Source organism: Klebsiella sp. NPDC088457, from assembly GCF_044900465.1.
Classification (GTDB): Bacteria; Pseudomonadota; Gammaproteobacteria; order Enterobacterales; family Enterobacteriaceae; genus Klebsiella.
Genome location: NZ_JBJDNH010000003.1, coordinates 53,577 through 109,525, shown reverse-complemented (window position 1 = coordinate 109,525; position 55,949 = coordinate 53,577). Strand labels below are relative to the sequence as shown.

Genomic DNA, 55,949 nt, shown 5'->3' with positions numbered 1-55,949 from the left:
GGGTTTTTATTAATTTATTGTTTATTATATAAAATATTTTTATTACTTAGCGTGGAGTATGGCGTAGTGCCAGCTCTTGCACTTCGCTAAAACAGAGTATTGACTACTACATTCATCCGCCGCATGATCAAAAGAGAATGAGATTTATTTTTGTTTGAGTGCAGAGCGCGCGGGCCAACCGCCACGCCGCTGCGGTGCAGGAGCGAGTTATGCCACAGCGGGTGAGACCTGCGGAGCAGGGGATTGTACTGGATGCCCTGTCGGCCGGATATGGCCAGACCCTTATCGTCAATGATATCCATCTGACGATCCCTCACGGTAAAATGACGGTGCTGGCCGGGGCCAACGGTTCCGGTAAATCCACGCTGCTGTCGACCATTGCGCGCATGCTTAAGCCGGCAGGCGGCAGCGTGCGTCTCGATGGTCAGACGATTCACGAGATGCCCACCCGGGCGGTTTCACGCCAGCTGGGCATCCTGCCGCAATCTCCTCTGACTCCGGAAGGGCTGACGGTGTTTGAGCTGGTCTCCCGCGGGCGCTACCCCTGGCAAGGGCTGATGCGCCAGTGGTCCGCCGCCGACGAACGGGCGGTAGAAGAGGCGCTGGCGTTAACCGGCACCGCTGAATTCGCCCATCTGCCGGTGGACAGCCTCTCCGGCGGCCAGCGGCAGCGCTGCTGGATTGCGATGGCGCTGGCCCAGCAGACGGCGACCATCCTGCTGGACGAACCCACCACCTGGCTCGATTTACGCTACCAGGTCGATATCCTCGAACTCCTGCAAACGCTGACCCGCGAACACGGGCGCACGGTGGTGACCGTGCTGCACGACCTTAACTTTGCGGTGAACTATGCCGATATGCTGGTATTCCTCAAACAAGGGCGCATTGCCGGGGTGATTGGCGAGCAGGAATCCTGTACGCCGGAGCTGATCAAAAGCGTGTTTGACGTCGAGGTACAGATGTCGCTCAATCCGCACACCGGGAAACCCTTCTTTATGCCTTTTCGTTCGCGGCAGGAGGTCACGCCATGAGCGCCCGGGCGCTGGCGCTGCACCGCCGCCGGTCACGACCCAAACTGGCGCTGGTGCTGCTGACGCTGCTTTTGCTTGCCGGCTCGGTGGTGCACCTGGGGCTGGGGGCGCGCTGGGTGGCTCCGCAGACGGTACTGCAGGCGCTGCTGGATTATGATCCGCGTAATTTCGAACACCGGATTGTGGTCGACCTCCGGCTGGTGCGTCTGGCGGCGGCGCTGCTGACCGGGGCGGCGCTGGGCGTCGCCGGGCTGCTGTTGCAAACGGTGATTCGTAACCCGCTGGGCGAGCCGCATATCCTCGGGCTGAACGCCGGGGCGTCGCTGGCGGTGGTGGCGACTTCAGCGCTGGGCCTGAGCGGGATCGTCGCCGCCCGCCCGCTGATTGCCGCCTGCGGCGCGGGGCTGCTGTTTGGCGGCGTGATGCTGCTCTCCTCTGCCGGGCGCGGCGGCACGACGCCGCTGCGCATCACCCTGTGCGGCGTCGCGCTCTCTGCCTTTGCCTCGGCGGTGACCGCCGCGATCCTGATTCTGGATGAACAAACGCTGCTGGCGATGCGGACCTGGCTGGCGGGCGATCTGGCCGGGCAGAACTGGCAGACCTTGCGCTCGGCGGCGGCGGCGGCGCTGGCCGGAGGGCTCACGGCGCTGCTGATTGCTCCGCGTCTTAACGTCCTGGCGCTGGGCGACAAGGTGGCGATGGGGCTGGGCGTAAAGATTGCGCAGACCCGGCTGCTGGGGCTGGCCGCGATTGCGCTGCTGTGCGGTTCGGCGGTGGCGGTGGCCGGGCCGATTGGCTTTGTTGGCCTCGTGGTGCCGCACGTCGTGCGGCGCCTGGTGAGCGAAGATATTCGTCTGGCGCTGCCGCTGGCGGCGCCGGTTGGGGCGCTGGTACTGGTGCTGGCGGATATCGCCGCCCGTACCCTGGTTGCCCCGCAGGAGCTGGCGACCGGAGCAATGACCGCCCTGGTCGGCGCGCCGCTCTTTATCTTTATCGCGGCGAGGTTCTTTAAATGAAAAGCGCGGCCTGTCGTGCCGGATTCCGGCCGCTGATTCGCGGGTCTTATCAGCTGTTATTGCGCCCGGCGGCGCTGAAGAGCGCCGCGCTGCTGGTGGTCATTATTCTGCTGCTGGCGGGCTTCGGCCTGACGCGCGGCAGCTTCCCGCTGCCCTCCGGCACCCTCGCACGCGCGTTGTTCGTCCCGGAAAGCGTCGGCGAGCAGCAGCGCTTTATTCTGTTTGATATCCGCCTTCCCCGGCTGTTTATGGCGCTACTGTGCGGTGCGATGCTCGGTCTGGCCGGCGCGGCGATGCAGAGCATCACTCGTAACGGACTGGCGGATCCGGGCCTGATTGGCGTCAAAGAGGGGGCCAGCGTGGTGGTCCTGGCGCTGATCCTGTTTTTCCCGACGCTGGGGTTAGTCTGGCGGCCGCTGGCGGGGATGCTGGGTGGGGTGCTGGTGGCGCTGCTGGTGCTGGCGCTGGCCCGCGATTGCTCCCGCCCGCGCTTTATTCTGATTGGTATCGGCGTCTCCTGGACCCTGGCGGCAGCGGTCGGTATTTTTATGACCACCGCCGATGTGCGCGACGTCCAGACGGCGATGATCTGGCTGGCCGGGAGCCTGCATGCGGCAACCTGGCCGCTGCTGGCGGTGGCGCTGTGCTGGGCGCTGCCCGGTAGCGTGATACTGTTTTTGACCGCCCGCGCGGCGGATGTGGCGCTGCTTGGCGACCGCACCGCGGTAGGACTTGGCGTGCGCCTGCAGCAGCTGACCCTGCTGCGCTTTTTCGCACCGGTGCTGCTGACTTCTGCCAGCGTCTCCTGCGTCGGCAGCCTGGGGTTTGTCGGCCTGATGGCGCCGCATATGGCGCGCTTTCTGCTGCGCGGCGGCCAGGTCGCGCTGCTCAGCGGAAGCGCCTTAATTGGCGCGCTGCTGGTGCTGGTCACCGATACCATCGGGCGTCTGGCCTTTGCGCCGTTACAAATCCCGGCCGGGATCGTCATTGCGCTGGTGGGGTGTCCATTTTTTATTGTGCTGCTGTGGCGTCGTCGTGACGTCCTGTAAATGTTAAGGGTGGCTATGCGTTGGTTCGTTTCTCTCCTGTTATGCGTGGCGGCGACCGCCGGTGCCGCCGGTGGCACCGCCGTGAGTCAGACGCAGACTTTTACCGATGATTTAGGTCGGGTGGTGCAGGTGCCGCTGCACCCGCAGCGCATCGTGTCGATGCACGACCTCGACATCACGATTCCCCTGATTGAACTCGGCGTGCCGCCGGTAGCCAGCCACGGACGCACCCGTCCGGACGGGAGCCACTATCTGCGCTCCAGCGCCCAGCTGACCGGCATCGATTTTGATAACAGCGCCATCCAGTTTATCGGCACCGCCGACATCGATCTGGAGGCGGTGGCGGCGGCGAAACCGGATCTGATCATCACCGAACCGAGTCGCCATGTTTCCGTGGAACAACTGGAGAAGATTGCTCCGACGGTCAGCATCGATCATTTACAGGGCAGCGCGCCGCGTATTTACCGCAAGCTGGCGCAGCTCACCGGCAGCGAAGCGCGGCTGGCGATTCTTGAACGGCGCTATCAGGAGCAGATTAAGCAGCTGAAAGCGATGGTGGATACCGCGAATATCACCGTGTCGGTCATTCAGGCCAACAACGGCAAGGTCACCGTTCACCACTCCTACCATGCGCTGGGCCGGGTGTTGCGCGACGCCGGATTCCGCTTCCCACCGCTGATTGACAAGATCCCCGATGGCCAGCGCATTGACGTCAGCGGCGAGCAACTCCCGGAGCTGGACGCCGATTTCGTCTTCGCCACCTGGCGCTCGGATACCGGCGGCAAGCCGCAGGAGGAGCTGCAGGCGATGGAAGGGGTGATGCCTGGCTGGTGTGACTTTATGCGCGCCTGTCGCACCGGGCGCTATATTCTGCTGCCGCGCGAAGAAGCGATCTCGAATTCCTTCGCCGCGCTGAGCCTGATGGTGGCGCAGGTGCAGTCTCATATTGCCGGGCGTCCGCTGCCGGCGGGGCTGCAATGAAGACGGCGGTGAAAAAAGAGCGCGGGCGGGTCGATCTGTTCGGCGAGCGCTTTCGCGCCCGTGCGCACCAGCTTTCGCCGCGCCTGCTGGCGGTGGTCAGCTATATCAACGACAACCGCGAGGTGGTGCTGGAGCGGACGGCGATGGAGATCGCCGCCGCCACCCAGACCTCGGACGCCACGGTAGTGCGGGCGATTCAGGCGCTGGGGTTCGCCGGGCTGCGCGAGCTGAAGCAGACCATGGAGCGCTGGTTTGGCCCCTCGATTACCTCATCGGAAAAAATGCTCTCGACGGTCAATGCGCTCTCCTGCGATGTCAATTCGAGCATTGATTTTGTGCTGGAGGGCCATCAGCGCGCCTGCGAGGTGCTGTCGCGCCCGGCTAACCGCGCCGCCGTCTCCCAGGCGGTGGCGCTGCTCAGCGAGGCGCGCCAGGTGGCGATTTTCGGCATCGGCGCGTCGGGCATTCTCGCGGAATACACCGCCAGACTGTTCAGCCGTATCGGTTTACCTTCCTACGTGATGAACCGCACCGGCTTCAGCCTGGCCGAACAGCTGATCGCCCTGCAGCGCGGCGATGTGCTGATTATGATGGGGCAAAAATCGCCGCATCGCGAGGGGATGACCGCCCTGCGCGAAGCCCGCCGGCTGGGGATCCCGACGATTTTACTCACCCAGGCGGTGGATTCGCGTTTTAGCCAGGAGGCGCAGGTGGTGATCGACGTACCGCGCGGCGGCGATAATGGCCGGGTGCCGCTACACGGCACGGTGCTGGTGTGTCTCGAAATGCTGGTGCTTTCGGTGGCTACCACCACCCCGCAAAGAACCATGAAATCGATGAAACGCATCAACGAGCTGCATAAAGCTATCGGTAAATCCGGCGGCAAGCGCGGCTAATAATACGATAATTCACTACCGCGAAGGTTTCCGGTTGCATGCACTGCTGATGATGTGTATTTTTATGCAAAATATATGCATAAAAAGAGGTTGTCATGGTTAAGAACTGGATCAAAGCGTGTTGCCTGATGGCGGCACTGGTGGGGAGCGCCCAGGCGGCGCAGGAAACCTACGTTGTCGGCGCGGGGGGCACCTATCGCCCGTTCGAGTATGAAAACAACCAGAAGCAGCTGGAAGGCTTTGATATCGACATCATCAAAGCGATCGCGAAAGCGGAAAACTTTAATATCAAGCTGGTGAATACCCCGTGGGAGGGGATCTTCGCCACCCTCGGTACTGGCGATCGCGACATCATCATCTCCGGGATCACCATTACCGATAAGCGTAAGCAGATGGTGGATTTCTCCGCGCCTTATTTCCCGGCCGAGCAGTCTATCGTCGTACCGGCCGACTCACAGGTCACCTCGCTGGCGGCGCTGAAAAACGAGAAAGTCGGCGTGGTTAACTCCAGCACCGGCGATATCGTGGTCTCGGAAGAGCTGGGTAAAAACAGCACCGCGATTAAGCGTTTTGACAATACGCCGCTGATGCTGCAGGAGCTGTTTGAAGACGGCGTCAGCGCGGCGGTGGGCGATGTCGGGGTGGTGAAGTACTACATCAAGCAGCATCCGGAAAAGCAGTTCAAGCTGGTGCCGGACGCCAGGTTTGAACGCCAGTATTTCGGCATCGCGGTAGCGAAAGGCAACGACGCGCTGCGGGCGAAGATCGACGCCGGCCTGCAGAAGATCGTCGCTGACGGCACCTACGCCAGCATCTACAAAACCTGGTTTGACGAGAACGTGCCGACGCTGCCTGCACAATAATGTATCTTTTGGTTTTCACTACGGCTATCGACGAGTGCGATAGCCGTATTTTTTAGGGAAGGGTTATGACGGGATTCCGTTGGGAGATCATCGAGGAGTACGGCCCGCTGTTTATGGACGGCGCCTTGATGACCATTAAATGTACCATTATCTGCGTGATCCTCGGCACCCTGTGGGGCCTGACTCTCGGGCTTGGGCGGATGGCGAAAGCTGAACACGGGCCGTGGAAATTTGTCCTGCGCTACCTGGTGCAGTTTCCGGTTCGCGTATACGTCAGCGCCTTTCGCGGTACGCCGCTGTTCGTGCAGATCATGGTGGTGCACTTCGCGCTGGTGCCGCTGTTTATCAACCCGCGCGATGGTCTGCTGGTCACCGGCGGGCTGATGAGCGCCGATTTTGCCCGTGAGCTGCGTTCGAACTACGGGGCGTTTCTCTCCTGTATCGTGGCGATTACCCTCAATGCCGGGGCCTACGTGTCGGAAATTTTCCGCGCCGGGATCCAGTCTATCGATAAAGGGCAGATGGAAGCGTCGCGCGCGCTGGGGATGCCGTGGTGGAAAACCATGCGCCAGGTGATTCTGCCGCAGGCTTTTCGCCGTATTCTGCCGCCGTTGGGCAATAACGCCATCGCCATCGTGAAGGACTCCTCGCTGGCCTCGGCGATTGGTCTCGCCGACCTGGCCTATGCCGCGCGTACCGTTTCCGGCGCCTACGCCACCTACTGGGAACCCTACCTGACTATCTCGCTGGTCTACTGGGTGATTACGTTCCTGCTGGCGCAGCTGGTTAACCGTCTGGAAAAGAGGTTTGGCAAAAGTGATTCACATTAATAATCTGCACAAACGCTTCGGCGATAGCCACGTCCTGCGCGGCATCAGCTGTGATATTAAACCGCAGGAAGTGGTGTGCATTATCGGGCCATCCGGTTCCGGGAAAAGCACCTTCCTGCGCTGTATGAACGCCCTCGAAACCGTTAGTGAAGGCATCGTGGAGGTTAACGGTTTTGCCGCCCACGATCGCGGCACCGATCTGAATAAGCTGCGGGAAAGCGTGGGGATGGTCTTCCAGCGCTTTAACCTGTTCCCGCACATGACGGTGCTGGAAAACCTGATCATGGCGCCGATGAACCTGCTTGGCATGAACCGTCAGCAGGCGGTGCCGCTGGCGGAGGCGCTGCTGGCGAAAGTCGGGCTCAGCGATAAGCGTGACGCCTGGCCCTCGAGCCTGTCCGGCGGCCAGCAGCAGCGGGTGGCGATAGCCCGCGCCCTGGCGATGAAACCGTCCATTATGCTGTTTGATGAGCCAACCTCCGCGCTGGATCCCGAGCTGGTGGGCGATGTGCTGGCGGTGATGAAAAATCTCGCCAGCGAAGGGATGACGATGGTGATCGTGACCCATGAAATGGGCTTTGCCCGTGAAGTCGCCGATCGGGTTATCTTCATCGACCAGGGCGTCATTCAGGAAGAGGGGAAACCAGAGCAGATCTTTACCGCCCCGAGCAACCCTCGTACGGCGGCATTTCTTAGTAAAGTCTTATAACGACGCCACGCGCCATCAGGGGGGCAACCCCTGATGGCGCTATTATTCCGTTACACCGTTTCCGCTTGCGCATTCTCGCCATCGCTGTCCTGCCGGGCGTTCGCCAGCAGGGCCTTTTCCGTCTTCCCCAGCCACTGAATCAGCAGGAACACCGCGCCGCAGGCTAACAGCGCGATCAGCAATCCATCATAGCCCGATACGCTAATCAGCAGGCTGCTGACGACCGGCCCGGCAACGCTGCCCGCCGACCAGAAAAAACCGAGCAGCGCATTAATCATAATCAGCTTCTGCCCGTTGAAGGTTTTCCCGGCGCGCACCAGCGAGAGTGTATACAGCGCCCCCGCCGCCGCTCCGAGGATAAGGCAACCGACAATCAGCTGGAGGTGCGATCCCAGCAGGAAAGGCAGGGCCAGCAGGGCGAGGCAGAAAACGATCGCGCAACCGAGATGCACCCGGCGGATGCCGAACGTGTCGGCAACCCAGCCCAGCGGCGCCTGGAACAGGGCGTCGCCGGTCAATACGAGAGTGACCAGCAGCACCGCCATCGCTTCGTTCAGCCCTTTATCCATACCGTACAGCGGCAGCAGCGCCAGAATGCTGGCGTCAAAGAAGGCAAAGCAGAATACCCCGGAGGCCAGCACCGGTAAAAAGGCGCCGAGGCTACGCCAGCTGGCGCGTTCGGCCAGATGCTCGCGGCTGCCGGTCGGCAGATGGCGCAGCATCAGCAGACACAGCGCGGTCAGGCCAGCGACGGCCAGCAGTACCCAGGGCTGATATTCCGCGCCGGCAGAAATCAATAGCGGCCCGGCCAGCTGGCAGCCGGTAAAGGCCGAAGCATAAATCCCGGTCAGGGTGGCGCGGTTTTTCCCCGCCGCGCCGCCGGTTATCCAGCTCTCGCCGAGGACGATGATCACCCCTGAGGCGATCCCGGTCAAAAAACGCGGCAGCAACAGCTGCAGCAGATCGACCGTCAGGCATGAGGCGATAGTGGCGAGCGCCAGCAGGAGCAGGTTGAAAATCAGCAGGGCGCCCATTTCAAAACGCCGACACAGGGCAGGGGAAAGGAATGACGAGAGCATCATTCCGGCCGGCGGCAGGGCGGCCAGCAGGCCGACGTAGACGGTGTCTATCTGCTGCTGCGCCAGCTCAAGGCTGATTAACGGCACCGTATAACCGGTGATAAAGCCCACCAGCGACGCGGCCATGATCATCGCCAGGGTGGGGGCCAGGCGATTGTGGTCTGGGTTAAACATTTTATTCCCGATAACGGAAGTCAACAGGTGGATAATCCGGCAGATTGCCGATAGCCCTGCATATTAATTAATCGTATGCCGTCTGTCACCGCTGAAATGACTACTAATATTGATATTCGTGCGCGGGCCGGCGGCGAAACGCTGCGCTCAGGCGTTGGGCGAGTGTTGTCAGCGCGCTGGCGAAAGGATATAACCAATAGGGCATTCCGCCGTCGGCGGGGGAGGCCTGTATAAACGGTATCCCAATCCAATACTCATTCAGCGTTGATGCTGTGCAGGAAAGGAGTAAGACATGGCAGTATCGCCTTCATCGATCGCCGAGGCCATCCGCTGGCGACGTGATTTTCACGCCTCCCCGGAGCTGGGCTATCAGGAACAGGAAACCTCGCGGCGCGTCGCTGAATTACTGACATCATTTGGTCTGCAGGTACATACCGGCCTCGCGGGGACCGGCGTGGTCGCCACGCTGGAGAACGGCCCGGGACCGGTTATCGGCCTGCGGGCCGATATGGATGCGCTGCCGATTACCGAACTGGGCGACGTCAGCTATAAATCACGAAACCCGGGCGTGATGCACGCCTGTGGGCACGACGGTCATACCGCGATGCTGCTGGCGACGGCCGCGCATCTGGCGCAGAGCCGCCGTTTTCGCGGTACGGTGCATTTTGTTTTCCAGCCGGCGGAAGAGAATCTCGGCGGCGCGCGCAAAATGGTGGAAGAGGGCCTGTTCGATCTGTTCCCGATGGACGCCATCTACGCGTTGCATAACTGGCCCGGGCTGCCGCTGGGGCACGTGGCGATCAACGACGGGGCGATGATGGCCTCCCTTGACGCCTTTGAGATAACCCTGACCGGCAAGAGCTGTCACGCGGCGATGCCGGAAAGCGGCGCCGATCCGATTGTCGCCGCCGCGCAGCTGATTATGGCGCTGCAGACCATCCCCTCGCGTCGTCTCTCGCCGCAGGAATCGGCGGTGGTCAGCATTACCCAGATTGCCGGCGGCGAAGCGATTAACGTCCTGCCGGACAAGGTGGTGCTGCGCGGGACCTTCCGTTGCCTGAGCAACCGGGTTCGCGAACGGGTGAAAGGGCTGATTGAGCGCTATGTCAGCACGCAGCCGCAGGTCTCTGATGTGCAGGGGGAGATTTTCTGGTATCCCGGCTATCCGGTGACGAAAAACCATGCGTCGGAGGCGATAAAAGTGCGCGAGGTCGCGATCGCCGCGCTGGGCGAGTCGGCGGTGAGCGGGCAGATCAACCCCTCGATGGCGTCGGAAGATTTTGCCTGCATGCTGGAGGTCTGTCCGGGAGCCTATTTCTGGATTGGCACCGACGGCGAAATCCCGTCAAAACCGCTGCATAACGCCGGATACGATTTTAACGATGACCTGATCGAACATGGCGTGGCCCTGTGGAGCGAGCTGGTGGAAAAGCTGCTGCCGGTTCGTTGAACAGCGGCGCTGCGTGGCAAACGCCGTCGGCAGCGTATCCATGCGGGGGAGAGGCCAACGCCTCTCCCTTGTGGCTTTGTTCAGGCGTTGGCCGCCGCTTTCAGCCGCGCCTTCATATCGCTGTAGGCACGCCAGGCGAACTGTTCGCTCCAGCGCTGATCGGCGATTGGCTCAATCTTCACCGGGCAATATTTGGTTTCCGGCGTTTTTGAGATCGGGTCGAGGTTGTCCTGGGTTAATTCTTTGCAGGCCCCGACCCACCATTGGTAGGTCATATAGACGGCGCCTTGATTGATGCGGTCGCTGATGTCGGCGCGGGTCATCACTTTCCCGCGCCGCGAGCTGACCCACACCAGCAGCCGATCCGCGATCCCCAACCGTGCGGCATCGGCACTGTTAATCTGCACGCGACCGGTTTCAACCCGTCGCGGGTCGCAGACGATGATTTTCGCGCCGTTTTCGCGCGCTTTATCACCCGCCGGACGACGATAGGGGGGAATCTGCGCAGTTGTAGCCAAAGACCAGCAGGCATTTTGAGTGTTGCAGAAGTTATGCCAATAGTTAATTTATTGATAAATAACGATATTGTTTTGGTGGTGACCGTCGGTCGTCGTGATGTCGTCACTAATGACGATGATGCCAGGGAACGCCCGGGAAGGGCGTTCGTGCGGGGCTTAGCGCGCGGTATGCTGGAACTGCGTCAGGACTTCTGGCGTTAATCCGGCCGCCAGCGCCGCTTCGCAGATCGCCTGCCAGCTGCCGGCATCCAGCGGGATACCCTGCGCCAGGCGTGCCTGGCGATTGGCCTCTTCCCACTCTCCAGGCACCAGAATCGGCGCATCTGCATCGTGAGGCGACTGCTTACACCAGTCTATAAAGGCCTCGGTCTGGCCCTGCATGTCCGGGGCGTCGAAGGTTTCCGGGTCGAGAATAAGGGTGGTCATACAGTTGAAAATGGCATCGACGCAGGTTTGCAGGCTCTGCTGATGCGTGGTTTTACCGCCGGAGACGGCGCCGCCGAGGATTTCGCACAGCGTCGCCAGGGCGTAGCCTTTATGCTGGGCGAAGGTGAGCAGGGCGCCTAACGGCGAGGTCTGCATTACCGCCGGATCGGTGGTCGGCTCGCCCTGCGCATCAATCAGCGAACCGGCCGGAACGGCTTCCCCTTTGTGCCAGGCGACGCGCGTTTTACCAAAGGCGATGGCGCTGGTGGCGTAGTCAAGTAGCAGCGGCGGCTGGCCGCGACGCGGGAAAATCACGCACAGCGGGTTGGTGCCGAAGCGGCTGTCTTTGCCGCGAAAGGGAGCGACCATCGGATCGCCGACGACGCTGACGAAGTGGATGGAAATGAATCCCGCCGCCGCGCACTGTTCGGCCCAGTAGCCAATGCGCCCGATATGGTGCGCGTTGCGTAGCGCAACGGCCGCCATACCGTGCTGCCTGGCTTTTTCGATGCCGATCTGCATCGCTTCGTGGGCGACCACCTGACCAAAACCGCCGTTGCCGTCGAGGGTCACGACCGCCCCTGCGTCTTTCATGATGCTGGCATGGCGGTTAAGCTGCAGGTGCCCCTGCGCCTGGGAACGGACGTAGGAGGGGATCATCCCCACGCCGTGCGAGTCGTGGCCAGCCAGATTGGCGGCGACCAGGTGATCGGCGACGAGGGAGGCTTCGGTGGGCGAACTACCCAGATGGCAGAACAGCGTTTCGACGAACTGATGCAGATCCGCGGCGGGAAAACGATATCCGGTAGGCACTGATACACTCCTGTTGTTCTCTGATTGTGTTGTTGTTTTGTTAAGTTTGCGCTTCCATGCTGCTCTCCCTGGCGAAGAAGATCAACCTGTTGCCGACCGGAAAGCGCAGCAGAGAAATGAGGGACAGGAAACAGGCTTGAGGCCCGGCGTGCTGTTCGTGGCACTGATAATCATTATGATAAAAACCAGCTAATAAATGATAAAGAGAAGACCAAAATGAACATCAGTGCTCTGTTTTTAATTATTGTCGCGATTTCGCTGCTGGGATTATCGATCTATTGCTTATTGAGTTATATAAAAGAACGCAAAGCGATGCGCTTTAAATCTTTCCGTCATCGCTAATACCCGGCGATGGCCCGGGCATTCATTTTATTTGTAATGGTTGTCGCGCCAGGCTTTCGGCGTGGAGTGGTATTTTTCACGAAAACTCTTGCTGAATAACGGGTGGCTGACAAAACCGCAGCGCCAGGATACCTGCTCAACCCGCAGCCGGGGATCGGTTTCCAGCAGCTGCCGGGCCGCCTCCAGGCGTATCTCTTTAATCTCCGCCATCACCGAGCTCCCCTGCTGCTGAAAAGCCCGGTCGAGGCTGGATCTTGAGCAGCGCAGCATCCGGCAAAGCAGGTCAGGAGAGAGGTTATGTTGATGATAATTAAGCGCAATAAACGATTTTGCGCTGTTCACAAGATGCGCGAGTTTTCCTGACGAGCGCAGTCCTTTCTCCTGCGCCACATCGGCCAGCACCTGCAGCGCGATATGATGTAAACCATCGACGATCGCCGCGGTTTCCTGTACGGATAAACTTGCCGAATGGGCGTCCAGCAGCAACATATGCGATTTTAAAAATAGCGCTAAAGGGTGATTATCCAGGGAGATGATTGGGCTGGTCAATTGCCCGCTAAATAGCGTTTGGATTTTCGCAGTATGCGGAATGATATACAGCTGTTTGACATCATCACATTGATAATTGTAATAATCATTGCGCTGATGAACGATGAGCTGTCCCGGATTAACCTGGGCGACGGCTGATTTTTTTCTACCGCCGATCAGCTGATGCCCCTGTACCAGCAGAGAAATATAGGTTGAAGACTCAGCCACCTGATGCGGGTCGAAGATTGTCTCGTTTTTAGAACCCATTGCACTACAATAATCGCCGGAAATAGCAGATATGGTTTTATGGTGGGCAATAATCTCTGCCGGACGGCGATTATTTACGACCTCAATGCCATAGCAGCTGAGGTTCTGCGCTATTCGCTGATAGCGCTCTTCCGGCGCAATATCCGCCGCGCTTAACACATGGGGAACGTACAGCGTCGTAGGTCTGGACATGTTTGTCGCTTATCCCGGGGTGACGTTGACAGGCTGGCTCTATTTTATCCGCTCATTATAAGATTAATCTTAAAAAACACCAGCGTCAGGCATAATGCTGGTCACTTAAGGTGGCCAGCCTCGGTTTATGATTTATCGTGGGCTTGCGTAGGTAGGTAACCGCTGGTTTAGGCGAAAGGGCTTCTGGCGCGGGTTCAGGGGAATGTTCCGTTTACCATCGGTTTCGCACACTTTTGTTTGCCGCCAGGCAGGTGAACGGCCCAGGGCCGGTTTCGCCCGGCCCCATGATCCCCCGCATCCGCTGATGTTGCGCCGGTCGCGACTGTGACGAACGGTTTTCGCTACCTATATCGGCTTATTTTTCGCTCCGCTAAATATAAAATATCCTCATAATAACGGGAATGTTCTTAGCAACCCTGCGGCTGTTATTTTAAAAAAGGGTTATGTATTTTTTATCTCAGCGACGCGTGGGCTCTCTGCATCAACGGAAATATTATGCAAAACGCAGTGGACAGCCGGATAAAAACGATTGCAAGCTATAGCGCAGGCATTCAACGCGCGACGGGAATAACAGCATATGCGTAAGAGTAAAATTATTTTTTTATCTTTGATGGTTATTTGTGTTTTATGTTTTGCAATTGTTGCTGCTTATTTTTTGCTGCTCAAAGATAATTTTGCTGAACCGGTAAACGAAGAAACCGAAGCCGCGGTTCTCAAGGTCGCCGGGCTGGTGAAAAATGGGCCAGCCGATGCGCAAACCGTGAGAACGCTATATCAGACGCGAATCGCCACTCGCCGGCTGAATCTGGATAGCGGCCAGCTGTTACCGGCCGGAGCATCGGAGGGAGAGCAGAAACGCTGCGTCGATCTCTCCCCGGCCCACGACCCGGCCCAGATCCGGCAGCGCTGTTCGCCGGTCGATATCTACCTGGTTCGTGATAAAAACAATCATATTCAGCAGGTTATTTTACCGGTATACGGTAAAGGCGCTAAATCGATGATGTACGCGCTGGTGGCTCTCGACATCGATGGCCGCACGGTGAACGATTTACTCTATTACCGGCAAAATGAAACGCCGCTGCTGGGCGCCAGAGTGGAGGACCCGCAGTGGCGCAGCCAGTGGGCAGGCAAAAAAATACGCGATCGGCAAGGAAATCCTGCCCTGAAAGTCGTTCAGGATAATCCCGGCCAGCACGATGTGTATACCGTGGATGGCATCAGCGGGGCGACCTTAACCTCAACCGGCGTCGGGAAGAGCATTAATTTCTGGATGGGAGAGCAGGGGTACGGCAATTTCCTGCGCCAGCTGCAGGACAATCCGGCGATATTAACGCAGTAGTCGGCGCTTTATTTTTCTCGCCTCACGACGCCCGCCCGGCGTCGTATTTTTATCGTCTCAACAGGCGACCGAAGGCACAATTTAATCGCCAATAGCGGAGGTAATCGAACAGGCTGCTCTTTGCAGCAGTTTACATAAATTGTCACTGTTTGACATTCTCATGATCTGCATCATGTCGCTGCGAGCAAAAATGACAATGATAACTATTATCATTAATCATAATGGGATGGATCATGCCCGGGGCTCGTCATTTTTTGCTGTTAACGCTGTTTAGCCTGCTGTTTAACGCGTGCGCAATGGCGCAAACCCACTATGCACCCTATATCGAGGATATCGAGCAGCGGCTGGATAACACGTCGCAGCTGTACCAGCAGCAAAAAAACAACGAGGCGCGCCGGGAGGTGCAGGCCGCCTACTTTGAAGTATTTGAGAACCTCGAAGGGCCGATTCGCATCAATTTCTCGGCGCGCAAAAGTTACGAGATGGAAAGCACCTTCGGCGATATCCGGAGGATGATCGCCGACGGCAAACCGCTGGCGGAGGTCCAGGCGCGGATCGACGGGCTCAAAAAAGCGCTGCGTGAAGTTGAACCGGTTCTCGATGGCGGCCATCGGCTGGTGGCGGAAGAGCAGCATACCGCCTTAACCCGCGACGATATCGCCCTGCACTGGCAGAACAGCTTCCGCACCATCGACGATCTGCTGGCGCAGGCGGTGAGCGCCTATCAGGCGGGGGATTTTAGCCACGCCAGCCAGCAGGTACAGCAGGCGCACTATCAGGGGTTTAAAAACTCTGAAATGGAAATGTCGGTACGGCAAAACCGTTCGGCGAAAACGGCGGCGGCGATTAACCAGCAGTTTACCGCCTTGATTGCCCTGACGGCCCAGCCGGATCGGCTGAACGACGTCGCCTACCAGGTCACCGCGCTGCTTCAGGATCTGGAAGATATTTTGCCTGGCCTGCCGACCACCCGCGACGATCAGCCGGTTAGCGCCCCGGCGGCGGAAGGCGCCGCGCCGGTTGCCGATACCGCGCCGCGTGCCGATTGGGCCAGCGTGGCGACCGGCATTAACCACAGCGTCGATGCCGCGCTGGCGCGTTACCAGCGCGGGGAAGCCGGGGATGCGATTCTGGATATTCAGGATACCTACTTCGACCGCTTCGAAGCCACCGGCATGGAGAACAAAATAGGCTCCCGCGATGCCACCTTCAAAACCCGCCTTGAGGCCCACTTCACCCGCATGGTCAGTCTGATGAAAGCCGGCCAGCCGCAGGAAGCGCTGGCGACCGAAGCGGCGGCACTGCGCGCGGATCTGCAGCAGGCGGTGACGATGCTGGGTGAGGGGGAGGAGACGCAGTGGAGCCTGCTGCTCTACAGCCTGCTGATCATCGTCCGCGAAGGGCTGGAAGCGCTGCTGATTGTGGCGGCCATCGTGGCGTACCTGGTGAAAAATGACCATCACGACAAACTGCCGTTGATTCGCCAGTCGGTCATCGTGGCGCTGATTGCCAGCGTGGCGACGGCGGTTATCTTCCAGCTGCTGTTTACCAACTCCGGCGCCAGCCGGGAGCTGCTGGAAGGGATCACCATGCTGATCGCCGTGGTGATGCTGTTCTTTATGAGCTACTGGCTGCTGTCGAAAGTCGAGGCCCGCCACTGGAAGGCCTGGCTGGAGGGCAAGCTCAGTCATTCGCTTTCCCGCGGCTCGCTGGTCGGACTGTGGCTGACCAGCTTCCTTGCCGTCTATCGCGAGGGGGCCGAAACGGTGCTGTTTTACTACGCCCTGATCGGCGATGCGCAGGGGCTGCCCGGTCATCTGGCCATTGGCGCCGGGTTCGCCATTGGCTGCGTGGTGTTATTGGTCGCCTGGCTGATCATGCGCTACTCGGTGGTCCGTCTGCCGCTTAAACCGTTCTTCATGTTCACTGGCGGCTTCATGTACCTGATGGCATTCGTTTTTGCCGGTAAAGGCGTGCTGGAGCTGGTGGAGGGCAAGCTGTTCCAGCCGACATTGATCGGCGGGGTCCCGGAAATCAGCTGGCTGGGAATTTACCCCTATCTGGAAACCCTGGCGCCGCAGGTGATGTTACTGATTGCGGCGCTGGTCGCGCTGTGGGTCATGCGACGCCGCAGTCTGCTATCCGGCGAGAGTATAAAAAATAATGACTAACCATTTAAGACGAGAGGATTTGTCAGATGACCATTAAGAAGACCTTGATTATCAGTGCCACGGTGGCCGGAATTTTTGCCGCTCCTGCGGCGCTGGCGTTTAAAGAGTATCCGGCCGGCGAGCCGGTCACCATGAATGAAATGGAGCTCGCCGCCGTCTATCTCCAGCCGATCGATATGGAGCCGCGCGGGATGGGGCTGCCGGCAGCGAAATCGGATATCCATCTGGAAGCCGATATTCATGCGGTGGAAGGGGGCAAAAATGGCTTTGGTGCGGGCGAATGGATCCCCTACCTGACCATCTCCTACACCCTGGTCAATAGCGACACCGGCGAAAAACAGGAAGGGACCTTTATGCCGATGGTCGCCAGCGACGGCCCGCACTATGGCGCCAATATCAAAATGATGGGGGTCGGCAACTATAAAGTGACCTACCACATTGAACCGCCGTCAAAAGCCGGGATGCACCGTCATACCGATAGCGAAACCGGCGTCGGCCGCTGGTGGAAACCGTTTGATGTCAGCTATGAGTTCAAGTACGTCGGCCTGAACTAAGCGTCCGTCACGCAGGAGGGGCACGGACTCTCCTGCGCTGTATTGCTGTCTGCGGATTGAAGTCATCCGCCGTACCGGGTCGAAGTCATGAGTTATTTTTTCGTCACCACGCTACAGGTCTTTTTCTGCATCGCGCTGCTCTCGTCGGCGCTTTGGGGGCGCGGTGCGCCTCCGGCGGTGCGCCCCCTGGTCTGGACGCTGCTCGCGGCGCTGGCCGCCGGGCTGCTGGCCGGACTGTTTATTCGCGGCAGCCAGACGCTACAGCTGCTGCTGGTCGGCGGAGAAATTCTGCTTTCGCTGCTGTTTATTCTCAGCTTCTGGTGGGCCGGGCCACGCCTGCGCTACCTCTGGCAGGGGATCCTCGTGTTTGGCGCCGCACGCCACTGGGCGCTGGATCCCAATCTCGGGGGCCTGACCTCCACCCACGTGCTGAATACCGATCTGCTGTTGAATCTGACCGCGATGGTGCTGGCCTTTGCGTTCCTGTGCCTTGCCGCGGCGCTCTGCGCCATGCTGCTGCGTCGGATGCGCTGGTTGTACTGGCCGCTGACGATATTGCTGGCGATCCTGCTGTGGCTACCGCTGTCCGGCACGCTACTGCTGCTGCTGATGAAGCTGCAGATCGTCCCGCTGCTGAAGCCGCTGCTCAGTTTTGTCGCCAAAGTGACCAACAACGCGGCGCTGTATAACTGGCTGGCCGTCGCGGTGCTCCTGCTGCTGAGTCTGTGCTGGCTCCCGGCGATCCGCCGTTATAGCCTGGCGGTGAAGGGGGCTGACCAACCGATTGCCCGCCGGCTTGCGCGGGCCGAACGCCGTGGCGCCGTGCGCCTCGGGTTAACCACCGCCTGCTGCGCGCTGGCGATCCTCGGCGGTCAGCTGTGGTGGGATCTGGTGGCCTCGCAGCCGCCGAGGCTGTCGCAAGCGCAGCCGGTGACCCAGGCCGCCGATGGCCGGGTGCACATTCCCGTCGCCCAGATTCGCGATGGCAAGCTGCATCGTTTTGTCTGGGTGGCGGATGATGGTAAAGCGGTACGCTTTTTTGTCATTAACCGCTACCCCGACAAATTACGCTTCGGCGTGGTGTTCGACGCCTGCCTGCTGTGCGGCGATCAGGGCTATGTCATGGAGGGAAACCAGGTGATCTGCGTTGCCTGCGGAGTGCATATTTTTATCCCCTCCATTGGCAAAGCCGGCGGCTGTAATCCGGTGCCGATTGATGGCTGGCGCAACGATGAAACCGAGCTGACGATACCCGCTGCGGCGCTTGCCGTGGGAGCCAACTATTTCTCTACCGTATTGACCATCAAGGTCACCGACCCGGTGGATGGTTCGACCCTGACCAACACCGCGGCGGAGTATAAATACAGCTACGGCGGCAAAACCTGGTTCTTCGCCTCCGAAGCGAACTATGACCGTTTCCGTAGTACCCCCGCCGCGTTTGCCCCCGGCGCCGTGGAGGAGGAGTAGCGATGCTGTGGCGAATGATCTACCAGTCGTGGGGACGTAATCTGCGCCGCAAATCGCTGGCGGTGTTAACCGTGTTTCTGGCCACCAGTCTGATCTCGGCGCTGCTGGCGGTGTCTATCGACATCGGCGACAAAATGTCCCGCGAGCTGAAATCCTACGGCGCCAATATCCTGATTGAGCCGGCGGGGCAGGCCGCGCTTCCCGCTTTATTCAGCGAGCAGAGCAACCCTCTGGCCAGCGACGACTTCCTCGATGAGGGCGAACTGCCCAACATCAAAGATATCTTCTGGCGCAACAATATTGTCGGTTTTGCCCCGATGCTTAGCGGAGAAGTGAAGGTGGATGGGCATGATATTCGGGTGCTGGGCACCTTCTTTGAGCAGCCGGTCACGATACCTGATGAGGAGGGCTATGCGACCGGGCAGCGCACGGTCAGCCCGTTCTGGCAGGTCACCGGCCGCTGGCCGCAGGAGCCGCCGGGGGCAGAGGCGCAGACGCTCGTCGGACATGCCCTGGCGCGTCATTACGGCTGGCAGCCCGGCGATCGCCTCCGCTTACAGGTGGGCGACACGGCGGTGAACGTCACGGTCAGCGGCATTTTATCCAGCGGCGGCGATGAGGATACCCAGCTGGTGATGCCGCTTGGCGTGGTGCAGCAACTGCTGGGTTTAGCGGGAAAAATTCAGGCGATTCGCGTGTCGGCGTTGACCGTCCCGGAAAACGAGCTGTCGCGGCGAGCGCGCGAAAACCTCGAGGCGCTGAATGCTGAAGAGTATGACCTGTGGTACTGCACGGCGTATGTGTCATCCATTGCCCACCAGCTGGAGGAGGCGATCTCCGGCGCCGAGGTGCGCCCGGTCTGGCAGGTTGCGGCATCGGAAGGGGTGGTGATCGATAAAATCCAGCTGCTGATGGCGGTGGTCACCCTCGCCGCGCTGGCCGCGGCGGCAATGGGCATCGCCTCGTTGATGACCAGCACCATTATGGAACGCGCCCGGGAGATCGGCCTGATGAAGGCGCTGGGCGCGCGGCAGTGGCAAATTCTGCTGCTGTTTTATCTGGAGGCGGCGTTGGGCGGCCTGCTCGGCGGGGCGTTGGGCTGCGTTGCCGGCTGGGGGCTGGCGAAGATCATCGGTCTGATGCTGTTTGCCACGCCGCTTAATTTTGCCTGGATCGTGGTGCCCTGCGTACTGGTAATTGCGGTGCTGATTGCGCTTGTGGGCACCTGGTTCCCGGCGCGACGCATTGCCCGGCTTTACCCTGTGGAGGTGCTGTATGGCCGCTAAGCGCGACATGCTGTGGTTACTGGTCTGGCGGGCGCTGCGCCTGCGCTTACAGCGGGTCAGCGTGGTCTTTGCCGCGCTGGCGGTCGGCGCCACCATCGTGACCGCGCTCTCCGCGGTGTGGTTCGACATCAACAGCAAAATGAGCGAGGAGCTGCGGACCTTCGGCGCCAATTTTTATATCGGGCCGGCCCACGGCACCCGGATGCCGCAGCCGGAGCTGCAGACCATTCTCGACGCCGCGCCGCAGGGGCTGATTCATGGCGCCAGCCCCTGGCTGTACGGCACGGCGCGCACCGAACTGGAAAAAGTGGTGATGGTCGGCGTGTGGTTTGAGTCGTTGCAAAAGCTGGTGCCGTACTGGCAGGTCAGCGGCGACTGGATCGGCGTCAGCTTTGACGATCGCAACGCCATGATCGGCGTGAAGCTGGCCCAGCGGCTGGCGCTGAAGGTCGGCGATAGCGTAACCCTGGTCGATCATCAACGGCGTAAAAAGCTGCTGGTGAAGGGGATCGTCGAGGCCGGCGACGCCACCGATAATATGCTGATTGTCAGCCTTGATGTCGCACAGGATTGGCTGCAAAAGCCTGGCATCATCAGCCACGGCCTGCTGAGCGTCAGCAACGATCTCGGCCAGGTGGAGCGCTATGCCGGCCAGCTGCAGCAGCGCTATCCCGACCTCGAGATCCGTCCGGTGCGTAAGGTCTCGGCAACCGAAGGCCAGGTGCTGGAGAAAATCAAAGGGCTGATGGGGCTGGTATCGCTGGTGATCCTCGCCCTGTCGTCGCTGTGCGTGAACACCACCCTGATGGCGATTGTCGGCGAACGCGCCCGCGAATTTGCCTTGCAAAAAGCGCTGGGCGCCGGCAACGGCGACATTATCCGCCAGATGCTGCTGGAAACCAGCATCATCACCCTGGCGGCGGTGGTCTGCGGCTGGATCCTCGGCTATCTGCTGGCCCAGCTTCTCGGCCTGACCGTCTTCAACGCCACCATTGCGCTGCGCCTGCCGGTGCTGCCGATTACCCTGGCGCTGTCTTTACTGGTCGCCCTGCTGGCGGCCATTGTTCCGGTGCGCCGCGCGGTCAGCGTCGAACCGGCGAAAGTGTTGAAAGGAGAATAACGCCATGACCGTCACGCCTTTGCGTCAGATGGCGATTGAAACCCGTCATTTATATAAACGATTCGGCGAGGTGACCGCGCTGGAGGACATCAATCTGCGCATTGCCCGCGGGGAGTTTGTCGCCATTATGGGGGCCTCCGGCTCCGGGAAAACGACGCTGATGAATATCCTGACCTGTCTGGATACCGTCAGCGAAGGGCAGGTTATCCTCGACGGGACCGACGCCGCGGCGCTGGATGAGGAAGGGCGCCGCCGTTTCCGGGCGCAGAAGATTGGCCTGGTCTTTCAGCAGTTCCACCTGATCCCCTTTCTGACGGCGCTGGAAAATATCATGCTGGCGCAGCACTACCACAGCGTGGTTGATGAAGCCGCCGCCAAAGCGGTTCTGGCGCAGGTGGGGCTTGAGCATCGCATGACCCATCTCCCCAGCCAGCTATCCGGCGGGGAGCAGCAGCGGGTCTGCATTGCCCGGGCGCTGGTCAATGAGCCGCCGGTTATTTTTGCCGATGAACCCACCGGCAACCTGGATGAAGAGAACGAGCAGCGGGTGCTGGATCTGCTTACCGACTTACATCGCCAGGGGCGCACCATTGTGATGGTGACCCACAACCCGGCGCTGGGGAAATTCGCCGATCGGATCGTGCGCCTCCAGCATGGCAAATACCTTGGCGAGGAGCTGAACACCCATGCGCATGCCTGACGTTATGATGCTATTGCTGCTGGTACTGCTCCTGCCCGGCGGTTGTAAAGAAGAGAAGCTGGCGCGCGGGGAAACGGCGCCCGCGCTGGCGGCCTTCGATTTGCAGGGCCAACCTGCCGGTCTTGAACGCTGGCAGGGGAAGGCGATCTATCTGAATTTCTGGTCCGCAGGCTGCGGCGGCTGTCTGGCGGAGATGGACACCCTGCAGGCGTTAAGCCAGCGCTGGCCGGATAAACTGGTGGTGGTCGGCGTCAATACCGATCCGGAACAGGTGGATATCGCGCCGCTGCTGGCCAAACACGGCATCAGCTATCCGGTCCTGCGCGATCAGCTTAACATGACCCAGGAGCGTTATCAGGTGATTGGCACGCCGACCTCGGTACTGATCGATGCGCGTGGACGGGTGCTGGATCTGCATCAGGGATGGCGAAAACCCGCGGAGCTGCAGGCGGTATTCACCCGGCTGGCGCAGCAATGAGCGGCTCTCCCGGAGGTGGGCCCGGGAGTCGCCGCCGTCAGTTTCAGTCCAGTACCGAACGGTCGGCATCGACGATCAGCTGCTTCATTTCGGCAAAATGCTGGCGGGAAAAGTCGGCGATTTTCTCCCAGTCCTGAGCGGTTTTTTCCGCTACCTCATCTGACAATATCTGCAAAGGCTGGCCGGTTGACCACGCGGTCACCAGGATTTGGCAGGCCCGTTCGAGGGTCCAGATATCGTCAAACGCCTCGCCGATGGAGGCCCCCGTCACCAGCACGCCGTGGTTGCCCATCAGCAGACGACGTTTATCGGCCAGCAGCCCGGCCAACCGCGCCCCTTCGGCGGTGGTATCCGCCATGCCGCCATACAGCGTATCCACGGCGACGCGGTTGAAATAGCGCGCGGTATTCTGGTCGACGGGCAGGATCTGCGGGTTCTCCAGACAGGCGACGCTGGTGGTATAAACCGGGTGCAGATGCAGCACCGCGCGCGCCTCCGGCAGCCGCTGGTGAATCTGTCCATGAATCGCCCATGCCGTGGCGTCCACATCTTCGCGCTGCGCGGTCGTTTCATCATCGGCATCCAGCAGCAGCAGGTCGCTGGCGCGGATCCGCGAAAAGTGTTTCCACTTCGGGTTCAGGAGAAACTTTTTGCCGTCCGTCGACAGGGCGGCGCTGAAGTGGTTCGCCACCGCCTCATGCATGCCGAGATGCGCAATGATGCGAAACGTCGCCGCGAGATCGATCCGCGTCTGTTCTTCATAAGAGTAGGCCATCGCGTTAGTCCACTTTCGGCATCAGGGTGTGAAGGTCTTCTTCCGTCGGCGGCTGGAAGTGATATTTTTTCAGCAGCGCGGCATACTCCGGCGTGGCGCTGAATTTCTTCAGGCCCTCCTCCAGCGCGCTCTTCACTTCGCTGTTGCCCTTTTTGACGCCAAAGCCGTTGAGGACCGGGTAGATCAAGGTATCAGACGAGATAACCACCCGGTCGCCCAGTTTCTCAATCACCCCGCGCGCCACCGCGGCATCGGTGATCTGCGCCTCCACCGCCCGCGACAGCAGCGCCTGGGTGGTTTGCGGGTCGGTGCTGTATTCGCTTAGCGCAATCGGCGGCAGACCTTTTTTCACGCAGTATTCCGCGGAAAGCTTTTGCAACTGCGCCAGCCAGGAGGTGGCGCCCATTGAGCCGATTTTGTGCCCGCAAAACTCTTCCGGGGTCTTCGGCTGATAGCTCGCGCCTTTGAGCGCCAGAATCGACTCGCCGCTCTTCAGGTACGGCACCATATCGATCACCTTCAGGCGCTCGGCGGTGATGTACATCGAAGAATTGGTGATATCAAACCGGCCGCCCTGCAGGCCGGGGATCAGGTTGGGAAACCGGGTATCGATATTGACCGACTCGCGGCCGAGGGTTTTGGCCAGCCCGGCGAGAAACTCAACGTCAAACCCGGCCGGTTTATTGTTCTCCATATATTCATACGGATAAAAGGTCATATCCGAGCCGGCGGTGATTTTCCCCGGCTGCTGGAACGCGAGGGCGCTGAATGAGGTCAGTGCGCCAGCGGCGCACAGAAGCAGAGCATTAAATCGTGTCATAAAAACCTCCAAAGGGTGCAATTACATGCTGGCTGGATCGCGGCCGGCCTGTTGAACGAAGAATGAGGCACCGCGCGGTTTCTGCGGCAAACGTAACTGATGAGCGGCGCTGCGGACCAGGCCGCTCTCGACGCCGGCGACAAGCTGCCCGGCGTGGACGCTGGGCAACGGGTTTTCGCCGAACGGCAGGGCGTCTTCCGCGGCATAGACGCTGATAAATAAGGTACGCGGCAGGTCGGTTTCATTCGGGCTGGAGGCGTGGAGCAGGCGGGTATGCATAAAGCACACCGAGCCTGAGGGGCCAAAGCAGGCGGTGGGCTGCTGACAGTGCGTTGCGACCACCTCATCGGCGACCGACCCGCTAAAGCGCTCCTCCTGCCAGTGGGACCACAGCGGCCCTTTATGACTTCCCGGCACCACGTTGAGCGGGCCGTTTTCCGGCGTGACCTCGCTGACCATCAGCAGGGCGGTGATGATGTCGTCATTGCTGTGCGGCGTGAACAGAAAGTCCTGATGCCATTTAACCTGGGTGGCCGTGTGCGGCAGCTTGGAGTTGATTTTACTGTGATGAAAACGGGTCCCGCTGCCGCCGATAAGCTGGGCGGCAATCGTCGCCATGCGCGATGTCAGCGCGGCATGGTGGTAGGCGGCGGAGATCTCCGTCGGCGAACTTACCCGGCGCAGAGAAGGATGGTCGGCGCGGTGGTCGCCTTCGAGGTCAAAGCGCGGACGGCCGTCCAGGGTCTCGCCCCAGACCTCGGTATGGCGGCGACTCTCCTCTACCCAGGCATCAAAATCCTGCTGCAGGGCGTTCACCTCTGCAGAGGTAAGTACCTCCTCGACCACCAGAAAACCTTGTTGCTGAAACTGTTCGATTTGCCACGGCGCGATCATAATTTTTCCTTTCACAAATAGAAGGTTAAGCCAGGGAGACATCTTTCAGGAACGCGTCCACACGCGGATGGTTACCGTCACGCATCGCCTGGGGCGTGTCGTCGCAGACCACGCGCCCTTTTTCCATAAAGACAATCCGGTCAGAAACTTTGAAGGCAAAATTCATTTCGTGGGTCACGATGACCATCGTGATGCCTTCATGGGCCAGCGATTCGATCACCTGGAGCACTTCGTTGACCTTTTCCGGGTCAAGCGCCGAGGTGGGTTCATCGAACAGCATGATCTGCGGGCGCATCATCAGGGCGCGGGCAATCGCCACGCGCTGCTGCTGGCCGCCGGAGAGCTGGTGCGGATATTTCCACGCGTGTTCCAGCATGCCGACCTTATGCAGCAGTTCGCAGGCGTGTTGTTTCAGCTCCGCTTCCGCCGCCAGACGGTGATAGCGCGGGGCCAGCAGCAGGTTGCCGAGTACCGTCAGATGCGGGAACAGGTTAAAACTCTGGAACACCATGCCGATGTTGAGGCGGTACTGCGCGTTTTCCATAAAGCGCGGTTTCTGTACCCCCTGGCGGTCAAGATGAATAAACGGCTGGCCGTTGATGCGAATTTCGCCATTGTCGATCTGCTCCAGCCCGTTAAGCAGGCGGATCAGCGTGGTTTTTCCAGAACCGGAAGGGCCGATCACGGACACCACTTCCCCGGGCTGGATTTGCAGACTGACGGCGCCGAGCACTTCAACGTTGTTATAGGCTTTATGCAGCTTTGAGGCCTGCAGCGCCGGCTGGGCGTTATCAGGCGCGCTGTGGACCACGAGCGGACGTTTTTCCGTTGCCAGCCGCTGCATCTCGCTATCGACCTGGCGGGTGACTTTGCGCCGGGTGACGTCGAGATAGCTTTCCAAACGTTTGAGCAGGAAGTCGAAGACGGTGACGATCAGCACGTAGTAGAAGGCGACGGCGGCCATGGTCTCCATTACCAGGAAGTTCTGCGAGTAAAGGCGCTGACCGACCATCAAAATCTCGGTCAGGGAGATAACCGACACCAGCGAGCTGAGCTTGACGACGGCAATATATTCGTTGGCGAGGGCCGGCAGGGCGACGCGCAGGGCCTGGGGGATGATCACTCGCCATTGCGTGCCGGCATAGCGCAGCCCCAGCGCTCTGGCGGCTTCGCCTTGCCCTTTAGGGATTGAGAGCAGCCCGCCGCGGTGGATTTCGGCCACGTAGGCGGCTTCGCTCAGTACCATCGCCAGCAGGCCGGCCCAGAACGGGTCGTTAAGGACCGCTGCGAAAGAGGGCACCGCCTGGGGCAGGTTATAGACGAAAATCAGCAGTACCAGCAGCGGCAGGCTGCGGAACAGCCAGATATAGAGCCGCGCCGGCACATTAAACAGTTTGCGCGGCGACTGCTTAGCCAGGGCGAGAACAAATCCCAGCACAATACTGCAACCCCAGGTCAGCAAACTTAATTTAATGACGGTCCAGGTGGCCTGCCAAAAATCTGCATCGCTGAGCAGACTTAACATGTAGTTCCAGTTAAACGTCATGGGCTATTTCACTCGCCATAATTAACGGAAATGAACGCGATACCGATGATCAAAAATGGGGCATCGCCAGGGTTTATCTTGCAATAACACTATGCTGGCAGTTTTCGTCGCGAGGCAATTAGTAAATTTTTGGTCTTTAAGTCTAAAAAAACTATATAGGTAGATTAATTTCAATAAATTTAAAGCAATGAGCGCGAAACAAGAACGAAACATTAAAAAAACAATTGCTGCAGCTGGTCAACGTAATGCGCGCGGAAATAGCGCTTTGTGCAATATTGGGGCGAGCGGGTGATTAATATGGTGCAATCTGATTCAGATTGGTGCAATTAACCTCGGGAAGGGCGCAGGCAATTATTTTCAGCCGCCAGCAAAGACAAATAAAACATTCGCTCAGCAACGGAATAACGTGCCGAAGCTGGAATGGCATGATGCTTGCAGCTGCATATCAGAAAACTAAGCCGTTTGCATTGCGGACAATATTTCATAAAGGGTGAGGCTATGACGCGATTCACGCTCAAACAACTGAAATACTTCGTTACCGTTGTAGAGACCGAAAGCATCGCCGAAGCGTCCCGGCAGTTGCATATTGCCCAGCCGTCGATCTCGATTGCGATCAAAAATCTGGAGAGTACCTTCGAGCAGCAGCTGTTTATTCGCCATCATGCCCAGGGGGTGTCGCTGACCTCCTGCGGACGGCGCTTTTATGAAAAGGCGAAAGAGCTGCTGCGCCTCTCTTATGAGTTCGAGCAGAATTCCCGCGCCGATAAAGAGCTGGTTTCCGGAACGATTTCCGTAGGCTGCTTTGAATCCGTCGCGCCGCTATATATGCCGAAACTGGTGGCGGGATTTAAAAAGATGTATCCCGACATCACGCTGCAACTGTACGATGGCGAACAGCATGAACTGATGCACGGACTGCATCGCGGACGCTTTGATCTGGCCCTGGTGTACGATCTCGAATTAGGCCATTCGGTCAATAAAGAGACGCTCAATGCCCCGCATAAGCCCTATGCTTTACTGCCGGCGAGCCACCCGTTAGCCCGGAAAAATAGCGTCACCTTACAGGAATTAAGCCATGAGCCGATGATTTTGCTTGATGCGGTGCCCAGCAAGAATTACTTCATCACCATATTTAAAGAAAAGGGCTATCACCCGGAAGTAGCGTACAGCTCCCCGTCGATAGAAATGGTGCGCTGCATGGTTGGGCAGGGGCTGGGGTTCTCGGTATTAGTGACCCGACCGCTCTGCGATATGACCTATGACGGAGAAAGGCTGGTGCAGCTGGATATTGAAGATGAGATGCCGGCGTCGACGTTAATTATGGCGCACCTCGCCAATAATGAACCCACCCGGCCAACTCAGCTGTTTATGGATTATTGTCGCAGCATTGAATTAACGCCGGCGCATCTTTAAATAAACAGGCTGTCGGTACGGCAGACTATTTATTTGGTCACGTCATTAAGGCTCATAAATTTCTATTCAGCGACTCGTTTTATAATAATTTACCGTTGTGCGGAGATTAAATAACCTGAGGACTGTCCATTGCGGTGACGACGCGCCTGGCGAGCCCGGCGAAACCATCAGCCGCATCATTGATCAATACAGGATGGTCAGCTATGCAAAATCAGCGTTATTCGCACAGAGATCAGCAGACGATCGACAGCTATCAGACGGACGGCGTGGTGCTGCTGAAAGGGGTCTTCACGCCGTGGATTGAGAGTCTCGCCAGCGGCGTCGCGGAACTGATGGCCAACCCCAGCGAGTACGGCCACGCCCGAACGGTGGTGCCGAAAGACGGCTCCGCGCCGTTTTTCCAGGATTACTGTAACTGGTCGCGGATCGCTGATTTTGAGCGCTTTGTCCGCCAGTCGCCGGCAGCAGAAATTGCCGCGGCGTTGATGCAGTCAAAGACGGCGAAATTTTTCCACGAACATACGCTGGTGAAGCAGCCAGGCGGCAGCACGGTGACGCCCTGGCATCACGACCAGCCCTATTATTGTGTCGAAGGGCAGCAGAACGTCAGCTTCTGGATCCCACTGGACCCGGTGGCGGAAGAGATTTCATTACGTTGTATTCGCGGTTCCCATCGCTGGGGGGAAGAGTACAGCCCCACCCGTTTTAACGGTTCAAAGCTATATACCCACAGTCGTTTCAAAGAGCTGCCGGATATCGACGCCCATCAGGATGAGTACGATATCGTCAGCTGGGCGCTGGAACCGGGAGATGCGGTGGCCTTCCATTACCGGACGCTGCACGGCGCGAGGGGGAATGCAACCCAGCGCGCGCGGCGGGTCTTCTCCGCCCGCTGGGTCGGCGATGATGCCACCTTTGTCGATCGGGGGGGCGTTACCTCGCCGCCGTTCCCGGAACTGACACTGAAGGATGGCGAACCGCTGGTTTCCCCGCTGTTTCCGCAGGTGTGGCCGCGGGAATAGGCGCACGAACATTCGCGGGTCTGAATCGGGTTCAGGCCCTAATCGATATCCACAAGGCGCTATTTTCCCTCCCTGCGGAACCCTCCGGGCGCAAATTATTTCCCGCAACCCCATGACCACCGCTAATTATCGATAGCGATTCTGGCCGGTGACCATTCATCATCGTGCAATCTATCGTTTCATTGACGGCGAAAATGCCCGCTTAAGGTGGGTTTAATATTTGACGCCGGCTGCTTGCTACGATTATTCCTCACCGCATTCGTCGATCGTTGGCGCATTGTCAGAGATTATTTATTTAAATTACGCCAGCGTCACAAAAGCCGGAAAAAAATACCCTCCGTCGTTGCAACGCCCTGACGTCCCGCTATATGTTAAATTTGTGTTTAATAAATGATAATTAAAGGTTGGTTTATGTCCAGGAAAATTGCTGTTTTAGTGGTTTCGCTGACGACCGTCTTCTCCTGTTCCGCGCTGGCGGAACTTCCGCCGGGTTACCCGGCAGATTATCAAAAAGTGGTGGATGGCGGGGTGAAAGAGGGCAAAGTCGTCATCTATTCGACGACGGATACCAAAGCGGCAGGTCCGTTAATTAAAGGGTTTGAGGCGCAGTATCCCGGCATTAAAGTTGAATATAACGATATGAACAGTACCGAACTGTATAACCGCTATATCAGCGAACAGGCCGCAGGCGGCGGCAGCGGCGATGTGGTCTGGAGTTCCTCGATGGATACGGCGTTAAAACTGGCGACCGATTATGCCGAAGACTACGCTTCCCCCGAGCTGAGTAAACTGCCGAAATGGGCGGTCTGGCAGCAAAAAGCCTACGGTACGACCTATGAGCCGGTGGTGTTTATCTATAACAAGCGCCTGATTCCGCAAGGCGACGTCCCGGATTCGCACACCGCGCTGGCGAAACTGGTCGCCGCCCAGACGGACAAATTTAAAGGCAAGGTCACCACCTACGACATCGAAAAGTCCGGGCTGGGCTTTATGCTGGCGGTGCAGGACAGCAAAGCCGACGCCAACTATTTTACCGATCTGGCCGGGATGGCGAAAGGCGGCCTGACCGTACAATCGTCCACCGGGACGATGATGGAAAGGGTCTCCTCGGGTGAAAACCTGGTGGGCTATAACATCCTCGGCTCCTATGCGGAAGCGCGGGCGAAAACCGACCCGTCGTTAGGCATTTCCTATCCAAAAGATTATGTTCTGGTGCTTTCGCGCGTTGCGTTTATTACCCAGGAATCCGCACATCCGAATGCGGCGAAGCTGTGGTTCGATTATGTCCTGTCGGAAAAAGGACAAAGCATTCTCGCCTCTCAGGCCGATATCCCGTCTATTCGTAACGATATTGAAGGGCAAAACGATATCGACGGGATGACCAAAATGTTGGGTAACGCGTTGAAGCCGATTCCGGTCGATGAAACGCTGCTGGAATATCTGGAACCGAAAAAACGTCTGGAATTTATCAAACAATGGCGCACGGCGGCGGCCAAATAATCCCTTTCAGGTGGCGCATCGCCGGATGCGCCACCCTTTTTGCGCCTGGTGAGCCAGGTTTTCAACACCCGTCTGGTTTGTTCAAAGCACCTGACCAAAGGGATGGCCTATGAATGTATTACGCAGAAAATGGCAGGGGCTACCGCGCGGCATCGTGGTATTGATAACGGCCCTGGTCATTTATGTCCCGTTATTATTTATCGTGGTGCAGAGCTTTCTTTCGGCACCTTTTTTTGCCCGCTCCAAAGAGTTAAGCCTGGGCGCCTTCGCGTTTATTTTCACCGACCCCGATTTTTATCTCGCGCTGAAGTCCGGTTTTATTCTCGCATTTGGGCTGGTGGCGATCGCCATACCGCTCGGCGGGATCCTCGCCTTCTTGATGGTGCGCACTGATTTACCCGGCCGACGCCTGATTGAACCGCTGATCCTGGTGCCGATTTTTGTTTCGCCGATGGTCCTGGCCTTTGGCTATGTGGTGGCGGCAGGGCCGGTCGGCTTCTTCTCGCAATGGGCCGAGCAGCTCCTGGGGTTTGTGCCGTGGAACATCTATTCGATGTTCAGCATCGTGGTTATCGCCGGGCTGACCCACGTACCGCATGCCTATCTGTATATCTCTTCCGCACTGCGTAGCGTCGGTTCCGATGTGGAAGAGGCGGCGCGAACGGTGGGAGCCACCCCGCTGCAGGTCATGACCTCGGTCAGCCTGCCGATGGTGCGCCCGTCGATTCTCTATGCCTGCGTCCTGCTGTTCTTCCTCGGGCTGGAGGTGTTCGGCCTGATGCTGGTGCTGGGGGATCCGGAAGGCAATATGGTCCTGGCTACCTATCTGTACAAGCTCACCAATAAGCTCGGCACGCCTTCGTATCACCTGATGGCGGCGGTCGCGGTGGTGCTTATCTGTATTACCATTCCGCTGGTCATGCTGCAGCGTCGGCTGATGCGCACCGCCAACCGTTTCGTCACGATGAAAGGGAAAGCCTCGCAGGCGCGCGCGCTGCCGCTCGGAAAGTGGCGCTGGGTTGCCGGCGCGGTGGTGGTCTTTTGGCTGACCGTGACCATCGGCGTCCCGCTGCTCGGCGTGGCGCTGCGGGCGTTCATTTCCAACTGGGGCGTTGGGGTTTCCATCTGGGACCAGCTGTCGCTGGCCACCTTCCACAATATCTGGCAGCAGCCGAACCTGCTCCGCGCCATCGTCAACTCGATGGCGATCGGGGTGTTTGGCGGCGCGCTGGCGGTCGTCTGTTACCTGTTCGTCGGGATCGCGATGCACCGTAAGCCGGATAACGTGACCCGTTTTCTTGACTACAGCGTGCTGGTGCCGCGCGCGGTGCCGGGGCTGCTGGCCGGGCTGGCGTTTCTATGGGTGTTCCTGTTCCTGCCGATGTGGCTGGATCAGGCGCTGAAAAACGGCTGGCTCTCCGGCCTGCCGGTTGCCGACTGGCTGCGCGAGCATCTGATCGTACAGCTGCGGGCGCTGCGCAATACCATTTTCAGCGTCTGGCTGGCGTATACCGTGGTGTGGATGGCCTACGGCCTGCGGCTGATCTCTTCAACTCTGCTGCAGGTGGCGCCGGAGCTGGAGGAGGCCGCGCGCAGCACCGGCGCTTCGCGCGGGCAGATCACCCGCCATGTGACGGTGCCGCTGTCGCGCTACGGTTTAATCGGCTCCTGGCTGCTGATGTTCCTGATTTTTGAGCGCGAATACTCCACCGGGGTGTATCTCCTGTCGCCGGGAACCGAGACCATTGGTTCGATGCTGGTTTCGCTGTGGGCCGCCGGGGCCATCGACATCGTGGCCGCACTCTCGTTTATCAATATCCTGCTGGTGGTTATCGGCCTGGGGATCGCCCTGCGCTTTGGAGTGAAATTACATGATTGAATTATCAGTAGAAAATCTGCATTTGACCTACGGCGACAACCCGGTGCTGAAAGGGGTGTCAATGGATCTGAAACGCGGGGAAGTGGTATCGCTGCTGGGGCCGTCGGGCAGCGGAAAAACCACGTTGCTGCGCGCCGTCGCCGGTCTGGAGAAACCGACCGGCGGGCGGATTACTATCGGCAAGCAGGTCGTTTACGATGGCAACCCGCGCAGCGAGATCCCGGCGGAGGAGCGCAATCTGGGGCTGGTGTTTCAGTCCTACGCCCTGTGGCCGCATAAAACGGTATTCGAAAACGTCGCCTATCCGCTCAAGCTGCGCAAGGTCGCCTCTGGCGACATTAAGCAGCGGGTTCAGGCGGTGCTCGATCAGCTGGGCCTTGGCCATCTGGGCAACCGCCACCCGCATCAGCTATCGGGCGGGCAGCAGCAGCGGGTGGCGATTGGTCGGGCGCTGGTCTACAACCCGCCGGTGATATTGCTCGATGAGCCGCTGTCGAACCTCGATGCCAAATTACGCGAAGAGGCGCGGGTATTTCTGCGCGAGCTGATTATCAAGCTCGGGCTGTCAGCGCTGATGGTGACCCACGATCAGAATGAGGCGATGGCCATTTCTGACCGGATCCTGCTGTTGAACAATGGGGTGATTGAACAGCAGGGGACGCCGCAGGAGATGTACGGTAATCCGGCCACGCTGTTTGCCGCCGAGTTTATGGGCAGCAACAACCGCCTGCACGGCAAAATCACCGCCGTGGCCGACGGGCGGGCAAGGATCGAGGGAGCCAGCTGGGCGCTATGGGGCCTGGCGGACAACCGGGTCAAGGTCGGCCAGCAGGCGACGGCGGTGATCCGCGTGGAGCGTCTGCGCCTTGGCGCATCGCCGCAGGATAATATGCTGGAACTCCCGCTGTTGACCAGCATGTACCTTGGCGACCGCTGGGAATATTTGTTCCGCACCCGCGGAGACGATTTTGCGATTCGCGCCTACGGCACATCGCTGCGCGATGCTGAGCAGTGCCATCTCACGCTTCCGGTCGAGGATCTGTGGATTTTCCCGCAATCCTGAGCCCTTGCGCGTCACGCCGGGCGGGGGAGAACCGCCCGGCGTTCGCTGGCGGCAATGCCGGTTCCGGCTGGCTAAAAATATCACCCCGGGAAACAGTTTCATTCCGGTGATAATATTCATTTTCGTTTTCTGTCCGCCGGAATTTATTATTCACCGCGCAATCGGGGACCGATGATAAATAGTTGAATAATTGCTGAGCGGAAGATAGTTAATATCAGGAAGTAACTAATTTAACCGCTCAAAAAGTTTACTTTTTGCCGAATCTAGCGTTTGCACCCCGCCAGACAGCCATGTACCATAAACAAAAAATAACATTTGTGATACATATCACTCTTTTTTGGGTAACAGTCAGACCCATCCCGAACCTGATTCCGCATGAATTTCTGCCTTCGGGTTATTTAATAAACGTTCTCATTATCACCTGCACGGAGATATTTTTTTCTTTTTCCTGACGAGTGATGAGAATCGACTAATATCCAAACGATAACCCTATAAAAACCATCGCCGGTAGCGATTTATTTTTTTGTACGACTTAATGGCGCCGTGCCACGGGTCCGCTAAAGCGGCACCTTTTTGGAACCGGTTCCAAATCAGCGTTTGCTGGGTTTGTAACCTACAAAAACAGTAACCTAATTGACAGGAATGTGAACATGTCGAGCGAGAAAACCAATAACTCAAGGCGTGATTTTTTAGTAAAATCAATGGCCTTAATCCCTACGGTGGTCATCGGAAGCACCGGCGTTGGCGTAGCAGGCGCCGCGGGCGTAGCCCACGCCGCTGAACCGGCATCCGCGGCGGGATCAGCATCAGCAGCCGCCAGCGACTGGCAGCCGCAGTTCTTCAACGAGCGCGAATGGGCGTTTATTAACGCCGCGGTGGCGCGCCTTATTCCGGCGGACGAGCTTGGACCCGGCGCACGCGAAGCCGGCGTTCCGGAGTTCATCGACCGTCAGATGAATACTCCGTATGCCACCGGCTCTATCTGGTATATGCAGGGGCCGTTCAATCCCGACGTGCCGAAAGAGATGGGCTATCAGCTGCCGCTGGTGCCAAAACAGATTTACAACCTCGGCATTGCCGACGCCGACGAATGGTGTCACGACCAGTATGGCAAGGCCTTCGCACAGCTGACCTCCGGACAGCAGGACGCGGCCCTGAGTCAGTTCGAAGCCGGGAGCGCCGCCTTCAAGCAGCTGCCCTCTTCACTGTTTTTCTCCTATCTGCTGCAGAACACCCGCGAAGGCTTCTTCAGCGATCCGATTCATGGCGGCAACAAAGGCATGGTCGGCTGGACGCTGATTAATTTTCCCGGCGCCCGCGCCGACTTTATGGATTGGGTTGAACGGGGTGAACGTTATCCCTTCCCGCCGGTATCAATTAATGGGGAGAGGGCATAACGATGGCCACAGTACTGAAAAAAACCGATGTCGCGATTGTCGGCTTTGGCTGGGTTGGCGCGATCATGGCAAAAGAGCTGACTGAAGCGGGGTTAAACGTTGTGGCGCTGGAGCGTGGTCCGATGCGCGATACCTGGCCTGACGGTGCTTATCCGCAGGTGGTTGACGAACTGACCTACAATATCCGCCGTAAGCTGTTCCAGGATCTGTCGAAAAGCACCGTCACAATCCGTCACAACACCCGCCAGCAGGCGGTGCCATATCGCCAGCTGGCGGCCTTCCTGCCGGGTACCGGCGTTGGCGGCGCCGGTCTTCACTGGTCCGGGGTCCATTTCCGCGTGGATCCGATTGAACTGCGCATGCGTAGCCACTATGAAGAGCGCTACGGCAAAAGCTTCATCCCGCAGGATATGATTATTCAGGATTTCGGCGTCACCTACGATGAGCTGGAGCCGTTCTTCGATAAGGCCGAGAAGGTCTTTGGCACCTCCGGCACCGCCTGGTCGGTGAAGGGGCAGGTGGTCGGTAAAGACCGCGGCGGCAACTTCTTCGCGCCGGACCGTTCGGACGACTTCCCGCTGCCGGCGCAGAAAAACACCTGGTCGGCGCAGCTGTTTGAGAAAGCGGCGCGGGAAGTGGGTTACCATCCATATAACCTGCCGTCGGCGAACACCTCCGACTCCTATACCAACCCCTACGGCGCGCAGATGGGGCCGTGCAACTTCTGCGGCTACTGCAGCGGCTACGCCTGCTACATGTATTCTAAAGCCTCGCCGAACGTTAACATCCTGCCCGCGCTGCGCCAGGAAAAACGCTTCGAGCTGCGCACCAACGCCAACGTGCTGAAGGTCAACCTCAGCGACGACAAACAGCGCGCCACCGGCGTGACCTATGTCGACGGCCAGGGGCGTGAAATGGAGCAGCCGGCAGATCTGGTGATTATCGGCGCCTTCCAGTTCCACAACGTGCACCTGATGCTGCTTTCCGGCATTGGCAAACCTTACGATCCGCAAACCGGCGAAGGGGTGGTCGGACGCAACTTCGCCTACCAGAATATGACCACCATCAAAGCTATCTTTGACAAGGATACCTTCACCAACCCGTTTATCGGCGCCGGCGGTAACGGCGTCGGGGTGGATGATTTTAACGCTGATAACTTTGACCACGCCGAGGCGGGCTTTGTCGGTGGTTCGCCATTCTGGGTCAACCAGGCCGGCACCAAACCGGTTTCCGGGCTACCGGTGCCGCCAGGAACGCCGGCATGGGGGAGCAAGTGGAAATCGGCGGTGGCCGATACTTACACCCATCATCTGTCGATGGATGCCCACGGCGCCCACCAGTCCTACCGCCAGAACTATCTCGATCTCGATCCGAACTATAAAAACGTCTTCGGTCAGCCGCTGCTGCGCATGACCTTTGACTGGCAGGAAAACGACATCAAGATGGCGCAGTTCATGTTCGACAAAATGGCGCCAATCGCCAAAGCGATGAAGCCGAAATATCTGCTCGGCAGCCCGAAAAATGCCAATAGCCACTTTGACACCACCAGCTACCAGACCACCCATATGAACGGCGGCGCGGTCATGGGCGAAGATCCGAAGACCAGCGCCGTTAACCGCTATCTGCAAAGCTGGGACGTGCACAACGTTTTCGTCATCGGCGCTTCCGCCTTCCCGCAGGGGCTGGGATATAACCCGACGGGGACGGTTGCCGCACTGGCCTACTGGTCAGCGAAGGCGATCCGTGAACGGTACCTGAAAAATCCGGGTCCATTGGTGCAGGCATAAAGGAAGGCAAATAATGATGAAAATGAAATGGTTATCGGCACTGGTGCTCGGTGCATCAAGTTGTGCTGCTTTTGCCGCGCCGACGCTGGCGGACAGCGATTTGATCAAGCAGGGCGAGTATCTGGCGCGCGCCGGGGACTGCGTCGCCTGTCATACCAACGGTAAAGAGGGGAAACCTTTCGCCGGCGGCCTGGCGATGGAAACGCCGATCGGCACCATTTACTCCACCAATATTACGCCGGACCGCACTCACGGCATCGGTGGCTATACCTTTGAAGAGTTCGACGATGCGGTACGCAAAGGGGTGCGTAAAGACGGGTCGACGCTCTATCCGGCGATGCCGTATCCCTCTTTCGCCCGGATCGATGAAGCGGATATGCGCGCGCTGTACGCCTACTTTATGCACGGCGTGGAACCGGTGGCAGAGGCGAATCGCGATACCGACATTCCGTGGCCGCTGTCGATGCGCTGGCCGCTGGCGTTCTGGCGCGGCATCTTCGCTCCGGCACCGGCTGATTTTGTCGTCAACCCGCAGGTTGACCCGGTACTGGAGCGCGGCCGCTACCTGGTGGAAGGACTCGGACACTGCGGGGCGTGTCATACCCCACGGAGCCTGACGATGCAGGAAAAAGCGCTGAGCGAAAACGAAGGCGACGATTACCTGGCGGGCAGCAACGCGCCGATCGACGGCTGGGTGGCCTCCAGCCTGCGTGGTGAAAACCGCGACGGCCTGGGCAGCTGGAGCGAAGGCGAGCTGGCGGAGTTCCTGAAAACCGGGCGCAACGATAGGTCCGTGGTCTTCGGTGGCATGAGCGATGTGGTGGAGCACAGCCTGCAATATCTCTCTGATGACGATATCACCGCTATTGCCCGCTATCTGAAGTCGCTCCCGCCGCGCGGGGGTAAACAGACGCCAGCGCCGGTGGAAGACAGCGTGGCGAAGGACCTGTGGAGAGGCGATGACAGCAAAACCGGCGCCGCGCTGTACGTCGATAACTGCGCGGCCTGCCACCGTACCGACGGCGTGGGCTACAAACGCGCTTTCCCGGCGCTGAAGGGCAACCCGGTGGTGCAGACCGAAGATGCGACATCGCTTATCCATATCATCCTGACCGGCAGCACCACTCCGGCGGTGAAGAATGCGGTCTCCAACCTGACCATGCCGTCATTCGGCTGGCGTCTGGACGATCGTCAGGTGGCCGAGGTGGTCAACTTTATCCGCAGCAGCTGGGGCAACAACGCGCCGCCGGTGACGGCAGACGATGTGGCGAAAGTGCGTAAGGATAAGTCGATCGTGCGCGATGAAAAGGCAACGGGCAACGTCGATGTCTCGAAACTGCCGACCAGCGGACAGTAACCATCAGGGATGTGCCGCTCGCGCGGCGCGTCCCGTGCGGAGTCGCGACGCGAAACGGGCGTTGAATCAGGGAGTACGTGCGCATGCTGCATGCTGAAGGGCTGAGCTGCATCTTTGATGACCGGGTGCTGTTTCAGGCGCTTACCGTGACGGTAAAGCGCGGTGAGCTCCTGCTGGTAGCCGGTGATAACGGCGCGGGTAAAACCTCGCTGCTGCGGATCCTCTGCGGCCTGGCGCGCCCGGAGCGCGGGGTGGTCAGCTGGCAGGGGCATCCCCTGGCCCGGGTGCGCGAGGAGTTCCATCGCCAGCTGCTGTGGCTCGGCCATAAAACCGCGGTCAAAACGGCGCTGACGGCGGATGAAAATCTGCGTTTCTTCTTTCCCGATACCCGTCCGCAGGCGCGTGAAGCGGCGCTGGCGGCAACGGGGCTGGCGGGGTACGAAGATCTGCCGTTAAGTCAGCTTTCCGCCGGGCAGCAGCGGCGGGTCGCGCTGACGCGTCTGTGGCTGACCGCCGCGCCGCTGTGGATCCTTGATGAACCGTTCACCGCCCTCGACGCCGCGGCCAGCGAAACCTTAAGCCGCCGCCTGGAGCAGCACGTACTGGCAGGCGGCAGCGTGGTCCTCACCAGCCATCAACCGCTACGGGCGCTGGCCTGCCCGCGCCGCACGCTGCGGCTCGGGACCGAGACGGAGACAGAAGCATGATCTGGACGCTGTTGACCCGTGAGCTACGCCTGGCCTGGCGCAGCGGGGTCGAGATCCTCAATCCGCTGTGGTTTTTCCTGGTGGTGATCACCCTGTTTCCCTTTGGCGTCGGCGCCGACCCGCAGCTGCTGGCGCAGATTGCGCCCGGCATCGTCTGGGTGGCGGCGCTGCTGGCGGCGCTGCTGGTGATGGACCGGCTGTTTCGCGACGACTGGCAGGATGGCTCCCTGGAGCAGCTCCTGCTGATGCCGACGCCGCTGGTGGCGGTGGTGCTGGTCAAGATCGTTGCCCATTGGCTGATGACCGGTCTGCCGCTACTGGTGGTTTCTCCGCTGGCGGCGCTGCTGCTGGGGATGTCGGGCCATGACGCGGGCGTACTGGCGCTGACTCTGCTGCTGGGGACGCCGACCCTGAGCTTCTTAGGCGCGGTAGGGGTCGCCCTGACGGTGGGGCTGCGGCGCGGCGGCGTGTTGCTCAGCCTGCTGGTGCTGCCGCTGTCGGTGCCGCTGCTTATTTTTGCCACCGCCGCCACCCAGGCCGCCTCGACGGGACTGCCGGTGGATGGCTACCTGGCGATTCTGGCGGCGTTTTTCACCGCCAGCGCCACGCTGTGCCCGTTCGCCACCGCCGCCGCGCTGCGGCTGACGGTGCAATAACCCGCTGCGGCCACGCTGCCGCAGCCATAAAAACAGTAGTGTGAGCAAACGTTATGTGGAAAACATTACATCAACTGGCGATACCCGAGCGGCTGTACGGCCTGTGCGGCCGCTTTATCCCGTGGCTGGCGGCGTTAAGCGTGCTGCTGCTGGCGGTAGGGTTGGTCTGGGGCTTCGTCTATGCTCCGGCGGACTATCAGCAGGGGCAAAGCTACCGGATTATGTATCTGCATGTCCCGGCGGCGATGTGGTCGATGGGCGTCTATCTGGCGATGGCCGTGACCGCCTTCGTCGGGATGGTCTGGCAGATCAAAATGGCCGATCTGACGGTGGCCGCGCTGGCGCCGGTGGGTACCGCCTGTACCGTCATCGCCCTGGTCAGCGGCTCAGCGTGGGGCAAACCGATGTGGGGAACGTGGTGGATCTGGGACGCCCGCCTGACGTCAGAGCTGGTATTGCTGTTTCTTTATGCCGGCATCATCGCTCTGTGGCACGCCTTCGACGATCGTCGGCTGGCGGGCAGGGCGGTGGGGATTCTGGTGCTGGTGGGGGTGGTGAACCTGCCGATCATTCACTATTCGGTGATCTGGTGGAACACCCTGCACCAGGGCTCCACCAACATGCAACAGACCATCGACCCGAGCATGCGCCTGCCGCTGCGGATCTGTATTCTGGCGTTTCTCAGCCTCGTGGCGACGCTGACGCTGATGCGCCTGCGCAATTTAATTCTGTGGCAGGAGCGCCGCCGCCCGTGGGTTCAGGCGCTGGTCAATAAAGGAGCGCTGAAATGACGCCCGCTTTTTCTTCCTTCTCCGCCTTTCTGGCGATGGGCGGCTATGCGCTTTACGTCTGGCTGGCGGCGGGGGCGACGCTGGCCGTTTTGGGGCTGCTGACGCTGCATACCCTGTGGCAACGGCGGGCGCTGTTTCATGAGATCGCCCGCCAGCAGGCCCGGGAGCGGCGTATTGCCGCCGCCCGTCGCCGCGAAAAGGAGGCCGCGGATGCAAACGCGTCGTAAAAACCGGCTCGCTATCGCTCTGGCGGTACTGATCGGCCTGGGGCTGACGATTGGCCTGACGCTGTATGCCCTCAGCGCCAATATCGATCTGTTCTACACCCCGGGCGAGATCCGCTATGGCAAAACGGAGACGCAGCGGAAACCGGATATTGGCCAGCGTTTGCGCGTCGGCGGCTACGTTCAGCCCGGCAGCGTGCAGCGCGATCCGCAGACGCTCGACGTCAGTTTCCAGCTGTATGATGCCCGCGGGGTGGTTGATGTCAGCTACAAAGGTATTCTGCCGGACCTGTTCCGCGAAGGTCAGGGCGTGGTGGCCCAGGGCGTGCTTGACGGCGAGCGGCATATCACCGCGCAGCAGGTGCTGGCGAAACATGACGAGAACTATACTCCGCCGGAGGTGAAAGCGGCCATGCAGCCGGGGAAGCAGGGAGAAAGGCCATGATGCCGGAACTGGGCAATTACCTTTTGTGCCTCGCGGCGGGCCTGGCCCTGCTGCTGAGCGTTTACCCGCAGTGGGGCGCCGCGCGCCAGGATCGTCGGCTGATGGCGCTGGCCCGTCCGCTGGCCTGCGCGCTGTTTGTCTGCATCGCCGGCGCGTTTCTGGTGCTGGTCCATGCCTTTGTGGTCAATGATTTTACCGTGCGCTATGTCGCGGAAAACTCTAACAGCGCGCTGCCGGTGTGGTATCGGGTCGCCGCGACCTGGGGCGCGCACGAGGGCTCGCTGCTGCTGTGGGTACTGCTGCTGAGCGTCTGGACCTTCGCGGTGGCGTTGTTCAGTCGGCGGATGCCGCTGGATGCCGTAGCGCGGGTGCTGGCGGTGATGGGCGCTATCGCCTTCGGCTTCCTGCTGTTTATTCTGTTTACCTCGAATCCGTTTCGCCGCACGCTGCCGCTTTATCCGGTTGATGGTCGCGATCTCAATCCGCTACTGCAGGATATCGGCATGATTTTCCATCCGCCGATCCTCTATATGGGCTACGTGGGCTTCTCGGTGGCGTTTGCTTTCGCCATTGCCTCGCTGCTCGCCGGGCGGCTGGATACCGCGTGGGCCCGCTGGTCGCGCCCGTGGACCCAGGCGGCGTGGGTGTTCCTTACCCTCGGCATCGTGCTCGGGTCGGCGTGGGCCTACTACGAGCTGGGCTGGGGCGGCTGGTGGTTCTGGGACCCGGTGGAAAACGCCTCGTTTATGCCGTGGCTGGTGGGAACCGCGCTGCTGCATTCGCTGGCGGTGACCGAGAAACGCGGCAGTTTTCGCGCCTGGACCGTCCTGCTGGCGATTGCCGCCTTTTCGCTGTGCCTGCTGGGAACCTTTCTGGTGCGCTCCGGCGTGCTGGTGTCGGTGCATGCGTTTGCCTCCGACCCGTCGCGCGGGCTGTTTATCCTCGCGCTGCTGACGATCGCCATCGGCGGCTCGCTGCTGCTGTACGCCCTCAAAGGCGGCCAGGTACGGGCGCGGGTCGAGCACGCGCTGTGGTCGCGCGAATCGTTCCTGCTCGCCAACAATATTCTGCTGGTGGCCGCGATGCTGGTGGTGCTGCTTGGCACGCTGCTGCCGCTGGTGCACAAAGAGCTGGGGCTTGGCAGTATCTCTATTGGCGAACCGTTCTTCAATACCCTGTTCAGCGTCCTGATGGCGCCCCTGGCGCTGCTGCTCGGGCTGGGGCCGTTGGTTCGCTGGCGGCGGGATGAGGCGGGAAAGCAGGTGAAGCGTCTGCTGATCGCCCTTTTGGTGACGTTGTCACTTTCTCTGCTGCTGCCGTGGCTGCTACAGGATCGGATTGCCGCCATGGCGGTCGTCGGGCTGATGATGGCCATCTGGGTACTGATCTTCGCCCTGATCGAGGTGCATGAGCGCGCCAGCCACCGTCACGGCTTCTGGCGCGGGCTGCGCACGCTGTCGCGCAGTCAGTGGGGGATGGTGCTCGGCCACGTCGGGGTGGCGGTGACGGTGATCGGTATCGCCTTCAGCCAGAACTATAGCGTTGAGCGCGATGTGCGGATGAAAACCGGCGACAGTATCGATATTCACCGCTATCACTTCGTTTTCGAGGGCGTGCGCAATATCGTCGGCCCGAACTGGAGCGGCGGCGAAGGGGTGATTGCGGTAACGCGTGACGGTCGCCCGGAAGCGACGCTGTATGCGGAAAAACGCTTCTACAGCGCCAGCCGGATGATGATGACCGAAGCGGCAATCAGCGGCGGTCTGACCCGTGACCTGTATGCCGCTCTGGGCGAAGAGCTGAACGACGGCAGCTGGGCGGTACGTCTGTATTACAAACCTTTTGTACGCTGGATCTGGTACGGCGGGGTGCTGATGGCGCTGGGCGGCCTATGCTGCATGCTGGACCCGCGCTACCGGATGCGTAAAAAACTGCAGGAGGCGCAATGAACCGCAGGCTGCTTTTTATCCCGCTGGCGCTGTTTCTGGCGCTGGTCATTGCTTTGTTCTGGCAACTGATGCGCAATGCCGACGGCGACGATCCGACGACGCTGGAATCGGCGCTGATTGGCAAGCCGGTGCCGACATTTCGCCTCGAAGCGCTCAACGTGCCGGGTAAAATCTACGACCGCGCGGCGCTGATCGGCGGCCAACCGCTGCTGCTCAACGTCTGGGCCACCTGGTGTCCGACCTGCCGCGCCGAGCATCAGTTCCTCAACGGCCTGGCGAAACAGGGCGTGCGGATCGTCGGGATGAACTATAAAGACGATCGCCAGAAAGCAGTCAGCTGGCTTAATAATCTCGGCAACCCCTACGCGCTGAGCCTGTTTGACGGCAACGGCATGCTGGGGCTGGATCTTGGGGTTTACGGCGCGCCGGAAACCTTCCTCATCGACGGTAAAGGGATTATCCGCTGGCGACACGCGGGCGATCTGAACGAACGGGTGTGGCGCGAGCAGCTCCAGCCGCTGTGGCAAAAATACCGCCGGGGGCCGGCATCATGAGGCGCTGGACTGTGGCGCTGCTGGCGTTGCTGATGGCCGCCCCGACGTTGGCCGCTATCGATACCTGGCAGTTTAAAAACGAGGCCCAGGAGCAGGCGTTTCGCGAGATAACCTCGCAGCTGCGCTGCCCGAAGTGCCAGAACAACAGCATCGCCGACTCGAATGCGATGATTGCCGCCGACATGCGGCTCAAAGTCTATGAGCTGATGCAGCAGGGGCAAAGCAAAGAGCAAATCATCGCCTATATGGTGGCGCGCTATGGCAATTTCGTCAGCTATCAACCGCCGCTGACCGCCGCGACCCTGCTGCTGTGGCTGGTGCCGGGGCTGTTTGTGGCGGCGGGGGCCGCGGTGCTGGTGACGCGCGCCCGGCGCCGCGACCCGGGAGACGCGGCGCTGAGCGCAGAGGAGCGCCAGCGGCTGGCGAGGTTACTCAACCAGGGAGATGAGCAATGAGCCTGTTTTTACTCCCGGCCCTGCTGTTGCTGGCCGGGGCGCTGGCGGTACTGTACTTTCCGTGGCAGGGCAAAGGGGCGGTTGACCGCGATACCCTCAACCGGGCGCTGTACCAGTCGCGGCTACAGGAGCTGGAGCAGGACAACCCCGCCGCCCGCGAAGCGATGGTGGTCGAGCTACAGCGGACGCTGCTGGCGGATATTCCCGTTGCCGGACCGCCGCCCGCCCGTCCGCTGAGCCGCTGGGCGCTGCTGCCCGGTGCGCTGGTGTTGGTGGCGCTGAGTAGCGGCATCTTTCTGAAAACCAGCGATTTTGGTCAGGTGCTGCTGTGGCAGCAGGCCGGGCGTGACTATCCCGCCTTGCTGCGGCAGGTGAACGATCCCACGGCAGCGCCGCTGCGAATGGATCAAATCGCCCAACTGCGGTTAGGGTTGCGCAGCCAGTTGCAGGAGCATCCTGACGATCTCGCCGGCTGGCAGCTGCTGGGGCGTCTCGGCCTGCTGCTGAACGACGGCGAGACGGCGATCGGCGCGTTTGCCCGCGCCCATCGGCTGGCGGCGGACGATCCGGCGGTGACCTTCGATTATGCCAGCGCGCTGGTGCGGGCGGGGGATAGCGGGCAGCTGCGGATGGGCGAGCTGCTGCTGCGCGAGCTGTATCGGCGCCAGCCGCAGAATCTGCCGGTGCTGGAGATGCTGGCGCTGAGCGCGCTGCGTAGCGAAGATTACCCGCAGGCGGTTGCGGCATTGCAACAACTGCTGGCAGTATTGCCGGCGAACGATGCGCGACGTCAGGCCATTGAACGCCAGCTGGCGCAGGCGCAGGCGAGCGCACGGTAATCTGCCGGGCTAACCATCGCCCGCCGGGCTGCGGGGCGCCTTTTATTGTCTGAACGATCGTGACAAGCACACAAAAAAGCCCCGGCGTTTCCGCTGGGGCAAACCCTGTCAGAGCATCATGGAATTAGTTAAAGACCATCCCGCCGTCGATCAGCAGCGACTGACCGGTCATATAGTCGGAGTCCGGGCTCGCCAGATACGACACGCAGGCCGCCACGTCTTCAGGCTCCGACAGACGCCCCAGCGTGATGCGTTTCGCGAACTCGGCCGTACCGTGGCCCAGCGGTTTGCCCGCCGCTTCCGATACCTGACGATCGATCTCCGCCCACATTGGGGTCTTGACGATCCCCGGACAGTAGCCGTTAACGGTGATACCCAGCGGCGCCAGGTCGCGGGCGGCGGTTTGCGTCAGGCCGCGCACGGCGAATTTACTTGAGCTGTAAACCGCCAGATCCGAGTTACCGACGTGCCCGGCCTGCGAACAGGCGTTGATGATTTTCCCGCCGTGTCCCTCTTTTTTAAAGGCCGCGACCGCCGCCTGAATGCCCCAGATCACGCCTTTGACGTTGATGTTATAAACCTTATCGACGATCTCTTCGGCGATCGTTTCAATCGGCGTGGAAGGGGCGATGCCGGCGTTGTTGACGATGACGTCGAAGCCGCCCAGCGTTTTGCGCGCCTGCTCGACGGCGGCGAAAACCTGTTCGCGGCGGGAGACGTCTACCTTAACCGCCAGCGCCCGGCCGCCGTGCTGGTTGATTTCCGCGGCTACCGCTTCGGCAGCGGCGTCGTTGTAATCGGCGATGGCCACGGCAAATCCGTCTTTAACCAGACGCAGCGCGATAGCTTTACCGATGCCCTGAGCGGCGCCGGTGACGAGTGCGACTTTTTGCATGTTCCTTTCCTTTTATTGATGGTGGCTCAAAGTATCTGGCTGAGATGGAGCTGTCCCATCAGCAGCGGGTTATCGCGGTAATCGACCGGAATGGCGACCACCGCAGGGCCATCGACGTCCATGGCGGCACGTAGCGTCGGCTCCAGCGCGTCGGCGCTCTCCACCGCAAAGCCTTTGGCCCCAAAAGCTTCGGCGTAGGCTTTAAAATCCACCGCGCCGAATTCCACGCCGGAGAGGCGCTGGTATTTTTTCTGTTCCTGAATCGCCACCATGTTGTAACCGTTGTCGACCCAGATGATATGCAGGATATTGGCCCGCAGTCGGACGGCGGTTTCCAGCTCCATGCTGGATTGCAGGAAACCGCCGTCGCCGGAAACCGAGACCACTTTGCGCTGCGGATTCACCAGCCACGCGCCGATTGCCCACGGCAGCGCGACGCCCATCGTCTGCTGACCGTTGGAAATCATCACCTGACGGGCGCGGAAGCTGTACAGATAGCGGGCAATCCAGATATGGAAGCTGCCCATGTCGACGGTGAGGGTGGCATCGTCGTTAACGATATCCTGCATTGCCCGCACGATGCGCAGCGGATGAAGGGCAAATTGATTCAGCTGCGCGCCGCGGCGGTCGAGCAGTTCGCGCTGATGCTGGCGATCGCGGAGGATCTCCGCCGCCTGCGGGGTTAATACCAGCTTATGCGTGATGCGCCGGGTCAGTTTGTTCAGCGTCGCGGCGATATCGCCCACCAGTTCGCTATCCGGGGTGTAGTTACGTTCTTCATACGCGGGCAGGACGTCGATATGTACCAGCGTCGCGTCGCCGCGGTTCCACATCGCCGGTTCATATTCCACCGGGCTGTAGCCGATGCAGATGATCAGGTCCGCCAGATGCAGCAGGCGGTCACCGGCCTGGTTGTTAAACAGCCCGACCCGGCCGGCGAAGCGTGAAAAATGCTGCTGGTTGACCGCCCCGGCGGCCTGGTAGGTACTGGTGACCGGAATATGACTCTGCTCCAGCAGCTGGTGCAGAGCGCGGCTGTTTTCCGGCTGGCTGGCCATCAGCCCGAGCAGGAAGATGGGATTTTTGGCGGCGGCGATCATCCGCGCGACCTTGTCGATCGCCTCGTCCGGGGCGGCCCCCATTTGCGGGACGTTGCCGGCTGGCAGAATCGCGCCGTGGGCAGGTTGATCGACAACATCCTGCGGCAGGCTGATAAAGGCGCTGCCCGGGCGCCCCTGTTCAGCGGCGCGAAAGGCGTTGGAGACGGCTTCCGCCAGCGCGTCGGCGGCGGTGACTTCCACGGCATATTTGGTCACCGGGCTGAACATCGCCACGGTATCCATGCTTTGATGGACCAGTTTGGCCTTATCCGCCCGCTTGACCGCGCCGCCCAGCGCCACCACCGGGTCGCCTTCGCTGTTGGCGGTGGCCATGCCGGTAATCAGATTCGAACAGCCCGGGCCGGAGGTGACCAGCGCGACGCCCGCTTTACCGGTAAGACGACCGACCGCCGCGGCCATAAAAGCGGCGTTGGCTTCGTGACGTACGGGAATAATGCGGATGGTGGAGTCCAGCAGCGAATCGAAAACTTTATCTATTTTGGCGCCGGGGATGCCGAAGACCTGGCGTACCCCCTGGGCCTCAAGCTGGCTGACGATCATATCCGCGCCGTGCGCCCACCGGCGTTCGTGACGTTGATTGTCCATAGGAAGCTCCTTAGTTTTCTACCGCGCGGATGGCGGCGTCGAGATTGTCAGGATGCAGATCGGCCTGCAGAAAAGCGCTGTCGACCGGGAGGTCAATCAACAGCTTGTGGATCTCGCCGAAGGTCAGCACGCCGCGGTCGAGCTGGTAATCCAGCAGATGCCCGCCGCCCTGACGATCGTCGGTGATGAAATGTTCGTGATACCCGGCGACGTTGATCCCCTGCATATGCTGCGGAGTGCGAAAACCGACCAGTATCCCCTGGCGCTGGTTGAAGCGGAACACCGGCTGGTCGTCCAGAACATCGGTCATCGCCCGGTAGGGCGGGGACTGACGAGGAACGGTCCGGGTATGGGCGTGGCGAAAATGGCCTGCGATATGCAGGGCGCAGAACAGATTATCAGAGGGGATGCGCCGGTCGATGATCTCATGCAGCTGCTGGCGGTTGACCGGATGGTCGAAGCTGACGCGATGCTGCGGGTGAAACCAGGTCATCACCGCGAACGGCGTTTTTTGATCCGCGCGGGCTTTGCGCGCGCTACCGTCGGCGCGCAGCTGGTAGACCTCGCTGCTGAAGGCGATCAGCTCGCCGTCAAGTTCATTAAAGGTCCCGAGACCGAAGTCGCCGTGGGTAAGCAGGTCGGCGATGGTGGTATTGCCCTCATAGACGCCGCTCAGGAGTGCGCTCATCAAAGAGGTCTGGTAGAGCACGCTCTCAGGCCGCTGGGCAGAAAAACCGCGTACGGTTTCATACAGGCTCTGCTGGCAGGTGCATGCAGAAGATTGGGTCATCAGCGACTTCCTCGTTCAACAAATATAAGAAAGATTAAATAATTGTTGACCCGATTCAGCGCTCAGTTCCAATATAGAAAGCATGTTGGTTTGAGACGTTTTTGATATGGAACTTCGTTATTTACGCTATTTTGTCGCCGTGGCCGAGGCGCGAAATTTCACCCGCGCTGCCAGGGAACTCGGCATCTCTCAACCGCCATTAAGTCAGCAGATTCAGCGGCTTGAACGGGAGATTGGCACGCCGCTGCTGCGCCGTTTGACGCGAGGAATTGAGCTGACGGAAGCGGGGGAATCGTTTTATGAGGATGCCTGCCAGATCCTCTCCCTGAGCGATGCGGCGCTGGAAAAGACCAAAGGCATCGCCCGCGGAATGAACGGCCGCCTGGCGTTAGGTATTACCAGTTCTAATGCTTTTCATCCGCAGATTTTCGCGCTGCTGCGCCAGTTTCAGCGCCATTATCCGGCGGTCGCCCTGCGCCAGGTCGAGGGCAATATGGCGGCGCTGATGAGCGCGCTGGGGGAAGGAGAGCTGGATATCGCTTTTGTACGCCTGCCGTGCGAAAGCAGCAAAGCGTTTAACTTGCGCATTATTGATGAAGAGCCGATGGTTATTGCCCTTCACCGCGACCACCCGCTTGCCGCGGAGTCCACGCTGCCCCTGGCGCGGCTGCAGGGCACCGCACCGGTGCTATTTCCGCGCGAGGTGGCCCCGGGGCTGTATGAGCAGGTATTTAATAGTTGTTTGCGTGCCGGAATCGATATGCGCCAGGCGAGGCAATCGTCGCAACTCTCCGCCTCTTTGAGCATGGTGGCTGCCGGATTTGGTTTTGCGCTGGTGCCGCTATCGATGACCTGTATTCACCACCCTGAGGTCACCTGGCACCCGCTGCAGGGGGCGCCGCTGACTACCGATATCGCCATTGCCTGGCGGCGATTCGAACGCTCGCGGACGGTAAAGCGTTTTCTGCAGATGTTTTAGCTGCACCGTGTGCTCGCGGGCCGCGGCGCTGCGGTTATGAAAGATAGACGTTTGCCGCCGTGGGGCCGCGCAGGCCGTTAACCCGACGAAACTCAACACGAATGCCTGGGATAATGGTTTCTGGTTCGCCTGGGGATAATGCGGAAATATGGACCTGAACGTCTTTACGACCATCGGAGGGAATTATAAGGCCTTTGCCGGTTTTATTATCAAACGCTTTGACAATGCCTGTCATTTTTTGGAACAAATAAAATCCTTGGGAAAATAAGTACCGGCGCACTATACCTTAAGCAGGGAATAAAACTATTAATTTTATTTTCCGCGAGGCCGGGCTTCTGGATGGCTAAAATAAGTGTTGCTAATAAATATCGCCTGTGCCTTAATAGCTGGGTCGGTTTGTAAGACAGAAAGCAGTTCACTAAAGCAGTCCTCATTTCCAGGCGTTATCGCTGATACCTCCTTCCTTGAGTCCCTCCATTAAGTGTTAAGTCGTTTCTGTAACGCAAATCAGTTTGCCTAAAAGGCTCAAAAAAAGGATTATAAAATGTCGAATAAAATGACTGGTTTAGTAAAATGGTTTAACGCAGATAAGGGCTTCGGCTTCATTACGCCTGCTGATGGTAGCAAGGACATATTTGTTCACTTTTCTGCGATTCAAAGCGATGACTTCCGTACCCTGTTTGAAGGGCAAAAGGTTGAGTTTGTTATTGGCAGCGGCGCGAAAGGCCCGGCTGCGACAAACGTCGCGATTGTAGGGTAAATTTTCTGAATCCTCGTCGGTCTGCGACAACGAAGACGGCAACAGCCTGAGTAGACAGATTGATGAGATTAAAAGATAAATTTAAGTTTATTTAAAACCCGCCAGCGTGCGGGTTTTTTATTTGCCAAAGCAAAGACACCACCGATTGTGCCCGTCATCACCGATAATAAGAATAATCTAATTAAGTCCGGGTTTCGGGGAACAATCAGCGTGGGGTAACCTGGAAATTAAGCTGCGGTTTTTGCTGACGTCTGGAAGAGTTTGTGGCAATAAGGGCAAATGAGCTGGGCGCCTTTTTGTACTCGGCTAAAGCTGTGTTCGGAATCCTGGGAGCAGTTAGGGCAGGTGCATTTTACAAGATAATTACGGCGGCTTTTAGCATCTTTTCGATCTGACATATGATTTTTCCTGATTTAATGGCCTGAAACCATACATCATTATTAAATAAATAGCTCGAACTCATTGTCTTTCGCCAAAAATAAACCGGCAGCAGGCGAATATTTCCGCGGACAAAAATGAGGGAAACGGGCTGCGTTTCTCAGGAGGAACAGGTTCCTCCTGAGAGGGGGCGGTTATTGCGCGATCCAGCCGCCGTCCATGTTCCACGCCGCGCCGCGGACCTGAGCGGCCCCCTCGCTGCACAAAAACAGCGCCAGCTCGCCCAGTTGCTGCGGCGTCACAAACTCGCCCGCGGGCTGTTTTTCCGCCAGCAGCTGCGCGCGGGCGTCCTCTGGTTTCGCCCCTTCGCTGATGCGCTTATCGATCTGCTGCTGCACCAGCGGCGTTAATACCCAGCCGGGGCAAATCGCGTTGCAGGTGATGCCGGTTCTCGCGGTCTCCAGCGCCAGCGTTTTAGTAAAGCCCACCACGCCGTGCTTGGCCGCCACGTAGGCCGACTTATCCTTTGACGCCACCAGGCCGTGAACCGAGGCGATATTAATAATGCGCCCCCAGTTGCGCGCCCGCATGCCGGGCAGCGCCAGGCGGCTGGTGTGAAAAACGCTCGACAGGTTAATGGCGATAATATCGTTCCACTTCTCCACCGCAAAACTCTCCACCGGCGCCACATGCTGGATCCCGGCGTTATTAATCACGATATCGACGCCGCCAAATTCGGCTTGTGCGTAGGCCATCATCGCTTCAATCTGCTGCACATCACGCAGGTCGGCATCGTGATAACCCGGCGCGGTTCCCGCCCGGGCGACCTCCGAACTCGCAGCAGCGCTGTCGCCAAAACCGTTGAGAATCAGCTGCGCGCCGGCCTGTGCCAGCACTTTGGCAATGCCTAAACCAATACCGCTCGTCGAGCCGGTGACCAGCGCCACTTTACCGTTCAGATTCATTGTATTTTCCTTAGTCATACCGGTTAAACGATACCGGTTAAATAGAAGATCGCGATGACAAACAGGACCGCCAGACTCTTGATCAGGGTAATCGCAAAGATGCCGCCGTAGGCCTGACGGTGGCTCAGGCCGGTGATCGCCAGCAGGGTAATCACCGCGCCATTGTGCGGTAATGTGTCCATGCCGCCGCTGGCCATCGACGCCACGCGATGCAATACCTCAAGCGGAATATGGGCGGCGTGGGCGGCGGCGACAAAAGTATCCGACATTGCCGCCAGCGCGATGCTCATGCCGCCGGATGCCGAGCCGGTAATCCCCGCCAGTACGGTGACGCTAATTGCTTCATTTAACAACGGGTTGGGAATGGCGGTCAGCGCTTTGGACAATACCAGGAAGCCGGGAAGCGCGGCAATCACCGCGCCGAAACCGTATTCCGAGGCGGTATTCATCGCCGCGAGGATCGCTCCGCTCACGGCGGTACGGCTTCCCTCGGCGAGACGGCCGCGAATATTGCGAAAGCCGAACAGCAGCACGACGAAAATACCGGCAAGCAGCGCCGCTTCCACCGCCCAGATAGCGGTGATTTTGCCGACTTCCGTGACGATCGGCGTCGCCAGCCCCGGCAGGACCAGTTGGTGGCTGGCGCCATACCACCGCGGGATCCAGCGGGTAAACAGCAGGTTCAGGACGCCAACCAGCAGCAGGGGCGCAATCGCAATCAGCGGATGAGGCAGGTTAATGTTATCCGGCGTATCCGGCTCGTTTTGCAAATTGGTACCGTAGCCTTCAGCGTTGGCCTGGGCTTTACGCCGCTGGCGCTCAAGCCATAGCAGACCCAACGTGATGATAAACAGTGAACCGATCAACCCCAGCCACGGGGCTGCCCAGGCGTTGGTGCCGAAGAAGCTGGTGGGAATAATATTCTGGATCTGCGGCGTGCCGGGCAGCGCATCCATGGTGAATGAAAAGGCGCCCAGGGCCACGGTTGCCGGAATCAGTCTCTTCGGTATTCCGCTCTGGCGAAATAGTTCAGCGGCGAACGGGTAGACCGCGAAGGCCACGACAAACAGCGATACCCCGCCGTAGGTTAACAGGGCGCAAACCAGCACAATCACCGGAATGGCGTGACGCCGGCCGAGGATCTGAATGGCGGCGGCAACGATGGAGCGGGAGAATCCCGAGAGTTCAATCAGCTTGCCGAAGACCGCGCCCAGCAGAAATACCGGGAAGTACAGCTTCACAAAACCGACCATTTTTTCCATGAACAGGCCGGTGAAGGTGGGGCCGACCGCGCCGGGGTCGGTCAACAATACCGCCCCGAGGGCGGCGATCGGCGCAAAAAGGATAACGCTATATCCGCGATAGGCGGCCAGCATCAGTAATGCCAACGCGGCCAGGGCAATCAAAACACTCATCACGATGCCTCACTTGTCTTGTTATTGTCGGGTACCGTTCGCGAAGTTACGGTTTCAGGGCATAGCGCAGCTGGTGTTCCCGGCGCGACCGGATGCGGGCCGTGCGGGCGTCATCCCAGCGGTAAAAGCCTTGTCCGCTGCGGGCGCCGGTATCGCCGCGGGCGACTTTTTCCGCCACCATGGCCATCATTTGCGTACCGCTGGCCAGCTCCGGCAACAGGTGCTGACAGATATCCTGCACCGTCGCCAGTCCGGTCATATCGGCGGCCTCCAGCGGCCCCACCATAGCGTAACGGCGGCCAAGCGAGGCGCGCATCACCCGATCGACCACTTCCGCCGAGGCGATGCCGCTGTGGACGATATGCAGCGCTTCGCGCAGCAGGGCGAACTGCAGGCGGTTGCCGACAAAACCCGGCGCGGCGCGGTTAAGGACCACGGCCTCCAGCGCCGTCGCGGTAAAAAATTCGCTGAGCCGGGCGGGCAGTTCCGGACGGGTGGCGCTGCCGGGAACCACTTCCACAAGGGGAATAAAGTGCGGCGGGTGCCAGAAATGGGCGATCAGCAGACGTTGCGGATGCGCCATCCCCTCGGCCAGCTGGTCCGGCGGCAGGCCGCTGGTATTGCTGGCAATCAGCGCATCTTCGGCGATAATCGCTTCCAGCTGCGCATACAGCGCATGTTTTAGCGCCAGGCGTTCGGGAATGGCCTCAATCAGCAGGGTGCATTCCGCCAGATCGTTCAGGGCGGTGGTCGGGGTCAGCCGCGCCAGTACCGCCGGGGCGTTGCTGACCTCAAACTGGCCGGCATCGTGTAGCTCATTCAGAATGGCGGTGACAACGGCGGGGACTTCCGCCACGCGCGCCGGGTCGGTATCGTAAAGCCGTACCCGGTGGCCGTGGCGGGCAAAATGGCAGGCGATGCCAATGCCCATCAGCCCGGCGCCGAGTACCGCCAGCGTTGGTTTATACATAGTGACTCCTGTTAGCGTTCAATGGTCATCGCGATACCCTGGCCACCGCCGACGCAGAGAGTAGCCAACCCCTTTCTGACGTTGCGGCGCTGCATTTCGTGCACCAGGGTTACGAGGATCCGACAGCCGGAGGCGCCAATCGGGTGGCCTAATGCGATCGCCCCGCCGTTGACGTTCACCTTATGGCTCTCCCAGCCCAGCGCCTCGCCGACCGCCAGCGCCTGGACGGCAAAGGCTTCATTGGCCTCGATTAAATCGACCTCATCGAGCGTCCATCCGGCCCGTTCCAGCGCCTTCTGACAGGCGCTGACCGGACCGAGCCCCATCACCGCGGGATCGACGCCCGCCACCCCTGAGCTGACGATGCGAGCCAGCGCCGGCAGCCCCAGCTCACGCGCTTTGTCGGCGCTCATCAGCAGTACTGCCGCCGCGCCGTCGTTCAGCGAGGAGGCATTCCCGGCGGTGACGGTGCCGTGTTGGTGGCGAAACGCCGGGCGGAGCTGCGCCAGCTGTTCTGCGCTGGCATTCGGCCGGGGCTGTTCATCGCCGGTAATCACCTGCGGCGGTTTTTTCCCCTGGCTGACGCTCACCGGGATAATCTCTGCCTGAAAGCGGCCGGCCTCGATCGCCGCGGCCGCTTTGCGCTGCGATTGCACGGCGAAGGCGTCCTGCTGCTGGCGGTTAATGGCAAATTGGTCGGCGAGGTTTTCCGCCGTCATCCCCATGTGATAATCGTTGAAGGCGTCCCACAGTCCGTCCTGAATCATGCTGTCCAGCATGCTGGTATGGCCCAACCGCAGTCCGGCGCGGGCGCCGTCGACCAGGTAAGGGGCATTGCTCATGCTCTCCTGGCCGCCGGCGATGACCACCTGGGCGTCGCCGCAGCGGATCGACTGCACCGCCTGCTGTACCGCCTTGAGCCCGGAGCCGCACACCAGATTGACCGTGACCGCGGCGCTGGTGACCGGCAGCCCGGCGCGTAATGCCGTTTGCCGCGCCGGGTTTTGCCCGCAGCCGGCGGTCAGCACCTGACCGAAGATCAGTTCATCCACTTCCGATGCCGGAAGCTGGCTACGGGCCAGCAGTCCTTGTACCACCGCAACGCCGAGGTCGACGGCGGAAAGCGTCGAGAAAACGCCGCGAAAGCTGCCGATCGGCGTCCTGAGCGCGCTGACAATCACCACTTCTTTCATTCTGCTTCCTTAGTTGAAACGCATTTCGCAGACATCGTCCGGCACAATCAGCCGTCCGGCGGTTTTACGGGCAATCTCGTCAACGGTGACCCCCGGCGCGTATTCTCGCAGCACGAAGGCGCCGTCGCGAATTTCCAGCAGGGCGAGATCGGTCAGCACCCGGCGGATACAGCCGACGCCGGTCAGCGGCAAGGTGCACCGCGGCAGGAGTTTGGATTCGCCGCTTTTCGAGGCGTGGGTCATCACCACGATGATGTTTTGCGCCCCGGCAACCAGATCCATCGCCCCCCCCATGCCTTTCACCATCTTTCCGGGGATCATCCACGAGGCGATATTGCCCTCGATGTCGACTTCAAAGGCCCCGAGAACGGTTAAATCGACATGGCCGCCGCGGATCATGGCGAAGGACTGGGCGGAGTCGAAAATCGCCGCGCCGCTGCGGGCGGTGACGGTCTGCTTGCCGGCGTTGATCATATCGGCGTCAAGCTGTTCCTCGTGCGGAAAACCGCCCATGCCGAGCAGGCCGTTTTCGGATTGCAGCATCACGTCGATACCCTCCGGGATGTAGTTCGCCACCAGCGTCGGGATGCCGATGCCGAGGTTAACGTAGTCGCCATCGCGCAGCTCTCTGGCGACGCGCATCGCCATTTGTTCACGAGTCAACATCATCAGCGGCTCCCTGCGCGCAGCGTGCGCTGTTCAATGCGTTTTTCGAACTGACCGACAATCAGCCGGTCGACGTAGATTCCTGGCGTGTGGATGGAGGAGGGAGGCAGCTCGCCCGGCGCCACGATCTCTTCAACCTCTACCACCGTAATGCGCCCGGCGGCGGCCATCAGCGGGTTAAAGTTTTGCGCCGTATGGCGATAGATCACGTTGCCGTACCAGTCGGCTTTCCAGCCCTTAATCAGGGCGAAATCGCCGCGAATCGCCTCTTCGAGGATGTAGTTTTTGCCCGCGAACTGGCGGACTTCTTTGCCTTCCGCCACCGGCGTGCCGTAGCCGGTGGCGGTATAAAACCCGGGAATGCCGGCGCCCCCGGCACGTATTTTTTCCGCCAGCGTCCCCTGTGGGGTGAGGTCCACCTCCAGTTCACCGCTGAGCACCTGCTGTTCAAACAGCGCGTTTTCACCGACGTACGACGCCACCACTTTGCATATCTGGCGGGTTTCCAGCAGCAGGCCGAGACCAAAACCATCAACGCCGCAGTTATTCGATACCACCGTCAGCCCGTGCACCCGGCGGCGTTTGACTTCGGCAATCAGGTTCTCAGGGATACCACACAGGCCAAAGCCGCCGGCCAGCAACGTCATTCCATCCGTTAGTCCTTCCAGCGCCGCCTCGTAGCTGGCGACGCGCTTGTCCAGTCCTGCCATGTTTCACCTCTGCTGGCTTGCGATAGGGTTATCATTGGCGGCGCTGACTGATTTGTTAATTTTGAATTTGTGACCCACTCATTTGGTTTTCTTATTAATTTATTGTTAACTAAATCTTTTCAATTAGTTAACGGGTGAAGAAATGAGAATGAGTGTCAAACAGTTACGCG

Annotated in this window: 55 protein-coding genes and 2 pseudogenes (1 of these 57 only partly in view); 38 read left to right on the top strand and 19 right to left on the bottom strand. The window is 59.7% G+C overall.

Features of this window, described 5'->3' with window-relative positions; translation table 11 throughout:
- Window positions 1-209: 209 nt before the first annotated feature.
- The 8 genes and pseudogenes from ACI2JR_RS03660 (at window position 210) to ACI2JR_RS03625 (ending at window position 7,375) form a co-directional block, all read left to right on the top strand.
- Window positions 210-1,031, top strand: coding sequence for an ABC transporter ATP-binding protein (locus ACI2JR_RS03660; protein ID WP_132730679.1), 822 nt, complete (start codon window positions 210-212; stop codon window positions 1,029-1,031).
- A complete protein-coding gene (locus tag ACI2JR_RS03655) occupies window positions 1,028-2,047 on the top strand; it encodes a FecCD family ABC transporter permease (RefSeq protein WP_462477904.1) in 1,020 nt (339 codons plus the stop codon). Before ACI2JR_RS03660 ends, ACI2JR_RS03655 begins: the two co-directional genes overlap by 4 nt.
- Complete coding sequence (locus ACI2JR_RS03650; protein WP_132730681.1) at window positions 2,044-3,096, top strand: FecCD family ABC transporter permease; 1,053 nt, start codon at window positions 2,044-2,046, stop codon at window positions 3,094-3,096. The genes ACI2JR_RS03655 and ACI2JR_RS03650 overlap by 4 nt, the downstream gene beginning before the upstream one ends.
- A gap of 15 nt (window positions 3,097-3,111) precedes the next feature.
- The gene (locus ACI2JR_RS03645; protein ID WP_462477903.1) at window positions 3,112-4,077 is read left to right on the top strand and encodes an iron-siderophore ABC transporter substrate-binding protein; all 966 of its coding nucleotides are present in this window, start codon (window positions 3,112-3,114) and stop codon (window positions 4,075-4,077) included.
- Window positions 4,043-4,973, top strand: a pseudogene (locus tag ACI2JR_RS03640) (MurR/RpiR family transcriptional regulator). Before ACI2JR_RS03645 ends, ACI2JR_RS03640 begins: the two are co-directional and overlap by 35 nt.
- 95 nt (window positions 4,974-5,068) lie before the next feature.
- Window positions 5,069-5,836, top strand: coding sequence for a basic amino acid ABC transporter substrate-binding protein (locus ACI2JR_RS03635; RefSeq protein WP_132730684.1), 768 nt, complete (start codon window positions 5,069-5,071; stop codon window positions 5,834-5,836).
- Between the two features lie 65 nt (window positions 5,837-5,901).
- Window positions 5,902-6,666 carry an amino acid ABC transporter permease gene (locus ACI2JR_RS03630; RefSeq protein WP_132730685.1) on the top strand — a complete coding sequence of 255 codons (765 nt, stop codon included), beginning with the start codon at window positions 5,902-5,904 and terminating at the stop codon, window positions 6,664-6,666.
- Window positions 6,653-7,375 carry an amino acid ABC transporter ATP-binding protein gene (locus ACI2JR_RS03625; protein WP_132730826.1) on the top strand — a complete coding sequence of 241 codons (723 nt, stop codon included), beginning with the start codon at window positions 6,653-6,655 and terminating at the stop codon, window positions 7,373-7,375. Before ACI2JR_RS03630 ends, ACI2JR_RS03625 begins: the two co-directional genes overlap by 14 nt.
- A 50-nt stretch (window positions 7,376-7,425) precedes the next feature.
- Here ACI2JR_RS03625 and ACI2JR_RS03620 read toward each other — a convergent pair whose 3' ends face one another.
- The gene (locus tag ACI2JR_RS03620) at window positions 7,426-8,628 is read right to left on the bottom strand and encodes an MFS transporter (RefSeq protein ID WP_462477902.1); all 1,203 of its coding nucleotides are present in this window, start codon (window positions 8,626-8,628) and stop codon (window positions 7,426-7,428) included.
- Between the two features lie 292 nt (window positions 8,629-8,920).
- Between ACI2JR_RS03620 and ACI2JR_RS03615 the strand changes: the two genes are divergently transcribed.
- Window positions 8,921-10,078 carry a M20 aminoacylase family protein gene (locus tag ACI2JR_RS03615; protein ID WP_132730687.1) on the top strand — a complete coding sequence of 386 codons (1,158 nt, stop codon included), beginning with the start codon at window positions 8,921-8,923 and terminating at the stop codon, window positions 10,076-10,078.
- Window positions 10,079-10,158: 80 nt separating this feature from the next.
- On the opposite strand, the pseudogene ACI2JR_RS03610 reads toward ACI2JR_RS03615, so the two are convergent.
- Window positions 10,159-10,497, bottom strand: a pseudogene (locus ACI2JR_RS03610) (molybdopterin dinucleotide binding domain-containing protein); the annotation flags it as partial.
- Window positions 10,498-10,752: 255 nt separating this feature from the next.
- The gene (locus ACI2JR_RS03605) at window positions 10,753-11,835 is read right to left on the bottom strand and encodes a malate/lactate/ureidoglycolate dehydrogenase (protein WP_132730688.1); all 1,083 of its coding nucleotides are present in this window, start codon (window positions 11,833-11,835) and stop codon (window positions 10,753-10,755) included.
- A 216-nt stretch (window positions 11,836-12,051) separates the two neighbouring features.
- On the opposite strand from ACI2JR_RS03605, the gene ACI2JR_RS03600 reads away from it, so the two are divergent.
- The gene (locus ACI2JR_RS03600) at window positions 12,052-12,177 is read left to right on the top strand and encodes a small membrane protein (protein WP_243655236.1); all 126 of its coding nucleotides are present in this window, start codon (window positions 12,052-12,054) and stop codon (window positions 12,175-12,177) included.
- Between the two features lie 27 nt (window positions 12,178-12,204).
- Here ACI2JR_RS03600 and ACI2JR_RS03595 read toward each other — a convergent pair whose 3' ends face one another.
- Window positions 12,205-13,164 carry a helix-turn-helix domain-containing protein gene (locus ACI2JR_RS03595; RefSeq protein WP_462477901.1) on the bottom strand — a complete coding sequence of 320 codons (960 nt, stop codon included), beginning with the start codon at window positions 13,162-13,164 and terminating at the stop codon, window positions 12,205-12,207.
- A 577-nt stretch (window positions 13,165-13,741) separates the two neighbouring features.
- Between ACI2JR_RS03595 and nqrC the strand changes: the two genes are divergently transcribed.
- From nqrC to ACI2JR_RS03555, 8 genes are all read left to right on the top strand, one after another.
- Window positions 13,742-14,503 carry an NADH:ubiquinone reductase (Na(+)-transporting) subunit C gene (nqrC, locus tag ACI2JR_RS03590; RefSeq protein WP_462477900.1) on the top strand — a complete coding sequence of 254 codons (762 nt, stop codon included), beginning with the start codon at window positions 13,742-13,744 and terminating at the stop codon, window positions 14,501-14,503.
- 233 nt (window positions 14,504-14,736) lie between these two features.
- Window positions 14,737-16,674: an FTR1 family protein gene (locus ACI2JR_RS03585; RefSeq protein WP_462477899.1), complete on the top strand. Its 1,938-nt coding sequence runs from the start codon at window positions 14,737-14,739 to the stop codon at window positions 16,672-16,674.
- Between the two features lie 26 nt (window positions 16,675-16,700).
- Window positions 16,701-17,228, top strand: coding sequence for an iron transporter (locus ACI2JR_RS03580; protein WP_132730692.1), 528 nt, complete (start codon window positions 16,701-16,703; stop codon window positions 17,226-17,228).
- A gap of 87 nt (window positions 17,229-17,315) precedes the next feature.
- Window positions 17,316-18,695: a Fe-S-containing protein gene (locus tag ACI2JR_RS03575; RefSeq protein ID WP_132730693.1), complete on the top strand. Its 1,380-nt coding sequence runs from the start codon at window positions 17,316-17,318 to the stop codon at window positions 18,693-18,695.
- A gap of 2 nt (window positions 18,696-18,697) precedes the next feature.
- Window positions 18,698-19,981 carry an ABC transporter permease gene (locus tag ACI2JR_RS03570; RefSeq protein ID WP_132730694.1) on the top strand — a complete coding sequence of 428 codons (1,284 nt, stop codon included), beginning with the start codon at window positions 18,698-18,700 and terminating at the stop codon, window positions 19,979-19,981.
- A complete protein-coding gene (locus ACI2JR_RS03565) occupies window positions 19,971-21,101 on the top strand; it encodes an ABC transporter permease (protein ID WP_132730695.1) in 1,131 nt (376 codons plus the stop codon). The genes ACI2JR_RS03570 and ACI2JR_RS03565 overlap by 11 nt, the downstream gene beginning before the upstream one ends.
- Before the next feature lie 4 nt (window positions 21,102-21,105).
- A complete protein-coding gene (locus ACI2JR_RS03560; RefSeq protein WP_132730696.1) occupies window positions 21,106-21,801 on the top strand; it encodes an ABC transporter ATP-binding protein in 696 nt (231 codons plus the stop codon).
- On the top strand, window positions 21,788-22,279 hold the full coding sequence (locus ACI2JR_RS03555; RefSeq protein WP_132730697.1) for a TlpA family protein disulfide reductase: 492 nt from the start codon (window positions 21,788-21,790) through the stop codon (window positions 22,277-22,279). Before ACI2JR_RS03560 ends, ACI2JR_RS03555 begins: the two co-directional genes overlap by 14 nt.
- Before the next feature lie 43 nt (window positions 22,280-22,322).
- Here ACI2JR_RS03555 and ACI2JR_RS03550 read toward each other — a convergent pair whose 3' ends face one another.
- The 4 genes from ACI2JR_RS03550 to ACI2JR_RS03535 are packed head-to-tail and all read right to left on the bottom strand — an operon-like array spanning window position 22,323 to window position 26,314.
- Window positions 22,323-23,054, bottom strand: coding sequence for a class II aldolase and adducin N-terminal domain-containing protein (locus ACI2JR_RS03550; protein WP_462477898.1), 732 nt, complete (start codon window positions 23,052-23,054; stop codon window positions 22,323-22,325).
- Between the two features lie 4 nt (window positions 23,055-23,058).
- Window positions 23,059-23,874, bottom strand: coding sequence for an ABC transporter substrate-binding protein (locus tag ACI2JR_RS03545; RefSeq protein ID WP_132730699.1), 816 nt, complete (start codon window positions 23,872-23,874; stop codon window positions 23,059-23,061).
- Between the two features lie 21 nt (window positions 23,875-23,895).
- A complete protein-coding gene (locus tag ACI2JR_RS03540; protein WP_462477897.1) occupies window positions 23,896-24,768 on the bottom strand; it encodes a phytanoyl-CoA dioxygenase family protein in 873 nt (290 codons plus the stop codon).
- Between the two features lie 25 nt (window positions 24,769-24,793).
- Window positions 24,794-26,314 carry an amino acid ABC transporter permease/ATP-binding protein gene (locus ACI2JR_RS03535; RefSeq protein ID WP_132730701.1) on the bottom strand — a complete coding sequence of 507 codons (1,521 nt, stop codon included), beginning with the start codon at window positions 26,312-26,314 and terminating at the stop codon, window positions 24,794-24,796.
- Window positions 26,315-26,812: 498 nt separating this feature from the next.
- Here ACI2JR_RS03535 and ACI2JR_RS03530 point away from each other — a divergent pair, with 498 nt between their 5' ends.
- The 17 genes from ACI2JR_RS03530 (at window position 26,813) to ccmI (ending at window position 44,352) form a co-directional block, all read left to right on the top strand.
- Complete coding sequence (locus ACI2JR_RS03530; protein ID WP_132730702.1) at window positions 26,813-27,727, top strand: LysR family transcriptional regulator; 915 nt, start codon at window positions 26,813-26,815, stop codon at window positions 27,725-27,727.
- 203 nt (window positions 27,728-27,930) lie between these two features.
- Window positions 27,931-28,749 carry a phytanoyl-CoA dioxygenase family protein gene (locus ACI2JR_RS03525; protein ID WP_132730703.1) on the top strand — a complete coding sequence of 273 codons (819 nt, stop codon included), beginning with the start codon at window positions 27,931-27,933 and terminating at the stop codon, window positions 28,747-28,749.
- Between the two features lie 411 nt (window positions 28,750-29,160).
- The gene (locus ACI2JR_RS03520; protein ID WP_462477896.1) at window positions 29,161-30,249 is read left to right on the top strand and encodes an ABC transporter substrate-binding protein; all 1,089 of its coding nucleotides are present in this window, start codon (window positions 29,161-29,163) and stop codon (window positions 30,247-30,249) included.
- A gap of 109 nt (window positions 30,250-30,358) precedes the next feature.
- Window positions 30,359-32,128, top strand: a complete 1,770-nt coding sequence (locus ACI2JR_RS03515) for an ABC transporter permease (RefSeq protein WP_132730705.1) — start codon at window positions 30,359-30,361, stop codon at window positions 32,126-32,128.
- Window positions 32,121-33,191: an ABC transporter ATP-binding protein gene (locus tag ACI2JR_RS03510; RefSeq protein WP_132730706.1), complete on the top strand. Its 1,071-nt coding sequence runs from the start codon at window positions 32,121-32,123 to the stop codon at window positions 33,189-33,191. The genes ACI2JR_RS03515 and ACI2JR_RS03510 overlap by 8 nt, the downstream gene beginning before the upstream one ends.
- 650 nt (window positions 33,192-33,841) lie before the next feature.
- Window positions 33,842-34,588: a gluconate 2-dehydrogenase subunit 3 family protein gene (locus ACI2JR_RS03505; protein ID WP_132730707.1), complete on the top strand. Its 747-nt coding sequence runs from the start codon at window positions 33,842-33,844 to the stop codon at window positions 34,586-34,588.
- 2 nt (window positions 34,589-34,590) lie between these two features.
- Window positions 34,591-36,375 carry a GMC family oxidoreductase gene (locus ACI2JR_RS03500; RefSeq protein ID WP_132730708.1) on the top strand — a complete coding sequence of 595 codons (1,785 nt, stop codon included), beginning with the start codon at window positions 34,591-34,593 and terminating at the stop codon, window positions 36,373-36,375.
- Between the two features lie 13 nt (window positions 36,376-36,388).
- Window positions 36,389-37,732 carry a c-type cytochrome gene (locus ACI2JR_RS03495; RefSeq protein ID WP_462477895.1) on the top strand — a complete coding sequence of 448 codons (1,344 nt, stop codon included), beginning with the start codon at window positions 36,389-36,391 and terminating at the stop codon, window positions 37,730-37,732.
- An 83-nt stretch (window positions 37,733-37,815) separates the two neighbouring features.
- The gene (gene ccmA, locus ACI2JR_RS03490; RefSeq protein ID WP_462477894.1) at window positions 37,816-38,439 is read left to right on the top strand and encodes a cytochrome c biogenesis heme-transporting ATPase CcmA; all 624 of its coding nucleotides are present in this window, start codon (window positions 37,816-37,818) and stop codon (window positions 38,437-38,439) included.
- Window positions 38,436-39,095, top strand: coding sequence for a heme exporter protein CcmB (ccmB, locus tag ACI2JR_RS03485; RefSeq protein WP_462477893.1), 660 nt, complete (start codon window positions 38,436-38,438; stop codon window positions 39,093-39,095). Before ccmA ends, ccmB begins: the two co-directional genes overlap by 4 nt.
- Window positions 39,096-39,148: 53 nt before the next feature.
- Window positions 39,149-39,886 carry a heme ABC transporter permease gene (locus ACI2JR_RS03480; RefSeq protein WP_462477892.1) on the top strand — a complete coding sequence of 246 codons (738 nt, stop codon included), beginning with the start codon at window positions 39,149-39,151 and terminating at the stop codon, window positions 39,884-39,886.
- Entirely contained in the window at window positions 39,883-40,113 is a 231-nt protein-coding gene (gene ccmD, locus ACI2JR_RS03475; RefSeq protein WP_132730712.1) for a heme exporter protein CcmD, read from the top strand. Before ACI2JR_RS03480 ends, ccmD begins: the two co-directional genes overlap by 4 nt.
- On the top strand, window positions 40,097-40,555 hold the full coding sequence (gene ccmE, locus ACI2JR_RS03470) for a cytochrome c maturation protein CcmE (RefSeq protein WP_462477891.1): 459 nt from the start codon (window positions 40,097-40,099) through the stop codon (window positions 40,553-40,555). The genes ccmD and ccmE overlap by 17 nt, the downstream gene beginning before the upstream one ends.
- Complete coding sequence (locus ACI2JR_RS03465; RefSeq protein WP_462477890.1) at window positions 40,552-42,504, top strand: heme lyase CcmF/NrfE family subunit; 1,953 nt, start codon at window positions 40,552-40,554, stop codon at window positions 42,502-42,504. Before ccmE ends, ACI2JR_RS03465 begins: the two co-directional genes overlap by 4 nt.
- Complete coding sequence (locus tag ACI2JR_RS03460) at window positions 42,501-43,058, top strand: DsbE family thiol:disulfide interchange protein (protein WP_132730715.1); 558 nt, start codon at window positions 42,501-42,503, stop codon at window positions 43,056-43,058. Before ACI2JR_RS03465 ends, ACI2JR_RS03460 begins: the two co-directional genes overlap by 4 nt.
- A complete protein-coding gene (locus ACI2JR_RS03455; RefSeq protein ID WP_132730716.1) occupies window positions 43,055-43,513 on the top strand; it encodes a cytochrome c-type biogenesis protein in 459 nt (152 codons plus the stop codon). Before ACI2JR_RS03460 ends, ACI2JR_RS03455 begins: the two co-directional genes overlap by 4 nt.
- Window positions 43,510-44,352 (top strand): c-type cytochrome biogenesis protein CcmI, encoded by an 843-nt coding sequence (gene ccmI, locus ACI2JR_RS03450; RefSeq protein WP_462477889.1) that lies wholly within the window; start codon window positions 43,510-43,512, stop codon window positions 44,350-44,352. Before ACI2JR_RS03455 ends, ccmI begins: the two co-directional genes overlap by 4 nt.
- 124 nt (window positions 44,353-44,476) lie before the next feature.
- Here ccmI and ACI2JR_RS03445 read toward each other — a convergent pair whose 3' ends face one another.
- From ACI2JR_RS03445 to budA, 3 genes are read right to left on the bottom strand one after another with little or no spacing between them, the layout of a single operon-like run.
- Window positions 44,477-45,247, bottom strand: coding sequence for a (S)-acetoin forming diacetyl reductase (locus ACI2JR_RS03445; RefSeq protein WP_462477888.1), 771 nt, complete (start codon window positions 45,245-45,247; stop codon window positions 44,477-44,479).
- Between the two features lie 26 nt (window positions 45,248-45,273).
- Window positions 45,274-46,953 carry an acetolactate synthase AlsS gene (gene alsS, locus ACI2JR_RS03440; RefSeq protein ID WP_462477887.1) on the bottom strand — a complete coding sequence of 560 codons (1,680 nt, stop codon included), beginning with the start codon at window positions 46,951-46,953 and terminating at the stop codon, window positions 45,274-45,276.
- 10 nt (window positions 46,954-46,963) lie between these two features.
- Window positions 46,964-47,743: an acetolactate decarboxylase gene (gene budA, locus ACI2JR_RS03435; RefSeq protein ID WP_462477886.1), complete on the bottom strand. Its 780-nt coding sequence runs from the start codon at window positions 47,741-47,743 to the stop codon at window positions 46,964-46,966.
- Between the two features lie 106 nt (window positions 47,744-47,849).
- Between budA and ACI2JR_RS03430 the strand changes: the two genes are divergently transcribed.
- Window positions 47,850-48,722: a LysR family transcriptional regulator gene (locus ACI2JR_RS03430; protein ID WP_132730721.1), complete on the top strand. Its 873-nt coding sequence runs from the start codon at window positions 47,850-47,852 to the stop codon at window positions 48,720-48,722.
- A 34-nt stretch (window positions 48,723-48,756) separates the two neighbouring features.
- Here ACI2JR_RS03430 and cspF read toward each other — a convergent pair whose 3' ends face one another.
- On the bottom strand, window positions 48,757-48,969 hold the full coding sequence (cspF, locus tag ACI2JR_RS03425) for a cold shock-like protein CspF (RefSeq protein WP_132730722.1): 213 nt from the start codon (window positions 48,967-48,969) through the stop codon (window positions 48,757-48,759).
- Between the two features lie 297 nt (window positions 48,970-49,266).
- Here cspF and cspA point away from each other — a divergent pair, with 297 nt between their 5' ends.
- Complete coding sequence (gene cspA / locus ACI2JR_RS03420; RefSeq protein ID WP_132730723.1) at window positions 49,267-49,482, top strand: transcription antiterminator/RNA stability regulator CspE; 216 nt, start codon at window positions 49,267-49,269, stop codon at window positions 49,480-49,482.
- 227 nt (window positions 49,483-49,709) lie between these two features.
- Here the strand turns inward: cspA and ACI2JR_RS03415 are convergent, their stop codons facing one another.
- The 7 genes from ACI2JR_RS03415 to ACI2JR_RS03385 form a co-directional block, all read right to left on the bottom strand.
- Entirely contained in the window at window positions 49,710-49,880 is a 171-nt protein-coding gene (locus tag ACI2JR_RS03415) for a YnfU family zinc-binding protein (RefSeq protein ID WP_243655237.1), read from the bottom strand.
- Window positions 49,881-50,054: 174 nt separating this feature from the next.
- On the bottom strand, window positions 50,055-50,825 hold the full coding sequence (locus ACI2JR_RS03410; RefSeq protein WP_462477885.1) for a 3-hydroxybutyrate dehydrogenase: 771 nt from the start codon (window positions 50,823-50,825) through the stop codon (window positions 50,055-50,057).
- Between the two features lie 23 nt (window positions 50,826-50,848).
- Window positions 50,849-52,243 carry a GntP family permease gene (locus ACI2JR_RS03405; RefSeq protein ID WP_462477884.1) on the bottom strand — a complete coding sequence of 465 codons (1,395 nt, stop codon included), beginning with the start codon at window positions 52,241-52,243 and terminating at the stop codon, window positions 50,849-50,851.
- Between the two features lie 43 nt (window positions 52,244-52,286).
- On the bottom strand, window positions 52,287-53,210 hold the full coding sequence (locus ACI2JR_RS03400; protein ID WP_462477883.1) for a 3-hydroxyacyl-CoA dehydrogenase family protein: 924 nt from the start codon (window positions 53,208-53,210) through the stop codon (window positions 52,287-52,289).
- Window positions 53,211-53,221: 11 nt separating this feature from the next.
- Entirely contained in the window at window positions 53,222-54,403 is a 1,182-nt protein-coding gene (locus ACI2JR_RS03395) for an acetyl-CoA C-acetyltransferase (RefSeq protein ID WP_462477882.1), read from the bottom strand.
- A gap of 9 nt (window positions 54,404-54,412) precedes the next feature.
- Complete coding sequence (locus ACI2JR_RS03390) at window positions 54,413-55,069, bottom strand: CoA transferase subunit B (protein ID WP_132730828.1); 657 nt, start codon at window positions 55,067-55,069, stop codon at window positions 54,413-54,415.
- Window positions 55,070-55,071: 2 nt separating this feature from the next.
- Window positions 55,072-55,779 (bottom strand): CoA transferase subunit A, encoded by a 708-nt coding sequence (locus ACI2JR_RS03385; protein ID WP_132730728.1) that lies wholly within the window; start codon window positions 55,777-55,779, stop codon window positions 55,072-55,074.
- A 142-nt stretch (window positions 55,780-55,921) separates the two neighbouring features.
- Between ACI2JR_RS03385 and ACI2JR_RS03380 the strand changes: the two genes are divergently transcribed.
- Window positions 55,922-55,949 carry the start of a LysR family transcriptional regulator gene (locus ACI2JR_RS03380; RefSeq protein ID WP_165905752.1) on the top strand. 863 nt of this gene lie beyond the right edge of the window, so 28 of the gene's 891 nt are visible here — the first part of the coding sequence; its start codon is at window positions 55,922-55,924; its stop codon lies off the right edge, out of view.

Coding starts and splice junctions, on each gene's coding strand:
- alsS (WP_462477887.1), bottom strand. CDS start 46,953: ATGGACAATCAACGTCACGAACGCCGGTGGGCGCACGGCGCGGATATG.
- ACI2JR_RS03520 (WP_462477896.1), top strand. CDS start 29,161: ATGTCCAGGAAAATTGCTGTTTTAGTGGTTTCGCTGACGACCGTCTTC.
- ccmA (WP_462477894.1), top strand. CDS start 37,816: ATGCTGCATGCTGAAGGGCTGAGCTGCATCTTTGATGACCGGGTGCTG.
- ACI2JR_RS03445 (WP_462477888.1), bottom strand. CDS start 45,247: ATGCAAAAAGTCGCACTCGTCACCGGCGCCGCTCAGGGCATCGGTAAA.
- ACI2JR_RS03565 (WP_132730695.1), top strand. CDS start 19,971: ATGGCCGCTAAGCGCGACATGCTGTGGTTACTGGTCTGGCGGGCGCTG.
- ACI2JR_RS03655 (WP_462477904.1), top strand. CDS start 1,028: ATGAGCGCCCGGGCGCTGGCGCTGCACCGCCGCCGGTCACGACCCAAA.
- ACI2JR_RS03560 (WP_132730696.1), top strand. CDS start 21,106: ATGACCGTCACGCCTTTGCGTCAGATGGCGATTGAAACCCGTCATTTA.
- ACI2JR_RS03465 (WP_462477890.1), top strand. CDS start 40,552: ATGATGCCGGAACTGGGCAATTACCTTTTGTGCCTCGCGGCGGGCCTG.
- ACI2JR_RS03455 (WP_132730716.1), top strand. CDS start 43,055: ATGAGGCGCTGGACTGTGGCGCTGCTGGCGTTGCTGATGGCCGCCCCG.
- ACI2JR_RS03580 (WP_132730692.1), top strand. CDS start 16,701: ATGACCATTAAGAAGACCTTGATTATCAGTGCCACGGTGGCCGGAATT.
- ACI2JR_RS03535 (WP_132730701.1), bottom strand. CDS start 26,314: ATGACGTTTAACTGGAACTACATGTTAAGTCTGCTCAGCGATGCAGAT.
- ACI2JR_RS03595 (WP_462477901.1), bottom strand. CDS start 13,164: ATGTCCAGACCTACGACGCTGTACGTTCCCCATGTGTTAAGCGCGGCG.
- ACI2JR_RS03645 (WP_462477903.1), top strand. CDS start 3,112: ATGCGTTGGTTCGTTTCTCTCCTGTTATGCGTGGCGGCGACCGCCGGT.
- ACI2JR_RS03630 (WP_132730685.1), top strand. CDS start 5,902: ATGACGGGATTCCGTTGGGAGATCATCGAGGAGTACGGCCCGCTGTTT.
- ACI2JR_RS03600 (WP_243655236.1), top strand. CDS start 12,052: ATGAACATCAGTGCTCTGTTTTTAATTATTGTCGCGATTTCGCTGCTG.
- ACI2JR_RS03660 (WP_132730679.1), top strand. CDS start 210: ATGCCACAGCGGGTGAGACCTGCGGAGCAGGGGATTGTACTGGATGCC.
- ACI2JR_RS03525 (WP_132730703.1), top strand. CDS start 27,931: ATGCAAAATCAGCGTTATTCGCACAGAGATCAGCAGACGATCGACAGC.
- ACI2JR_RS03575 (WP_132730693.1), top strand. CDS start 17,316: ATGAGTTATTTTTTCGTCACCACGCTACAGGTCTTTTTCTGCATCGCG.
- ACI2JR_RS03400 (WP_462477883.1), bottom strand. CDS start 53,210: ATGTATAAACCAACGCTGGCGGTACTCGGCGCCGGGCTGATGGGCATT.
- ACI2JR_RS03415 (WP_243655237.1), bottom strand. CDS start 49,880: ATGTCAGATCGAAAAGATGCTAAAAGCCGCCGTAATTATCTTGTAAAA.
- ACI2JR_RS03410 (WP_462477885.1), bottom strand. CDS start 50,825: ATGAATCTGAACGGTAAAGTGGCGCTGGTCACCGGCTCGACGAGCGGT.
- ACI2JR_RS03460 (WP_132730715.1), top strand. CDS start 42,501: ATGAACCGCAGGCTGCTTTTTATCCCGCTGGCGCTGTTTCTGGCGCTG.
- ACI2JR_RS03530 (WP_132730702.1), top strand. CDS start 26,813: ATGACGCGATTCACGCTCAAACAACTGAAATACTTCGTTACCGTTGTA.
- ACI2JR_RS03480 (WP_462477892.1), top strand. CDS start 39,149: ATGTGGAAAACATTACATCAACTGGCGATACCCGAGCGGCTGTACGGC.
- ACI2JR_RS03650 (WP_132730681.1), top strand. CDS start 2,044: ATGAAAAGCGCGGCCTGTCGTGCCGGATTCCGGCCGCTGATTCGCGGG.
- ACI2JR_RS03540 (WP_462477897.1), bottom strand. CDS start 24,768: ATGATCGCGCCGTGGCAAATCGAACAGTTTCAGCAACAAGGTTTTCTG.
- ACI2JR_RS03510 (WP_132730706.1), top strand. CDS start 32,121: ATGATTGAATTATCAGTAGAAAATCTGCATTTGACCTACGGCGACAAC.
- ccmE (WP_462477891.1), top strand. CDS start 40,097: ATGCAAACGCGTCGTAAAAACCGGCTCGCTATCGCTCTGGCGGTACTG.
- ccmB (WP_462477893.1), top strand. CDS start 38,436: ATGATCTGGACGCTGTTGACCCGTGAGCTACGCCTGGCCTGGCGCAGC.
- ACI2JR_RS03585 (WP_462477899.1), top strand. CDS start 14,737: ATGCCCGGGGCTCGTCATTTTTTGCTGTTAACGCTGTTTAGCCTGCTG.
- ACI2JR_RS03615 (WP_132730687.1), top strand. CDS start 8,921: ATGGCAGTATCGCCTTCATCGATCGCCGAGGCCATCCGCTGGCGACGT.
- cspA (WP_132730723.1), top strand. CDS start 49,267: ATGTCGAATAAAATGACTGGTTTAGTAAAATGGTTTAACGCAGATAAG.
- ACI2JR_RS03570 (WP_132730694.1), top strand. CDS start 18,698: ATGCTGTGGCGAATGATCTACCAGTCGTGGGGACGTAATCTGCGCCGC.
- ACI2JR_RS03390 (WP_132730828.1), bottom strand. CDS start 55,069: ATGTTGACTCGTGAACAAATGGCGATGCGCGTCGCCAGAGAGCTGCGC.
- ACI2JR_RS03500 (WP_132730708.1), top strand. CDS start 34,591: ATGGCCACAGTACTGAAAAAAACCGATGTCGCGATTGTCGGCTTTGGC.
- ACI2JR_RS03620 (WP_462477902.1), bottom strand. CDS start 8,628: ATGTTTAACCCAGACCACAATCGCCTGGCCCCCACCCTGGCGATGATC.
- ccmI (WP_462477889.1), top strand. CDS start 43,510: ATGAGCCTGTTTTTACTCCCGGCCCTGCTGTTGCTGGCCGGGGCGCTG.
- ACI2JR_RS03545 (WP_132730699.1), bottom strand. CDS start 23,874: ATGACACGATTTAATGCTCTGCTTCTGTGCGCCGCTGGCGCACTGACC.
- ACI2JR_RS03495 (WP_462477895.1), top strand. CDS start 36,389: ATGATGAAAATGAAATGGTTATCGGCACTGGTGCTCGGTGCATCAAGT.
- ACI2JR_RS03550 (WP_462477898.1), bottom strand. CDS start 23,054: ATGGCCTACTCTTATGAAGAACAGACGCGGATCGATCTCGCGGCGACG.
- ACI2JR_RS03635 (WP_132730684.1), top strand. CDS start 5,069: ATGGTTAAGAACTGGATCAAAGCGTGTTGCCTGATGGCGGCACTGGTG.
- ccmD (WP_132730712.1), top strand. CDS start 39,883: ATGACGCCCGCTTTTTCTTCCTTCTCCGCCTTTCTGGCGATGGGCGGC.
- nqrC (WP_462477900.1), top strand. CDS start 13,742: ATGCGTAAGAGTAAAATTATTTTTTTATCTTTGATGGTTATTTGTGTT.
- ACI2JR_RS03385 (WP_132730728.1), bottom strand. CDS start 55,779: ATGGCAGGACTGGACAAGCGCGTCGCCAGCTACGAGGCGGCGCTGGAA.
- ACI2JR_RS03395 (WP_462477882.1), bottom strand. CDS start 54,403: ATGAAAGAAGTGGTGATTGTCAGCGCGCTCAGGACGCCGATCGGCAGC.
- ACI2JR_RS03430 (WP_132730721.1), top strand. CDS start 47,850: ATGGAACTTCGTTATTTACGCTATTTTGTCGCCGTGGCCGAGGCGCGA.
- ACI2JR_RS03515 (WP_132730705.1), top strand. CDS start 30,359: ATGAATGTATTACGCAGAAAATGGCAGGGGCTACCGCGCGGCATCGTG.
- budA (WP_462477886.1), bottom strand. CDS start 47,743: ATGACCCAATCTTCTGCATGCACCTGCCAGCAGAGCCTGTATGAAACC.
- ACI2JR_RS03555 (WP_132730697.1), top strand. CDS start 21,788: ATGCGCATGCCTGACGTTATGATGCTATTGCTGCTGGTACTGCTCCTG.
- ACI2JR_RS03505 (WP_132730707.1), top strand. CDS start 33,842: ATGTCGAGCGAGAAAACCAATAACTCAAGGCGTGATTTTTTAGTAAAA.